Source organism: Paenibacillus sp. J31P316 (genome assembly GCF_056269105.1).
On the sequence record NZ_JBWDNI010000002.1, the window covers coordinates 173,015 to 230,685 of the forward strand.

At 53.9% G+C, this 57,671-nt stretch carries 48 protein-coding genes (1 of these 48 cut by a window edge); 5 read left to right on the top strand and 43 right to left on the bottom strand.

Annotated features, from left to right (window positions below; genetic code table 11):
- Nucleotides 1–212: 212 nt before the first annotated feature.
- The 25 genes from AC0YNU_RS06205 to AC0YNU_RS06325 form a co-directional block, all read right to left on the bottom strand.
- Complete coding sequence (locus tag AC0YNU_RS06205; protein ID WP_475754326.1) at nucleotides 213–1,583, bottom strand: neutral/alkaline non-lysosomal ceramidase N-terminal domain-containing protein; 1,371 nt, start codon at nucleotides 1,581–1,583, stop codon at nucleotides 213–215.
- Nucleotides 1,584–1,915: 332 nt separating this feature from the next.
- A complete protein-coding gene (locus tag AC0YNU_RS06210; RefSeq protein ID WP_475754328.1) occupies nucleotides 1,916–4,264 on the bottom strand; it encodes a helix-turn-helix domain-containing protein in 2,349 nt (782 codons plus the stop codon).
- Between the two features lie 3 nt (nucleotides 4,265–4,267).
- The gene (locus AC0YNU_RS06215) at nucleotides 4,268–5,017 is read right to left on the bottom strand and encodes a sugar phosphate isomerase/epimerase family protein (RefSeq protein ID WP_475754330.1); all 750 of its coding nucleotides are present in this window, start codon (nucleotides 5,015–5,017) and stop codon (nucleotides 4,268–4,270) included.
- Between the two features lie 141 nt (nucleotides 5,018–5,158).
- Complete coding sequence (locus AC0YNU_RS06220; RefSeq protein ID WP_475754332.1) at nucleotides 5,159–6,493, bottom strand: DegT/DnrJ/EryC1/StrS family aminotransferase; 1,335 nt, start codon at nucleotides 6,491–6,493, stop codon at nucleotides 5,159–5,161.
- A 548-nt stretch (nucleotides 6,494–7,041) separates the two neighbouring features.
- A complete protein-coding gene (locus tag AC0YNU_RS06225) occupies nucleotides 7,042–10,935 on the bottom strand; it encodes an OmpL47-type beta-barrel domain-containing protein (protein WP_475754334.1) in 3,894 nt (1,297 codons plus the stop codon).
- A 138-nt stretch (nucleotides 10,936–11,073) separates the two neighbouring features.
- Nucleotides 11,074–13,440, bottom strand: a complete 2,367-nt coding sequence (locus tag AC0YNU_RS06230) for a helix-turn-helix domain-containing protein (RefSeq protein WP_475754336.1) — start codon at nucleotides 13,438–13,440, stop codon at nucleotides 11,074–11,076.
- Between the two features lie 345 nt (nucleotides 13,441–13,785).
- Nucleotides 13,786–15,381, bottom strand: a complete 1,596-nt coding sequence (locus tag AC0YNU_RS06235) for an ABC transporter substrate-binding protein (RefSeq protein WP_475754338.1) — start codon at nucleotides 15,379–15,381, stop codon at nucleotides 13,786–13,788.
- A 114-nt stretch (nucleotides 15,382–15,495) separates the two neighbouring features.
- Nucleotides 15,496–16,389 carry a carbohydrate ABC transporter permease gene (locus tag AC0YNU_RS06240; RefSeq protein ID WP_475754340.1) on the bottom strand — a complete coding sequence of 298 codons (894 nt, stop codon included), beginning with the start codon at nucleotides 16,387–16,389 and terminating at the stop codon, nucleotides 15,496–15,498.
- A 15-nt stretch (nucleotides 16,390–16,404) separates the two neighbouring features.
- A complete protein-coding gene (locus AC0YNU_RS06245; RefSeq protein ID WP_475754342.1) occupies nucleotides 16,405–17,322 on the bottom strand; it encodes an ABC transporter permease in 918 nt (305 codons plus the stop codon).
- Between the two features lie 242 nt (nucleotides 17,323–17,564).
- Entirely contained in the window at nucleotides 17,565–19,055 is a 1,491-nt protein-coding gene (locus AC0YNU_RS06250) for an ABC transporter substrate-binding protein (RefSeq protein WP_475754344.1), read from the bottom strand.
- A 100-nt stretch (nucleotides 19,056–19,155) separates the two neighbouring features.
- Nucleotides 19,156–21,849, bottom strand: a complete 2,694-nt coding sequence (locus AC0YNU_RS06255) for a DUF4962 domain-containing protein (protein ID WP_475754346.1) — start codon at nucleotides 21,847–21,849, stop codon at nucleotides 19,156–19,158.
- Nucleotides 21,850–22,104: 255 nt separating this feature from the next.
- On the bottom strand, nucleotides 22,105–23,061 hold the full coding sequence (locus tag AC0YNU_RS06260) for a PLP-dependent cysteine synthase family protein (protein ID WP_475754348.1): 957 nt from the start codon (nucleotides 23,059–23,061) through the stop codon (nucleotides 22,105–22,107).
- Between the two features lie 78 nt (nucleotides 23,062–23,139).
- Nucleotides 23,140–24,138 carry a hydroxyacid dehydrogenase gene (locus tag AC0YNU_RS06265; protein WP_475754350.1) on the bottom strand — a complete coding sequence of 333 codons (999 nt, stop codon included), beginning with the start codon at nucleotides 24,136–24,138 and terminating at the stop codon, nucleotides 23,140–23,142.
- Nucleotides 24,135–25,175, bottom strand: a complete 1,041-nt coding sequence (locus AC0YNU_RS06270; RefSeq protein WP_475754352.1) for an alpha/beta hydrolase family protein — start codon at nucleotides 25,173–25,175, stop codon at nucleotides 24,135–24,137. The genes AC0YNU_RS06265 and AC0YNU_RS06270 overlap by 4 nt, the downstream gene beginning before the upstream one ends.
- A 3-nt stretch (nucleotides 25,176–25,178) precedes the next feature.
- Nucleotides 25,179–26,075 carry an L-serine ammonia-lyase, iron-sulfur-dependent, subunit alpha gene (gene sdaAA, locus AC0YNU_RS06275; protein WP_475754354.1) on the bottom strand — a complete coding sequence of 299 codons (897 nt, stop codon included), beginning with the start codon at nucleotides 26,073–26,075 and terminating at the stop codon, nucleotides 25,179–25,181.
- Nucleotides 26,072–26,752, bottom strand: a complete 681-nt coding sequence (gene sdaAB / locus AC0YNU_RS06280) for an L-serine ammonia-lyase, iron-sulfur-dependent subunit beta (protein ID WP_475754356.1) — start codon at nucleotides 26,750–26,752, stop codon at nucleotides 26,072–26,074. The genes sdaAA and sdaAB overlap by 4 nt, the downstream gene beginning before the upstream one ends.
- A gap of 11 nt (nucleotides 26,753–26,763) precedes the next feature.
- Complete coding sequence (locus AC0YNU_RS06285; protein WP_475754358.1) at nucleotides 26,764–27,831, bottom strand: dihydrodipicolinate synthase family protein; 1,068 nt, start codon at nucleotides 27,829–27,831, stop codon at nucleotides 26,764–26,766.
- 2 nt (nucleotides 27,832–27,833) lie between these two features.
- The gene (locus tag AC0YNU_RS06290; protein ID WP_475754360.1) at nucleotides 27,834–28,850 is read right to left on the bottom strand and encodes an NAD-dependent epimerase/dehydratase family protein; all 1,017 of its coding nucleotides are present in this window, start codon (nucleotides 28,848–28,850) and stop codon (nucleotides 27,834–27,836) included.
- A gap of 127 nt (nucleotides 28,851–28,977) precedes the next feature.
- On the bottom strand, nucleotides 28,978–30,348 hold the full coding sequence (locus tag AC0YNU_RS06295; RefSeq protein WP_475754362.1) for a hypothetical protein: 1,371 nt from the start codon (nucleotides 30,346–30,348) through the stop codon (nucleotides 28,978–28,980).
- A 15-nt stretch (nucleotides 30,349–30,363) separates the two neighbouring features.
- Nucleotides 30,364–31,284, bottom strand: a complete 921-nt coding sequence (locus AC0YNU_RS06300) for a Gfo/Idh/MocA family oxidoreductase (protein ID WP_475754364.1) — start codon at nucleotides 31,282–31,284, stop codon at nucleotides 30,364–30,366.
- 145 nt (nucleotides 31,285–31,429) lie between these two features.
- On the bottom strand, nucleotides 31,430–31,684 hold the full coding sequence (locus AC0YNU_RS06305) for a tautomerase family protein (protein ID WP_475754366.1): 255 nt from the start codon (nucleotides 31,682–31,684) through the stop codon (nucleotides 31,430–31,432).
- A 59-nt stretch (nucleotides 31,685–31,743) separates the two neighbouring features.
- The gene (locus AC0YNU_RS06310; RefSeq protein ID WP_475754368.1) at nucleotides 31,744–32,376 is read right to left on the bottom strand and encodes a DsbA family oxidoreductase; all 633 of its coding nucleotides are present in this window, start codon (nucleotides 32,374–32,376) and stop codon (nucleotides 31,744–31,746) included.
- Complete coding sequence (locus tag AC0YNU_RS06315) at nucleotides 32,373–32,915, bottom strand: NAD(P)H-dependent oxidoreductase (protein ID WP_475754370.1); 543 nt, start codon at nucleotides 32,913–32,915, stop codon at nucleotides 32,373–32,375. Before AC0YNU_RS06315 ends, AC0YNU_RS06310 begins: the two co-directional genes overlap by 4 nt.
- Nucleotides 32,916–32,942: 27 nt before the next feature.
- Complete coding sequence (locus AC0YNU_RS06320) at nucleotides 32,943–33,266, bottom strand: NIPSNAP family protein (protein WP_475754373.1); 324 nt, start codon at nucleotides 33,264–33,266, stop codon at nucleotides 32,943–32,945.
- Between the two features lie 126 nt (nucleotides 33,267–33,392).
- Nucleotides 33,393–33,653 carry a TetR family transcriptional regulator C-terminal domain-containing protein gene (locus AC0YNU_RS06325; RefSeq protein WP_475756195.1) on the bottom strand — a complete coding sequence of 87 codons (261 nt, stop codon included), beginning with the start codon at nucleotides 33,651–33,653 and terminating at the stop codon, nucleotides 33,393–33,395.
- Nucleotides 33,654–34,282: 629 nt separating this feature from the next.
- Between AC0YNU_RS06325 and AC0YNU_RS06330 the strand changes: the two genes are divergently transcribed.
- Nucleotides 34,283–35,371, top strand: a complete 1,089-nt coding sequence (locus AC0YNU_RS06330; protein WP_475754375.1) for an AraC family transcriptional regulator — start codon at nucleotides 34,283–34,285, stop codon at nucleotides 35,369–35,371.
- Nucleotides 35,372–35,441: 70 nt separating this feature from the next.
- Here AC0YNU_RS06330 and AC0YNU_RS06335 read toward each other — a convergent pair whose 3' ends face one another.
- The 14 genes from AC0YNU_RS06335 to AC0YNU_RS06400 form a co-directional block, all read right to left on the bottom strand.
- The gene (locus AC0YNU_RS06335; protein WP_475754377.1) at nucleotides 35,442–36,110 is read right to left on the bottom strand and encodes a TetR/AcrR family transcriptional regulator; all 669 of its coding nucleotides are present in this window, start codon (nucleotides 36,108–36,110) and stop codon (nucleotides 35,442–35,444) included.
- Nucleotides 36,111–36,255: 145 nt separating this feature from the next.
- On the bottom strand, nucleotides 36,256–37,077 hold the full coding sequence (locus AC0YNU_RS06340; protein WP_475754380.1) for an oxidoreductase: 822 nt from the start codon (nucleotides 37,075–37,077) through the stop codon (nucleotides 36,256–36,258).
- Nucleotides 37,078–37,263: 186 nt separating this feature from the next.
- Entirely contained in the window at nucleotides 37,264–38,157 is an 894-nt protein-coding gene (locus AC0YNU_RS06345) for a response regulator (protein ID WP_475754382.1), read from the bottom strand.
- A 5-nt stretch (nucleotides 38,158–38,162) separates the two neighbouring features.
- On the bottom strand, nucleotides 38,163–39,422 hold the full coding sequence (locus AC0YNU_RS06350) for an ATP-binding protein (RefSeq protein ID WP_475754384.1): 1,260 nt from the start codon (nucleotides 39,420–39,422) through the stop codon (nucleotides 38,163–38,165).
- 73 nt (nucleotides 39,423–39,495) lie between these two features.
- On the bottom strand, nucleotides 39,496–40,146 hold the full coding sequence (locus AC0YNU_RS06355; RefSeq protein WP_475754386.1) for an amino acid ABC transporter permease: 651 nt from the start codon (nucleotides 40,144–40,146) through the stop codon (nucleotides 39,496–39,498).
- 84 nt (nucleotides 40,147–40,230) lie between these two features.
- Nucleotides 40,231–40,884 carry an amino acid ABC transporter permease gene (locus tag AC0YNU_RS06360; RefSeq protein WP_475754388.1) on the bottom strand — a complete coding sequence of 218 codons (654 nt, stop codon included), beginning with the start codon at nucleotides 40,882–40,884 and terminating at the stop codon, nucleotides 40,231–40,233.
- A gap of 75 nt (nucleotides 40,885–40,959) precedes the next feature.
- The gene (locus AC0YNU_RS06365) at nucleotides 40,960–41,841 is read right to left on the bottom strand and encodes a glutamate ABC transporter substrate-binding protein (protein WP_475754390.1); all 882 of its coding nucleotides are present in this window, start codon (nucleotides 41,839–41,841) and stop codon (nucleotides 40,960–40,962) included.
- 69 nt (nucleotides 41,842–41,910) lie between these two features.
- Entirely contained in the window at nucleotides 41,911–42,639 is a 729-nt protein-coding gene (locus AC0YNU_RS06370) for an amino acid ABC transporter ATP-binding protein (protein WP_475754392.1), read from the bottom strand.
- Between the two features lie 236 nt (nucleotides 42,640–42,875).
- On the bottom strand, nucleotides 42,876–43,778 hold the full coding sequence (locus AC0YNU_RS06375; protein ID WP_475754394.1) for an alpha/beta fold hydrolase: 903 nt from the start codon (nucleotides 43,776–43,778) through the stop codon (nucleotides 42,876–42,878).
- Between the two features lie 69 nt (nucleotides 43,779–43,847).
- A complete protein-coding gene (locus AC0YNU_RS06380; protein ID WP_475754396.1) occupies nucleotides 43,848–44,468 on the bottom strand; it encodes a PadR family transcriptional regulator in 621 nt (206 codons plus the stop codon).
- A 150-nt stretch (nucleotides 44,469–44,618) separates the two neighbouring features.
- Entirely contained in the window at nucleotides 44,619–45,095 is a 477-nt protein-coding gene (gene lspA / locus AC0YNU_RS06385; protein WP_475754399.1) for a signal peptidase II, read from the bottom strand.
- Between the two features lie 28 nt (nucleotides 45,096–45,123).
- Complete coding sequence (locus AC0YNU_RS06390) at nucleotides 45,124–45,312, bottom strand: hypothetical protein (protein WP_475754401.1); 189 nt, start codon at nucleotides 45,310–45,312, stop codon at nucleotides 45,124–45,126.
- Between the two features lie 59 nt (nucleotides 45,313–45,371).
- Entirely contained in the window at nucleotides 45,372–45,911 is a 540-nt protein-coding gene (locus AC0YNU_RS06395) for a GNAT family N-acetyltransferase (protein WP_475754403.1), read from the bottom strand.
- A 93-nt stretch (nucleotides 45,912–46,004) separates the two neighbouring features.
- Nucleotides 46,005–47,894 carry a PAS domain S-box protein gene (locus AC0YNU_RS06400; RefSeq protein WP_475754405.1) on the bottom strand — a complete coding sequence of 630 codons (1,890 nt, stop codon included), beginning with the start codon at nucleotides 47,892–47,894 and terminating at the stop codon, nucleotides 46,005–46,007.
- A 244-nt stretch (nucleotides 47,895–48,138) separates the two neighbouring features.
- Here AC0YNU_RS06400 and AC0YNU_RS06405 point away from each other — a divergent pair, with 244 nt between their 5' ends.
- The 3 genes from AC0YNU_RS06405 to AC0YNU_RS06415 are packed head-to-tail and all read left to right on the top strand — an operon-like array spanning nucleotide 48,139 to nucleotide 51,778.
- Nucleotides 48,139–49,563, top strand: a complete 1,425-nt coding sequence (locus tag AC0YNU_RS06405) for a spore germination protein (protein ID WP_475754407.1) — start codon at nucleotides 48,139–48,141, stop codon at nucleotides 49,561–49,563.
- A 5-nt stretch (nucleotides 49,564–49,568) separates the two neighbouring features.
- Entirely contained in the window at nucleotides 49,569–50,690 is a 1,122-nt protein-coding gene (locus AC0YNU_RS06410) for a GerAB/ArcD/ProY family transporter (RefSeq protein ID WP_475754409.1), read from the top strand.
- The gene (locus AC0YNU_RS06415) at nucleotides 50,687–51,778 is read left to right on the top strand and encodes a Ger(x)C family spore germination protein (RefSeq protein WP_475754411.1); all 1,092 of its coding nucleotides are present in this window, start codon (nucleotides 50,687–50,689) and stop codon (nucleotides 51,776–51,778) included. The genes AC0YNU_RS06410 and AC0YNU_RS06415 overlap by 4 nt, the downstream gene beginning before the upstream one ends.
- Before the next feature lie 1,033 nt (nucleotides 51,779–52,811).
- Here AC0YNU_RS06415 and AC0YNU_RS06420 read toward each other — a convergent pair.
- From AC0YNU_RS06420 to AC0YNU_RS06430, 3 genes are all read right to left on the bottom strand, one after another.
- The gene (locus AC0YNU_RS06420) at nucleotides 52,812–53,126 is read right to left on the bottom strand and encodes a spore coat protein (RefSeq protein WP_161741439.1); all 315 of its coding nucleotides are present in this window, start codon (nucleotides 53,124–53,126) and stop codon (nucleotides 52,812–52,814) included.
- 12 nt (nucleotides 53,127–53,138) lie between these two features.
- On the bottom strand, nucleotides 53,139–53,546 hold the full coding sequence (locus tag AC0YNU_RS06425; RefSeq protein ID WP_475754413.1) for a hypothetical protein: 408 nt from the start codon (nucleotides 53,544–53,546) through the stop codon (nucleotides 53,139–53,141).
- Between the two features lie 212 nt (nucleotides 53,547–53,758).
- Complete coding sequence (locus AC0YNU_RS06430; protein ID WP_475754415.1) at nucleotides 53,759–54,901, bottom strand: zinc-dependent alcohol dehydrogenase; 1,143 nt, start codon at nucleotides 54,899–54,901, stop codon at nucleotides 53,759–53,761.
- A gap of 631 nt (nucleotides 54,902–55,532) precedes the next feature.
- Between AC0YNU_RS06430 and AC0YNU_RS06435 the strand changes: the two genes are divergently transcribed.
- A complete protein-coding gene (locus AC0YNU_RS06435) occupies nucleotides 55,533–56,477 on the top strand; it encodes a ribose-phosphate diphosphokinase (RefSeq protein ID WP_475754417.1) in 945 nt (314 codons plus the stop codon).
- A gap of 254 nt (nucleotides 56,478–56,731) precedes the next feature.
- Here the strand turns inward: AC0YNU_RS06435 and AC0YNU_RS06440 are convergent, their stop codons facing one another.
- Nucleotides 56,732–57,671 carry the end of an adenosylcobalamin-dependent ribonucleoside-diphosphate reductase gene (locus AC0YNU_RS06440; protein ID WP_475754419.1) on the bottom strand. 1,649 nt of this gene lie beyond the right edge of the window, so 940 of the gene's 2,589 nt are visible here — the last part of the coding sequence; its start codon lies beyond the right edge, outside the window — the gene reads right to left on this strand; its stop codon occupies nucleotides 56,732–56,734.

A 57,671-nucleotide genomic window follows, 5' to 3' on the forward strand; every position in this document is an offset into this window, starting at 1 on the left:
AATATAGCCCATATTATAGATGCGTGATCTAAATTACGTCTTTATGTTAATTTTCTTCACACAAGATGCTTGTTACAAGTGTGGAATCCGTGGTTTATAGGCGTTTCCGACTGTCGATTCGCGTATTCGTATGTTATTTGGATAAATTTCGCTTAACTTTAATGAGATTATGTCATATTACCTAACGTAAATATATCGATACTTGAAAATCTTCATGGTTCTCGCACCGGAGCGTCTCCGCCGATCAGACGCGTAGCCGTCTCGCGCACAGCGAACTCGACCCCAGGCGCAAACGGGCTCGGCAATCCGAAGTAATAAATCGACTCCTTCGCCTCGTATCCCCCTTCGGCAAGCTGTACCTCCGTCGGGACGTAACCCACCATGCCGTTACAGTAGGCCAGCGGCAGCACGCCGGGGCTGATGCGCTTCGCATGCAGGCCGTATTCGACCACCATTTCGCCGTTCATCGTCAAAAAAGAAAGCCCTTCTGCGAGCGTAAGCAGGCTCATTCGAAGCGGCATGCTCGCGGCCGTGCGCGCCGGGCTCTCAAGCAGCAATCGGCACCAATCTCCGCTCATGCCCGGCTCCTCGCTTCCGACCAGCAGTTCCTCCTTGCTGGGCACGCGCGCGAACGGCAGCAAAGCGTAATCGCTGGCCGATACGATCGGACAGGAAGCCAACGTCTCCATCTGCCGGTCCAATGCGCCCAGCACGGCGTCGGACAACCGCTCTCCCAACCGGCATACATCGGCATCCGAGCCCCGGTAGAACTCGCCGTCCCGAATCATTGCCGGACGGATATCCCCGCAGCAGCCCTGCAGGAACGAAACGATCGCCCCGCCGCCGACCGCTTCCTCCACGCGCGCCATCGCGATGCCCGGGTACTCCGAGGAGACGAGATTGTCGTCCGTGACGGTCGGATGGCACGCATAGTGAATCATGACGCCCATCGTCCGCTTCGACTGCCTATCGCGATAACGGAGCACGATCACCTCGGGATCGAACGGCCCGTCGGGATTCGGAGCCATCGTCATCCGGTCTCCGACCCGCTTGCGGCGGTTGATGCCGATCCGGCATTCGGCCGTTCCCTTCTCGATCGAGACGGGCGACAGCGCTCGGCTCGCCTCGTCGACAGCTTCAAACAGCCGCCCCTCCATATACGCCACGTATTCGTCGTTCGCGGGATGCAGCAAATTCACCGTCCAAGGTCCGCTGTGGGTATGCGTCGCGCTAAGAATCACCGCGGAGGCAGGCATTCCGAACCGTTCTGCGAGACGGCTTTCAATGGCCTCCGCCCGCGCAGTGCTCCATGCCAAAATATCGGCCTGAACGATCAAAGCTTGCCTATCCCGTCCCGCTGCGTCGGTCTGTTTGAAGAACCAAGCCTTGACGAACAGCGGATGCGCAACCGCATCGAAATCTCCCGTACGATGGCCGAAGCCGGCCAGCGGCATCGGGGTCCGAGGCGTGATCTCCCGCCTCGCGGTTCCCAGCCACAGATCAGTCTCCGGTTTCTTTCCCGGGACGGAATCTTCCGCTTCCGATGACGCGGCTCCCTCTTCAGCCGCCGATTCCATTCCCATCTTCATCCCCAGCTCCTTCCCCGCCTGGCTGTTCTCACTATATAAAGCGCATTCACAGCTTGAAAATAGTCGGTTTTACTCCTGGATGAACCGGATTACGCATCGCTATTAAAATCCTCGATTCCATCTATAAAGCAAACCTAAAACCTCGTCAGACTGGACCGAAACCCTCGCCGGAGCAGACAAAAAAACCTCGCCGGGTCAGGCGAGGCTCCCTTGTCCTCTTAAGGAATGTCTATCGTCTGCGCTGACTGCGCGTTCCGCGGCAAGGCTGAGTGACCGTTTCTCGATTCCGGGCTTCGCGAATGCTTCCCCCCAACCCGTGTGCCCCATTATTCCGCCGTATTCGCGAGCGAATTCCCGCCGGCCATCATTTCCCGATACTTCCCGGGAGGCACGCCCTCCGCCTTCTTGAAGAAACGGACGAAGCTGACGGCATTGGCATAGCCGAGCCGCAGGGCGATGTCTCCGACGGTGACCGAAGGATCGCTCAGCAGCCGTTTGGCTTCCCGAATGCGCACGGCCGCGATATAATCGGTAATATTCTCGCCGCTGTGCTTCTTGAAGAAGGTGGAGAGGTACTGCAGGCTGATGTTGAAATGATCCGCCATTGTCGACAGGCTCAAATCGCTGTCATTGTAGTGCTCGTTGATATAGTGGCAGATTCGGGAGTGAAGCCGGTCGCCGTGCACGGTCTTGTCTTCTTTGTTGATCAGGCAAATCCGGCGGTACAATTCCTTGATCTCCTGCATCATGTCCTCCGCCGTCGCATATTCAGCGATGACCTTCGCCGGATCGATATCTCGCCAGAACGGCTTCTTGTCCGGCAGCTGCAGGCTGTTCATGACCTTCACGACCGTGCTGAGCAGATCGATCACGAGGAACTTCCCCATCTCCGGAGACAGGCCGTTGGACCGGAAGTTCGCTTCGTAGATGTGGTCCAGCAGCTTCTCCGCATTGCCGAAGTCGCCGCTCTTGGCATAGTTCATCAGCTGCACTTCCGATTCCAGCGGATAGTGATAGGATCGCTGCTCCAGATTTGCGATTTCTTCGTGGTAGATGACCGCGTTGGTCCCCTTGATCATCCGGTAATCAAGCGCCTCGAGCGCCTCCCGATAGCATTTGCCGATCTCCTCCACGCCTCTATGGAATTGACTGACGGCGATCGTCAGCTTGAGCTTCAGATGCCGGCCCGCGGCTTCCTGCAGCCGCTCGATAAAGGCCGCCCGCTCGCGGTACGTATGCTCCGCGGGCAATCCCGCGTTGTTCAGAACGGCGAGCCTATTGCGGTCCAGCTCCACGATATATCCCTGATCCTCCAGAAGTTCAACGCATAGCTCCGACAGCATCACTCGGACGCTGGCCCATTCCTTCTCCGTGTCTTCCCGGATCAGTCCTCGCCCGTCCTCGACCTCCAGCAGAATGACGCCGAAGTATTCATGGTCGAACCGTATGCCCATGAAATGAAACGAATCCTCCCCGAGCGCCGACACTTCGATCTGCCCTTTGATCAGCCGGGACAAGAAATTCGCCTGGATGACGGGCGCCTGCTGGGTGAGCGTCTGCTTCAGCTGGTTTCGCTCGCCCAAAGAATGCAGGAAGGACTGCTTGATATAATCGTATTCGTTGTCGTCCCCCCTGCGCGCCGCGTCGTTGTCCAGCATGATCGTTCGGACGACGTCGCGAATCGGACTGTAATTGCGGTAAGCCATAATATACGAAGCGATGATTCCAGCGGCCAAGCACAGCAGCAGCAGCGTGATCGCCAAGTTTTTCACGTCCAGGACCTGCGCGAGCACCGTCTGCTTCGGTACGACGGACACGTACTTCCATCCGTTCTGGCCCGTCGCGTAGCTGAGCATCATGTCTTTGCCGTCTCGCTCGAAGGACAAGTCGCTGTACCCGCTCGTATGGCCGAGCTTGGCGAGCAGCTCCGGGCCGAGCGTCGAATCCCGGTCGGTGGACAGGATGATCTGCCCGTTGTCGTCCAGGATATAGATCGAGCCGCTGTTCACTTTCTCGATCTGCGAGATCAGGCGTTCGAATTCCTCCTCCTTGATGAACACGACCAGATAGCCGTTGACGTTTTCTTTCTCGCCCAGGGGCAGCGACTGGATATAAGTAATGACATTGCTGGTCCTCTCTCCCTCCTTGATGGAGGTGACAGGCAAGTAAGTTTTGTCCCGGTTGCCGGACAGGAGGTGGCTCTTAATCCAGTCCGGGCTTTTTTCGTCGTAGACGAGCACCTTATTGAAGAAAAACGCCGAGCTCGACTTGGCGGACGTATTCAATACCGTATCCGTGTTTTTGAAATAGACGAAGAAGCTGTCAATAAAACTGCTGACCTTGTTGACATTCCGCAAATCCTTCATGATGTCGACCAGATTGAACTGGCTCTTGATGTAGTCGTTCTCGTAATTGCTGAGCGCCCATTGCAGCTTCGGATTAAAGGCGAGCTGCACGGAGAGGCTGTCGATCTCGTTAAGACGGTCCTCCGCGACCAGCCTGATCTGATCGAGCAGCCCCTGATTCGTACGGTTCGCATTGTCCGCCATGATATGCTCGACGCGGTGGTACAGATAGGTGCCGATCGCCACGGGCAGGAGAAGAATTGCGATATAGGAGACGAGGAGCGCGAGGAAAATGCTCTTTCTATGGTTTGCTTTCCGCAGCAGGTTCATCGCTTATCCCTCCCGGATCAGATGATTCAGCTCGCTTGCATCCCGGATCAATTGCTCCGTGTCGCCGTCTTTCACAAACTCCAGCAAAGCATAGCGCTGCCGCGATTCCGAGACGGGCAAGGCGTCCAGATACCGCCGCCATTCCGCCTTGCCAGCTTCCAGCGGCAGCTGCCGTCGTCCTGCGCCGTATTGAAACACATGGATATTCGATAGCCAAGGGGATAAACCGGTCAGCGCACGAAGGTTGTCGTCCGGACTCGCTTCGAGCTCAGGCTGCCAGTACATGAAAAGATTATCGAGGTTGACGGATCGCATAAGACGAATCGAGGACAGAAGCGTATCCGTCAAGGTGCCGGCATGATATTCGAAGGAAAGGGAGATTCCGCGCTGCCGCGCCAGTTCCGCCAGCTGCCGCGTCTCCTCCGTCAGCTTGCTTATCCACGCCTCGTCCGACTCCGCCGAGCCGAGATTTCCTGCCCAGACTCGGACGTTCGGAGCGCCCAAACAGGCCGCCGTATCCAGGATCAAGGGAAAATCGCGGTCGATGCCCACTTTGAAATAGGAGCCGTAGGAAGCGACGCGAAGTCCCGCCGATTCCGTCAGGTCGCGAACATGTCCGGCTCGCTCGAAGTCGCCGGGCGGCACGTGGACGTCTCCGCCCCATTCGATGGCCTGCAGGCCGGCTCTTGCCGTCAGCGATACGATTTCGGCGGCGGACAGCGAACGAAAGGTAACCGATACGATTCCGGTCAATAAGATACGATCAACCCCTTTCATCGTCGAGCAAGGAGCTTACGGACGGGCAATGGCGTTATACACGCATTTTAAAACATTCGGGACGGCTTAAAAAGGGGGAATTCCGCTGCCATGCCGCATTCGGCATACCGCCGTCACCTACTTTTTGCGAAACAGGCTCCAGCCTCCCAGCTCCGGGGGGTTGCCCGGATCGTCCTCCAACAGCTCCCGGTAATGGACGGCCGCCTTGCGATAAGCCAGCGCATACCGCTCGATAACCGACGGCCTGTAATGCTTGAACCAGGGAATGCTGAATACTTTGGCGGCGATCGACTCGCTCACCGGCAAAGTATCGTCAAGCAGCCGGACGTCCCGCGCGGCGCCGGCGATCCGCGTCGGCGTGCCATGGCCGAACACGTCGGCCGTCTGAAGCAGCGCGTGCTTGTGCAGCGGAAGATTGCAGCCCGGATGGCAGTTGTCGACGCCTTCCGCGCGGACCGCCTCGCAAAATCTTGTCACCGACAGGCCGCCGAGCTCCTCGGAATGGTAATGGCCGCGCGCCGCATACCACGCACCTGTCCGGATGCCGCTGTTCTTTGCCGGACGATGCGCGCGAATGCCCGGCACATCCTCGAGCAAATCCCAGAAATAATTCATCGCCCGGTCGATCTCCCCATGACGCTCCGGATAATGCTTCAACTGTACGCGGCCGACGGCCGAGCTGACCTGATGCATGCGGTATTTGTACCCGCCGAGCGGCAGGTCCCGATATGGCCGAAGCTCCGGGCTCTCGACCTCTTCGTTGAAACGGTCGTAATGCCCCAGCGCGATCGCCCGCTCATAGATCGTCCGGTCGCCCGTGACCAGCATGCCCCCCTCTCCAGCCGCCAGCGCTTTGCCCGCCATGAGGGACATGGCACCGACATCGCCGACCGTTCCGAGCGGGCGGCCTTTGTAGAACCCGCCGTGCGCGTGGGATACGTCCTCGATGACCTTCAGGTTATGGCGGCCGGCGATATCCATGATCGCATCCATGTCGGCGGGATGCCCGAGGTAATGCACGACCATAATGGCTTTGGTCCGTTCGCCGATGCGATGCTCGATATCGCCCGGATCGAGGCATAGCGTGACCGGATCGATATCGGCGAAGACGACCGTTGCCCCGAGAGAATAGGCCTGCAGGGCGGAGGCCCAGTATGTAATGCTGGGTCCGATGATCTCATCGCCGGCCCCCAGTCCGCATCCGTACATGGCGGCCTGCAGCGAAGCCGTGCCGTTATTGAAAGCAAGGGCGTAAGGAACATCAAGCCACCGGCGGAAATCGTCCTCGAACTGCTTCGTTATTTCTATCCCGGACATGGCCCCTCTTCTCAGCACGTCCAGCGCTGCCGCCTCGTCCTCTTCCGTTATGATCGGCCAAGCGAACATATCTCTTGGATCGGCCGTGACGGCTCTCGTCCCTCCGAACAGCGCCAGCCGCTCTGCATGGCTCATCGTGTCACCGCTCCTTCGCATCCTTCGAGCCCTGCGCCGGCACGAAATTTCAACGTTTCCCGTATCGAACGGCAGCGCAGAATCGGTTAATACCCCTACTATAGCCAAGAATTCGGCCTATTGCCTATAGTCCGATTTAAAGATTGACCGATCCGATTATGGATTTTCCGCAGCTATTCTCACATCAACCTGACAAAACAAGCGAGAGCGGCGATACGCCTTCTTAAAGTTCGCCCGGGCGCGCTGCGTGCAAGTTGCGGCCAAAGGTCATACGCCACGGACTGCGCCATTTTGAATTCCTAAGACGAATGGTGGGCCAGCCGCTGATTCCGCGTATACAAAAACCGCGGGCAGTACCCCCGCGGTTTCCTATCGTCATTGCGCGATCGCAGCCGGTCATCATTGCGCATGGCCCTTCGGCAATTAAGCACCGCTGCCGTTGCAATACGCATCGTTCAGCGCGATAAGCTCTTGCCGGCTTCACATGCCGCTCGTCGGCTTGTATCTCCCCGGCGCGAGCACGAACGAAATCGTCATGTCAGGTTCCGTCAATGTCCCGATTGGTCATGCGGGACGGCAACCGTCGCGGTGCCTGTCGTCCGGTTCCCCGCACGGTCGGCGGCCGTGTACGTGATCGTATAGATCCGGCCCTTCACGGCCTTCAGCGAGAATGAGGTCGCAGCGGTGCCGATCTGCGCGTCGATGTCTCCCGTCGCGTCAGGCACGTTGCTCACGATCGAAGTCAAGATCACGGAGACGAGCCCCGATCCTCCCGCGTCGCTCGCGTTAACGGTTACGTTCACTTTCGTCATCTTTTTGTTGGGCGGCCAAATCTCCGTCCGGTCGGGCAGAAGACTCAGCGCCGGCGCAGTCTTATCAATCGAGACCTCAAGGGATCGGACCGCCTCCTCGTTGCCCGCTTGGTCGACGGAACGATATTCCAGCAGGTTGGCGCCTTCCTGGTTGATCAGAATGGGTTCGGAATAGGCGACCCAGTTCTCACTGCCGTTAAGCCGATATTCCGTGCGCGCCACGCCGGAATCCTGGTCCTCCGCGGTCAAAGCGACTTCCGCGTCCGACGCGAGCCATCCGCCCGAAACCGGCGGCGTCATCGCGACCGTCGTGACCGGAGGCTCGGCGTCGGTCGTCTCGCCTTCGATCTGCATATCAAGGCTGGATATGACGGCCTTGACCGGGAGCTTGCCCGCGCCGGAGAACAGGCCGATGCCCGCGAGGAAGCTGCCCCCGCCGAATTCGACGGTCGTCGAGCCGATCGATATCCACTGTTCGTCCTTGTTGTAATAGCCCGTGACGGTATCGCCTTCCTTGACCAGTCTCATCCGGAACGGAGCATCGATGTTCTTGCCGGCGTAATCCAGCGCCAGTCCCGTCGCGGAACCCCAGTATTTCTGCTGGGCCGGCGGTTTCTGCGCGTCGAGGATGCTCTCCTCGTTGCGGAACACGAACCGCAGCACCTTGCCGGTGGCGTCCGTGCGGAAATGAACGTGCTTGGAATCGCCGGCGTCTTGAGCCCGGATCATGAGACCGACGGAAGCGGGATCGCCCGAGCTGAGCGAGTCGATCGTCGCGGTCAGCGTCACCTTCGCGTTCGGGTTGTTCAGGGTATGGCTTTGGCTGAGATAGACGAAGTCGTCGGACGTATTCCACACGTTGTCGCCCGTGCCGACGAGCGAGATCGTGCCGTTATCCTCGGTCGCGAAGCCTCTTCCGTTCGTACCGTACGTTCGGACGGACCATCCGTTCACGTCCTCCGGCGTCCCTTGCGGGAATACGGTCACGACCTGCGTATCCGCCTTGGTCACGCCGCCGAGCGTTGCCAGCGCGGTTATCGTTACCTGCCCCGGCGCGAGAGCCGTGAACGAGGCGGCGGAATTCGATACGCCGTCGATGCTCAGCACGCCGGCGTCGCTCGAGGTGAACGAGATGTCCGCGGCGGACAGGTCTGCCGCTTGATCGTTCTGCAAGATTCCGGATAGCGGAAGCGTGCCCGGGTCGCCGACCGTATACACCGGATTCGGCGCTTCGATCCGGACTTCCTTCAGCGAGGACAAGTCGACGCCGGGATCGAACGCCGTCGCCTCGATGACGCCGGAATCGTCCGCGTACGAGATGCCCTGGGCATTGCCGGGCTTGTAGATGCGGACGCGCGCGTCCGTATTCGTCGCGCCCGTGCGGAACGGGATCTCGATCTTGGTGTAAGCCGTGCTGTCGGTAGACAGATCGATCGCGGTGCCGCCGTAATTCAACACGCCGGCGACGATTCGTTCATTGGTCGTATTCGGGGCGTTCATGACCCATGCCACGAACTTGTAGTCCGTATTCGGCTTAAGCCCCGTCACCTTCTGCTCGACGCCTCCGCCCGGTGCCAGCATCAAGCGCTTGCTCTTGCCCCGATACTCTTGGGGAGGCGAATTGGGAACGTCGACGAAGCTGTTGGCGGAGGCGCTGGACCACAGCAGCCATCCGGTTCCGCCGTTCTCGAACCCGTTATTCTTGATCAGGTTCATATACGGCGTATTCACTTGCGTAAACAAAGGATTCGGCGGATTGTCCAAGTCCGCTCCGGCCGTCCAGTCCGTGCCTCCGAATTCGTAGGCGCCCGCGTCAGGAGCCGATCCGGCATAGACGTCGGCGATTCCCGGAATGACGGCGCCCGCGTTGATGGCGGTAGAACCGGCCGTGAGGCGGTAATTGCCTCCCGCCGCGTTCGCGAAGCCCACTCCGGAACCGGAGAGGATGTTGAATCCGCTCGATGTGTCGCTCGTGAGCGAGACGCTGCCCGTGAAGATGTTGTTGTACACCCGCGTCCCGAAGAGCTCCTGGTTGTAAGGCGCGTTGCCCCAATACCCGATGCTGGTCAGGTCGTTGTTCGCGACCGTGTTGTTGTAGATCAGCCGATAATTGCCCGGCGTGTTCAACTGAATGCCGACGTTGTTGTCGTAGATGACGTTATGATGCACCACGGCGTTATTGGAGAAATTGTCGAAGTATAACCCGACGCTCATGTCCGTGCCCCTGCTGTCGTGGATCAGATTATGGGCGATCTCGCTGTTGCCCATGTCCGTGCCCCAGCTGTAGATCAAGGCACCGTCCCGCGACAGCCACATGCCGTCGTAGATGTCGTTGTACTGGATCTTGGCGCTTCCGGTTCTCCAATAGATGTTATACCGTCCGGAATTGTAAATGTCGTTGTTGCTGATCAGGTTCTCCGAGCCGCTCGTCAGCTTGATCAGCGGATCGTAGGAAGCCATGTAGCTTCCGTCGTGGACGATGTTGTTCACGACCCGGTTATTGGATCCGTCGATATTAATCAGCGTACCCGAGGAATAGGCGATCTCGCTGTTCTTGATTTCGTTGTTGCTGCCCGAGACGTTGATTCCGTTCGTCAATTGGTGTTGAACGGAGGTGCCGTGCGACTCGGTCGAGGTATACAGATACAGCGCCTCTATCCGGTCGAGGACGTTGCTGCTGGCGCCGTTGTCGATGTGGATGCTGCCGCCGACCGTCCGGATGCCGGCAAGACGAATGTACGATAAGCCGCTCAGATCGAAGACGGTCAATCGCTTCTTCGCTTCGATGCCGGTCGGAACGCCGCCGCCCGGAGCCCAGAGATACACTTTCCCGGCAGCTCCGTCGACGTACCATTCATTCGGAGCGTCCAGCTCGCCGAGCAGCCCGCTTAAGTAGAAGGTCGTGCCCGCCTCGGGATCCATGTAATCGAAGCTGTTCTGTATGGGATTGAACGTCAGCTTATGGCTCGTCTGATCGTAGCCGGTCACCTTGGTCGATTGCGCGACGTAGGCGTCTCCTCCCCGTTCCCAGAGCGTGGCCCCCGTCCAATACCCGCTGGGCTCCGTCAAAGCGGAGCTGACGAGCGTCGTCGCCGAACCGCCGGTAGCGGTCGCAACGCCCTGCTGAAGCGCTTGCAAGTTATGGGCTCCGATATTCGGCCAGCGAGCTTCCCATAACGGCGAGAATCCGCCGCTTCCGCTCGCCAGCAGCTGATTCTGTTCCTTGAGATCCCAGCTCAGGCTAGCGACGTAGATCGAACCGGCGTACGGCGTCCAGCCGCCGATCGGTTCCATGGCGCTGACCGTGACGTCCGCGCCGGGAGCCGCCGCGAACGTAATCGGCTGTCCGGACTGGCCGCTGCGCGCCGGCTTGACCGTCTCCCGGTAGGTTCCCGACTCGATGAGACAGGTATCTCCCGGCTGCGCGACCTGCGCGCAATAGGAAATCGTTCTGAAAGGGGTGCTTGCGGATCCGTTCGCGGCGTCGCTTCCGCTCGTCGCGACATGATAGTCAGTCCCTGCCGCGTAGGCCGTCTGCGCTGCAGGCAAGGCAGCCGGGAGCAATGAAGCAGCCAATATAAGTCTCCATATCCCTCCCGACACTCTCGACGCTTTCGAATTCTTGAACAAGTTGAAACCTCCTCATAAAGGAATAGTGGGCGATGCCACGCTACTCACTCTATCAGGATGAAGCCGGACCGGAAGTGCAAAATCCATACTTTCCGGCATTCCGGCGCTCCACGATGGATACTTTCTTGCATTTTTCCATTACGATCCGACCGATTTCTTGATTCGGTAGTCCTTGGGCGTCGTGCCGAACCGTTTCTTGAACAGTTTGAAAAAATAACTTTGCGAGCTGAAGCCGACTTTCTCCGAAATCTCGTACACCTGCAGCCGGTCGTTCTCCAGCAGAACGACCGAATTCAGCATCCGCACTTCGTTGATGTAATCGGCGACGGAGATCGTCTCGTACTTTTTGAAGATCCTCCCTACGTAGACCGGCGACATCTTAAGCAAATCGGCTATCTCCTGCAGGCTCAGGTTCGGGTCCGAATAGTTGGCTTGGACGACCTCCTTGATTGTGTCCAGAATGACTTGGAATTTGTTCTCCGCGAGTTGCTTCTGATCGACGAACAGCGCGTCCAGCAGCGTCCTGTAGGCTTCGAAGATCTCGTCCAGCGTCTCGTTCTCGAAGACCAGCCGGTCGATCTGGCGCAGGTCGACCAGAAGAGGCGTCAGCTTGTTCTGGTTGATCTCGCGAATCGTCTGTTTAATGAGAATGCCCAGATGAAGCACAGCCTGGACGACCGCGTCGTAGCTCATGGCCTCGACCGATTCTCGAATGAGGTCCAGCTCCAGCAGCACTTGTTCACGCTTGTTCGAACGGACCGCGTCGACGAATCGCTTCTCCAGCGCTTGCGGAATCTGAGACTCGCCGTTCTCCAGAATCCGCTCCACCATCCGAGGGGTGATAACCGATCCGAAGCCGAAGTTCATCTTATACGGCAAGTAGTCTAGCGCGCGCTCGTAATGAAGCGTCAGATCGCCGTAATGAGAAATCCGATCGCTCAAGGAAACCGTGAACGTAATGCCGTAATATTCCTTGACGACCTTCTGAACCCGGTTCAGCAGCGACGTCAGCCGCGGATAGATGCCTTCTCCGAGCTCCCCCGTCTCTACCAGCAGGATTAGGTGCTCGCCCCGAAGATTGACGATGCCCGACCGCAGCTCTTCCGATAGAATCTCGAGCGCGATATTGGAAATCGCGAATTGCAGAAGCTGCAAATCGGACGCTCCCAGTCTCGCTTTATGCTTGTCGTACTGGTCGATCTTAAGCACGCCGACCGCGCTCTCCCGGGTCAAATCCGTTTGCACGTAAGAACGGACGACGCATTCGTGCCAGTCCTCGGACGTGAACGACGAGCTCGCGGTGATCAGCTTGCGAAGATAATAAGACTCGATGATGTTCTCGTTGTCTTCCTGCCGGGATCGATCCCGGGTCATCCGTTCGATCATTTGGCTGTAGATGCGCGAGATATAGCCAAGCTCGTCCGTCTCCTCCAGAAGCAGGTCCGCGCTCTCTCCTTCGCCAGGTAGCCGCTGCGTCTGCTTGAGCAGCACGTTAATCGGGGAATAAAGCCGTTTCGTGATGAAGAGGGAAGCGAGTGCCGCCAGGACGAAACAGATAATCGCCACCGTGAAGAAGATCGCCTTCAATTGCCCGACTGCCCTCATCACGTGCGCGTAGGGCTCGACGTCGACGATCACCCAATCGACGGAAGGATTGACCATGTAGTTGACGATTTGTTTGTTGCCCCCGTAAGCATGCGTGAACTGCGCCACCTCGCGCTGCGACGACTCCAGCTGCCGATTGACCTCGCTTCGGATCGCGGCAAACTCGCCGCTTCCCTCTCCGGACGGACTGTACATGTCCTTGTTCTGATCGAGGATGAAGATCTGGTTGGAAGAACCGTCCGTAGCCGCGCGGTCGTTCAGCAGATCCAGCTTCTCGAACAGCCACTCGGGCTGGATATTGACGATAAGCACGCTCTCCGACTTGGAATAGGCGTCCGAGGAGTCGTACAGGAACAGGGAGAACACTTCCTCCTTCCGTTCCGGATGCTTCGCGTCGGGCGTGAATTCGACGGGCATGAGCTGCATTTTGTAAAGGGGACGCTTGCCGTCCAAATAATCTTTCATGATCGGCATCAGGTTGCTGCCATCGTTCGAGATATCGGAATCGCCGCCCATAAAATAGCGGTCTCGCTTGCTGTTGTAGAAAACGATCGAATGGATATACGAATTGTAGGCGATCGTCTTGTTCAGCTTGTTGATGCGCGTCGTATCCTCGAAGCGGTCTTCTTCCCTGCTGAACAGGAGATGGGCCATATCGTTGTCGTAGAAGAGAGAGATCGCGAAGTTCTTGACCGTTTCGTTCATGTAGCCGATGTTGTAGTTGATTTGGGAGAGAACCTTCTCGTTGGCTTCCCGTTGGGAAGAGAGGCTGTTTTTCTTCGAATACCAATAAGCCGACACCAGCGAAGCCAGCATGACGGCTACGATCAATAGATTGATCCAGAGCATGATTCGGAAGAGGTATTTGCGTTCCCTGTAGTTGCGAAGGTATTTATTCATAACGCCCTCTCTTTCCGATTTCGCAGGTGGATTGGATTAAGGATGGTGTCTTGTAAGCAACCATAGCAAGATTATAAACCAAAAAAAAGTGCAAGAAATGCACTTTTCTCAATTCTGGAGATGAAGTTCGGACAGAACCGTGAATGGACAGGCAGATATAGGCATCCAAATTCCATATTGTCTTCGATATAGTCTGGGAGGAGGAACGAGAGGAACGCCTTTTCCTCCGATGCTTCCCCTGCGAAATCGCAATCCTGAAGGCGCCTTCCCTTTCACGCGCCAAAGCCGAGAACGGCCGGGCGATCCCGGTCCGTTCTCGGCCGATGCGGTTGATTCGAATTCGGCTTACTTCAATCCTTTTTCTTTGAGCCAAGCGTCCAGCTGCTTCTGCGTTTCGGCCATGACGACGTCGGCGCCGGCCTTTTTGAGCTTCTCCTCGTAGATCGGCAAGTACTTCTCGGGGTCGAGCGTTCCCGTGCCGAGCGAGGCTTGGTATTCGTCGCGAACGGCCTGCATGTTGGCGATCTCCGTCTTGACGGGCTCCGAGTCGAAGGTGAATCCGCTGATTTGCGGGACGCGCGCTTCCTCGTTGACTTTGAGCGTCTGCTCGATCTTGTCGGCAGGCGCGCCTTCCGGCAGGTATTCGTTCGTTACGTTGCCGAATATCCAGTCCGTGTTCGTGAAGTAGCCCGCGTCTTGGTTAATCTTGATGAACTTGTCGTCGATCTTCGTGTAATGTTTGCCTTCGATGCCGTAGACGAGCAGATTGTACAGCTCTTTGTCGGTATTGACGAGCTGCAGGAACATCATCGCCCGCTCGGGGTTCTTGGAGGTGCGGCTGATCGCGTTCATCGTGCTCGCGGCGCCAGTGAAGACCGATTGGACCAGCGGAACCAGCACGACGTCGTTGCCGCCGTCCGCTGCCTTGAACTCGACCTCGGAGCCCGGCTTGCCGGTCACGTCGAACCAGGCGGCCGTCGTTCCCTTCTTGTAGGCGTCCGCCGCGCTCTTCAGCGTGGCCGCGTCCTCGTTGATGTAACCTTTGGTATACCAGGAATGCGCCAGCTTGTAATAGTCCCTAAGCTCGTCGGTAATGTCCGGAAGGACGGTAAAAGCGGGGTCGTCATATTTGACCGGAACCTTCGATTCAATGCCGTAGAGCAAGCCGCTGTAGAAGCCCCGGGTCGTTCCGAACGGCGTGATGCCCGGCTCGTTCTCCTTGATCGTCTTCAGGAACGGCTCCAGATCTTCGATCTTCTTGATCGAACTGACGTCGAAGTTGTATTTGTCCACGAACCGCTTCTGAAGAACAAAGCTCGGCCGGCTTGCGGAGATCTGATAGTTCGGAACGGCGAAGATCTTGCCTTCCAGCTTGGCGTCGTTCCAGAATTTCTCCTGCATCGTCGCGTACAGGTCCTTGCCGACCGTGTTCAGGAGATCATCTAGCGGGGTAAACACGCCCTTCTTCTGGTTGGTATCGAACTTGAACAGCCAGTTCGACGTCCAGATGAGGTCGAATTTCTCTCCGGATGCGACGATCGTATTCATCTTCTGCTCGTAGTTGCCGAAGTCGATCGGCTTCAGCTTGATCGTCGCGTTGATTTTGGCTTGCGTGATTTTGTTCACTTCGTCGTTGACGAGCTTTAGGTCGGCGTTCTCGGCATTCTGCGGGTAATACCAGGTCAGCTCGACCGGAGCCAGTTCGGTCTCCGAAGGCGCGTCGGATGCCGCGGCGTTCGCATTCGAACCGGAAGACGCGTTCGCATTGTTCGATTTCGCGTTAGAATTCGCGTCCGAATTGGCGTTCGAATTGGCGTCCGAGTTGGAATTCGAGTTGGAATTCGAGTTATTGCCGCAAGCGGAAGTCAGGACAAGCGCGGAGCCCAAAGCCAACGTCATCGCAAATCGCAACCCGTTTCTCTTGTTCTGTGTGTTTTCCATGGTAAAACCCTCCTTGAATGATGGTTGGAACAGCGAACTTCATTTAGAATAAGCGCTCGGATCGTCTTCCTCGCTCACCTCCTCTCCTCGTCGCGCCAAATCTCTATCGTCGGATCAGCCCTTGATGGCCCCGACCGTCAGCCCCTTGACGAAAAACCGCTGGAAGAACGGGAACACCAGCAGCATCGGTCCCGCCGAGAGGATCGCGATCGCGAATTTGGCCGACGTATTGGGAAACTTCGACATGTCGAAGTTGACCATCGCCGCCGAGAATTCGGGCCTCGAAGTAATAAAGTCAAGCGAGTTCATGGTCCGCACCAGCAAGAGCTGCAGCGGCACGAGCTTGGGGTTGTCGATGAACAGCATGGCGTTGAACCATTCGTTCCAGAAGTTGAATAGGATGAACAGCCCGAGCGTCGCGAGCGCCGGCTTCGACAAAGGGAGAATCAGGCTGGCGTAAATCCGCCATTCCCGGGCTCCCTCCACCTTGGCCGATTCGATAATCTCGTAGGGAATCTTGGACATGAACCCCTTCATGATCAGCACGTAGAACGGACTGAGCAGGCCGGGAACGATCATCGCCCAGAACGTATCCTTCAGATGCAGCCCCTGCGTCATCAAGATGTAGAAAGGAACGAGACCGCCGCTGAACAGCATGGTGAAGAACACATAGAATGATGTCACCCTGTTCAGGCCATAGTCCCGTCTGGACAGCGTGTAGCCCATCGTGGAGGTAAGGATGAGGCTCAGAATCGTGCCGATGACGCTGACCAGGATCGTCACGCCGTAGGCGCGAAGCAGCGTGTCGGGCGTCTTGAGAAAATAGTGAAAGGCGGTGGTAGACAACTTGTCCGGGATGACGCGAAAGCCGTGCTGCACGATCGACTGTTCATCCGTCAGCGAGACGATAATGATCAGCGCCAGCGGAATCAGCATCGACAGCGTCAGGCAAGCGAAAAACAGATGGATGAACAGCGTCGACCATCGGAACCCTTTGGAGCCGGGCATGGAATCATCTCCTTTCTAGAAGAGCGAGTTCTCTTCGTTGATTTTGCGAACCGTGAAGTTGGCCAGCACGACGAGAACGAAGCCGACGAACGACTGGTACAGGCCGACGGCAGAAGCCATGCTGACGTCGCCAAGCGTGCTCAGCGCCCGGTAGATGTAGGTATCGATGATGTCGGTCGTGGAATACGTCATGCCGTTGTTGTTCGGAATGAAGTAGTGAAGCCCGAAATCGCCCCTGAACATGTTCCCTACGCTGAGGATCAGCAAGATAATGATGAGCGGCGTCAGCTGGGGAAGCGTAATCTTCCGAATCATCTGCCACCTTCGGGCTCCGTCGATCCGCGCCGCCTCGTACAGCTCGGCGTCGATTCCGAGAATGCCGGCAAAGTAGACGAGCGCCGAGAAGCCGATGCTTTTCCAGAGATGGACGATGTTCAGAATATAGGGCCAGACGTGCGCGTCGAAATACCACTGCGCTTTCTCGAAGCCGAGCGCGGTAAGCCAGCCGTTCAGGAACCCGTTCTGGTGGTCGAGGAACGCCATCGTGATGTAACTGACGACGACCCAGGACAGGAAGAAGGGCAAGATCATCGCGGTCTGGTACAGCTTCAGCCATTTCCTCGAGATCTCGTGCAGCAGGATGGCGACCAATAACGCGAAGATCGTGGTCATCAGCATGTAGCTGAGGTTGTACAGAATGGTGTTGCGCGTAATTCGGAAAGCGTTCTCGCTCTTGAACAGGAATTCGAAATTCTTGAAGCCGACCCAGTCGCTTCCGAGAATGCCCTTGTCGTACTCGTAATTCTTGAAGGCGATGACGGTGCCGAACATCGGCACGTACGCCATGACAAAAATGTAGAGGACGGCGGGAAGCGAAAAGATGAAGAGTTCGATGTTTCTGCCAATAAAGCGGGTGACATTGTTTCGCCTCACGGTGGTCTGTTCCTCCTTGCCGGTATAGTAGGTTGCGGTGCCTTGATATCCACGATAACGGCCCGAGCCGGGACGAATATAGTGCAAAAACTGTACTTTCTTCTACTCGCGCGATGTTCGATGCGCACTTTCGTGCAGAATTCGGATTCAAATCCCGAAGACGCGAAAAAGCCGGGAAGATCGGGGGGATTCCCCTCTCTTCCCGGCTTTTTGCCGACATCGCGCCAGGCTATTATCCAAGCCTATTTAAGCCCTTTGGCGGTCAGCCACGCGTTCAATTGGCGCCGCTTCTCGGCGACGATGACGTCGCTTCCTGCTTTCTTCAGCTGTTCCTCGTAAATCGGAAGGTATTTCCCCGGGTCGACGGTTCCGGTCGCGAGCGAGCCGTAATATTCCTCGTTCACCGCCCGGACGTTGGCCAGCTCCGCCTTGACGGAATCTCCGTCGAAGACGAAATCGTAGAAGTCGGACAACCGCGCTTCTTCGTTGATCCGAACGGTCTGCTCGAGCTTGTCGGCGGGCGAGCCTTCCGGCAGGTACTCGTTGCGGATGTCGCCGAACACCCAGTCCGTATTCGTGTAATAACCGGCGTCCGGGTCGATGCGGATGAAGTTGCCGGTCGTCTTGGCGTAATGCTTGCCTTCGATGCCGTACACGAGCAAATTGTAGAGCTCCTTGTCGGTATTGACGAGCTCCAGGAACGAGAGCGCCCGCTCGGGATTCTTCGACGTTCGGGAGATGGCGTTCATCGAGCTTCCGGCGCCCGTAAAATAAGGGCTTGCCAGCGGTATAAGCTCGACGTCGTTGCCGCCGTCCTGCGCTTTGAACTCCGCCTCCGAACCCGGTTTGCCCGTCGGATCGAACCACACCGCCGCATTCCCTTTGACGTAGGCGTCCGAAGCTTCGCGCAAGGTGGCGGCGTCTTCGTTGATATAGCCTTGGACGTACCAAGAGCGGACCAGTTCGAAGTAGCGCGCCATCTCCGAAGGCACGTCCGGCAGCAGCTCGCGGGAGGGATCGTCCAAGTACACCGGGACCCGCCAATCGATGCCGTTCAGCATGTTCATGTAGAACCCGCGCGTCGTGCCGAAGGGAACGATTCCGGGTTCATCGTCCTTGATTCGCTTCAGGAACGGCTCGATATCTTCGATCCTGCGAATCGAGCCGGCGTCCAGCCCGTACTTGTCGGCGAACCTCTTCTGGACGACCAGGCTCGGACGCATCGCGGCGATTTGGTAATTCGGAATGCCGTACTGGGCTCCGCTCAGCCTGCCGTCGTTCCAGAACCGTTCGGGAAGAGACGCGAGCAGCCGCGGGGCAGCTTCGGGAAGCAAGTCCTGCACGGGGCGGAAGACGCCTTTCTTGACGTTATCGGTCCACGAGAACAGCCAATTGGACGTCCAGATGATGTCGGCCGGCTCGTTCGAGGCGACCAACGTGTTCATCTTCTGCTCGTAGCTGCCGAAGTCGATCGGCATCAGCCGAACCGTCGCGTTGATCTTCGCTTTGACGATTCGATTGACTTCTTCGTTCACGAGGGCAAGATCGGCGTTGGCCCGATATTCGGGATAATACCAGATCAGCTCGACCGGCTTGTCCGTTCCCGGCACGGCCGATTCCTTCAATTCCGTACCGAACAGCACCGAGGAGCAGCCGCCGGCGATAACGGCAGCCGCCAACCCGAGAGTCCCGAGCAGCATTCGTCCCGATGCCCTGATAGGCCTTGTTGCCATATGAACCGCCCCCGTCCATGATTTGTAATCGTTGCAGCGGATACGCCAAAGACCCTCGGCTTCCAAAAGAAGCCGAGGGTCCGTTTAGCCGCGGGGCAGCTTAAGCCTGCTCTCCGCTTGGCCGATCACCGATTCGGAACGTCCGTTGGCCGCGCTCCGTGCGGAGCGTCAGCCTGCCGTCCGATTGCGTCCAGTGGACACCGCGCCGGTTCATGTTGTCCTCAGCTTCTCCGCCGGGCCGAATCGCTTTGCCGCTGTCCGCGTCGAACAGCTGGATCGGCCTCGGAGCCTCAAGAACGACGGTAGCTTCGTCCTGGGCGGATATGGATAGCATACCATCTCCCAAGGCAATCGTCGACGGTACATCGCTTCGCGCCAAGACGACTCCGTCTCTCTCCAGCAAGGTTCCGCCGACGAGCAAGAAGGCATCCCCCTTCGCCGCGGCAGCCGCGCCGGCAAACCGGAAGCCGTCCGAGCCAACCGTTGAGACGGCGCCCGCCGTCCCGCCGTCCTCCATGCGAACATACATCGTGGTTCCGTTGTCAAATGTCAGCTTGAGGACGCCCTCGAGCTCCTGCTCCGCGATCTGCGGGATACCTTCGCCTAACCGATAGGGCGTCAGCGTCGCCACCAGGAGGGCGGAATTCGTGCTCGGCGTGACGAATGCGGCATGAAGCTGCCGCTTGCCAGCAAAACCCGCGACCGGCTGCACTTCGTTGCCTTGCGGATCCCGGTAAGCCGTCTCGAGAACCGTTCGGCATCCAAGCGCCTGCTTGCCGCGGAGGCGCACCCGAAGGCCTGCCTTGCCCTTCTCGATCGACGCGCCGAGACCGTCGGAATCGAACGCGAGCTTCTCGTCGGCATGCAGGTTCCACTCGAATTCGGAGCCGCCCGGACGATTCGTCGCCAACTCGTCGATCACGACGTACGCATTCGGTCGAACATACACGATATGGCGGATTGCCCGGGTCACCCCGCCCATGTAAGAGCCTGTCGCGTCGCCGCTGACCGCGTCGAAGGCGGCGTGATGGACGAAGCCGAGCACGTTGCCTTTGGCATCGAAGTCGTCGATCGGCTGACCTTCCCTGCCGTCGTACGTGATCGCGTTGGCCGAGTAGGTCCGCTTCGTGAAGCCGCGATGATGCACGCTGTTGTAATAATCGTACACGCCGCTCTTGATGGCGAGCGACTCTCCGAACGCGTGCAGGATGAAGCCGTTCTGGTCCGCTTGGCTGTGGCTGTAGCTGCCGTACGGGCTCGACTTGAAGTAGAGGGAGATCCGCTGCGGGTCGAGAAGATCCGAATGCATCGCGACCAATCCGGTCACGGGGAACCATTTGCCCTTCGGCAGCTCCGTCGGCGGTATCGATGGCAGGTCGTCGTCCCGGTAAAAATAATCCTGCAGCGCGGTCGCCGGCATTTCTCCGATCGCTTCGGCCGCCCACTTCAGCCGGGGATCGCGGTATGCCTGCGCCATGCGGTTCAACAGGCGAACGCTGTATTCGCTCGGCGCGTAATGGGAGTCGTTGCCGAAAACGCCTGCCTTGCTTCCGTGAGGGAACATGTAGATCGGATACAAACCCTCGTGGCGCGAGAACGCCTTGTCGTACAGATTAATGCCCCCCGCGCTGAGCAGGATGTCCATCAGCTCCTTGTTGGAGCCGGAAGACCATTGCCAATAGCCAGTTCCTTGGGACCAAGAGCCGTCCTCCCCTCCCCACGGCGGCAGCAGGTTGACGAAGACGGGAACGGAACGGCGCAGCCACTGCTCCGCTTCGGGGATATCGTGCAGCAGCACGGTGCCCATGAGGCCGATATAGCCGATGATGGTCCAGCCATGGGAATCGAACGGATATTGGTAGATGGGCTGATTGACCAAGTACGTGTCTATCAAATCGGCAACGCGGGTCTTGATCATTGCTTGAACGGCTTGCCGTTCCCCGGGCGACAGCAGACCGTGCAGCCAGTCGTACGCGATCGCGGAACGGTAGGCGACGGCGCGGTGGACTTGGTCGTTGATATCGAATCGGGTCGTACCGGACGGGTCCCAGGCCGTGACGTTCATTAGATGGTCTTTGGCATGCGCGCCGATCCACTCCTCCCCGGTCACCAGATAGACGAACGCCGCATTCAACAGACGGTCGAGCGTCGTGTCGGCATACGCGCGGAGATCCTGAAGCGCCTTCACGTACTCGGGGGAACTCGACGAAATCTTGACATTCAAGTAGGGAAAAGGCGGATCGGAAGGCAGCGGCTTCCCCAGATCGGCCATAACGGATTCGTAGATCCGGTCGAATACCGCCTTGGCGCTGCCGGTCAGCCGACGGCTCCGGAAGGCAGCGAGATCGCCGGTATTCGTCCATACCCGCGGATGGCCCTTCTCCATTCGCGAGATCATCTCGTCGATTGTCGGCACGGGGAACGGAACGTTCGCCTCCGCGATCCGGAACCTGCGGACCGAGCTCCATGGCGACCATTCTCCGGACGCGAGGCGATAGCGGACTTGCCAATACCAGGTGCCAGCGTCCAGCGTGCGGTCGAAATTGCAATAATTCGTCCCCAGCCCCTCGAGCTCCACTCGCTCCCCGTCCATGGAAGCGGTTCGGGCAAGCCGCAACTGATAAGACGGCGCTTCGGGAATATAGGGCCAGCTGAAATCCGGCGGATTCTGCGTCGTCACGAGTCCGTCCATCGGACGAAAAGGCATGTTGGCTTTCCGCAATACTTCTTTCGGCCATCCGTCGTCGAACGCCGGGGCTTCCGGATAGCCGGTTTCTTTTTGATTGAAGCGCATCTCTGATCGTTTCCTCCCGATTCCGGGCACAAGTCCCGTTTGATCGTGTTGCGTGTTTCCAGCGAGCTATCGCCGGGCGCGCCGGTTCGCATGCTTGCATGATGCGATGAGGCGAGCCCTTGCTGTCTATCGTAGGCGCAGACGACGGCGTTCGTAAATTCGCCGATCTGCAGAAAACTGCACGATCTGCAGCAAAAACAGAAAAAAGCCCCTAATCCGTCGTCGGATCAGGGGCGTTCGGACGTTCGATGCACGCTACTCGAACAGATCGGTGCTCAAATACTTCAGGCCCGAATCGTTGATCGTGAGGACGATCCGCGAACCGCGTTCACGTCCTTCGAGCAGCTTCATCGCGGCCGCGACGTTCGCGCCGGACGAGAAGCCGGCGAAGATGCCCTCGCGCCTGGCCAATGCCCGAGCGGCCGCCACGGCTTCTTCGTCCGTCACGGTCAAGAACTCCGTGACGTCGCGTGCGTCTAGAAGCGGCAGGTGCATGCCGTAGCCGCCCCCTTGAAGCTTATGGCCGCCGTCCTTGACGGGACGCCCCGCGAGAAAAGGAGCGGCATCCGGCTCGACCGCGTAGCAGCGTATGGCCGGGTTGTACCTGCGAAGCGCCTTGGCGCTGCCTGCGAACGTGCCGCCGCTGCCGACGAAGTCGACGAACGCGTCGATGCCGCCCTCCGTTTGCTCCCACATCTCGACCGCGGTGTGGTACTCATGGGCATGAACGTTGCCGAGGCGCTCGAACTGGTCGGCCCGGAAGGCGCCCAGCTCCCTTGCGAGCCGTTGCGCTTCTGCCTCCACGAGAGCAAGGCTCTCCCCCGACACTTGCCCCGGCGCCGAGCCCGGGGCTTGGTCGACGAGGACGACTTCGGCTCCCAGCGCCCTCATCATGCGCGCCCGTTCGGGCGAATTGCCCTTCGACATAACCGCTACGAACTTGTATCCCCTCACCGCGCATACGATCGCGAGACCCGTTCCCGTATTGCCGCTCGTCAGCTCCACGACCGTCTGTCCCGGCGTCAGGCTTCCGTCCTTTTCCGCTTCGTCGATGATTTGCAGCGCGATGCGGTCTTTCTTGCTGAAGCCCGGATTCAAATATTCGAGTTTGGCGAAGATTTCGCCCTCCAACCCTTCGGTAAGCCGGGACAATCGAACCATCGGGGTATTGCCGATCGCCAGGTCGGCGCCGGATAACAGCTTTCCCCTCATCCTTCCACGCTCCTATTCGCCCTTTATCGATACGCAGCTATACGATTCTTCGGATTCCGTTTTCTATGCGTTTGCAGCCTACGCCATCCGATACAGCCGACTAATGTCTACCTCGCCCTGCAGCGGCTCGCCCTTCGCGAACAGCTCCAATTCGCGGGTCACATATTGGCCGAGGCGATACAGCCCGTTGTTGGTCGCGCCCGCGATATGAGGAATCAACGTGACGTTCGGCAAGGACCGGAACGGGTGGTTAAGCACCGGGGGCTCGGGATCGGTAACGTCCAGGCAAGCCCACAACCGTCCTTTCCGCAGCTCCGTTACAAGCGCCTCTTCGTCAATCAGCGATCCTCGGGCCGTATTGATCAGGATGGCATCGTCTTTCATCAGCTTCAGCGTCCGTTCGTTCATCATGCGGTCGGTTTCCGGTATCGAAGGCGCATGGATGGAGACGACATCCGATTCCCGGAGCAACCGGTCCAGTTCGACCTTTACCGCCCCCAAGCCTGCCACCTCCGATTCGGACAAGAAGGGATCATAGACGAGAACGCGGACTTCGAACGAACTCAGCAGCCGGATCAGATGTCTGCCCGATAACCCCGCGCCGATGATGCCGACGTTTACCTCGTACAGCTCGCGAACCGACTCGCGCTGCTTGTCCCACTCCCCCTCGCGGGTATTGCGGGACAGTTGCCAGATGTTCTTGAGCGATACGATCGCGAGGCCGAGCGCCGTTTCGGCGACGCCCCGGGCCAAGGCGTCGTTGGCGCTGCAGACGCGGATACCGCGTCGCTCCACCTCCGGGCTGAGGATCGGTTTGACCGTTCCCGCCGCATGGGCGATCAGCTTCAAATTCGGGCAGCGATCGAGAATCCGCGCATCCAAGGAAGGGCATCCCCAAGAAGTAACGACGATATCCGCCCCCTCGATCAGCTCGGCCGTCTCTTCGGGCGTTGGCCTTCTTGACTCCTGATTCAGACGCAAGCGTCCGATTCGATCCAATCGCTCCAAGTGTTCCGATTTGAAAATCCGATCCGTAAGCTCCCTGTCTTGGAGCATGGCAATCTGCAGGTTGTTCATTCTCCCGTCTCCTTCAGCCAGCGATCCAAGAACGAATAGGCCATCCCCCGGATGTCCTCGGGAAAATCATGTCCTCCCGCCCCGATGTAGGACCGGAAGCGGTCTTCCTTGCCAAGCCGGCGATACAGCTTCATCAGCTCATGCATGCCTTCCCCGACGGATTGCCAATGGGGGAATATCGAATCGTCCTGTCCGGCATAGTTGAAAAAGGGAACCGGCGCGCATAAGGCGGCGATTTCATGGAACTCGAAGGGAATCCGGTCATCCGCCAAATCCGCCGAGAGCTTCGGAATGTGCGTATAGGGATAAGAGCGATAACTCCAATGATCGGGATGCGGATCCCGCGTGAACGGACTGAAGCCGCAGCTCGATACGACGGCTTTGATCCGATCGTCCATGCCCGCCAGGAAATAGGAATTGTAGCCGCCGAAGGAATGCCCGATCGCTCCGATCGCGTCGGGATTCACCTCCTCCAACGAACGCAAGACGTCCACCCCCTGCATGTGATCCGATAGATTCTTGGCCACCGTCGACCAATCGGGATGCCGTTCGTAGAAGGGGCCGCTATGGAACGCGGGATAACCCGGATAGATCCGTTCGCCTGCCGTAACGGCATCCGGCGCGAGCACCACGTAACCGCGCTGCACGAGTTCCAAAGCGTACAAGCGGTTTTTCCTTCCGGAATCGGTGGCGATATCTTCTTTGCCCTGCTCGATCGTCGGATGAAGCGCGATCACCGCGGGATACCCCGAATTCCGAGGGCGGGGAAATGCCTCCTTATCCGGAACCAACAGGTAAGCCGGAATTCGATCGCCGTATGCGGCATCGTAGACGACCTGGTATCTCGTATGTCCCGGCTGCTCGCTTCGGGAAAGGATTTGCATCCGTGCCGGGGGTCTTGCCGGCAGCTCGCCGATATATTCAAGCCAGATCCGGCGAATAACGGCGAGGTGGTCTGCCCGTTGTTCCTCGCTCTCCGCGCCAGGCAGCAGCGGCGGCATTCCCGAACGGTTCAGTTGCGATAATACATATGCCATAGGTCATCTCCTCTTCAGCTTCTTGCTATCCTTAGCCAATCGTTCGATGATTTGTTTGCCCGTCGGCGTCTGGGCCAACCCGCCCATGGCCGTCTCGCGGTGAATGTCCGGCATCGCGCTTCCGACTTCCAGCATGACTTGAATGACTTCGTCCGAAGGGATCGCGCTTCTGACGCCGGCAAGCGCCATGTCGGCGGCCGCCAGCGCGTTGACCGCACCGAAACCGTTGCGGACGATACACGGAATTTCCACCAAACCGCCGACGGGATCGCAGATTAACCCGAGCGTGTTTTTCAACGCCAAGCCGACCGCATGCACGACCTGCGCCGGAGATCCTCCCTTCAGCTCGACGAGCGCGCCCGCCGCCATGCCGATCGCGGAGCCGATCTCGGCTTGGCAGCCGCCCTCCGCTCCGGAGATAAAGGCGTTGTTCGCGATCACGTATCCAAGCGCTCCGGCGCAGATCAATCCGCTAACCATATGATCGTCGTCCCAGCCGAACCGCTCCTGGCTGCTTACGAACACGCCCGGGACGACGCCGCACGATCCGGCGGTAGGGGTGGCGATGATGCGGCCCATGGAGGCGTTCACTTCCGACACCGCGAGCGCGTAGGCCATCGCGGCGCCGGCAAACGGTTCCAACGAAGCCTCCTGCCCGCGGGTATATTCATGCACCCGTTTCGCGTCTCCTCCGGTTAAGCCGCTGCGGGATAACGTCTCCGAGGCGACTCCTTTATTCACGGCTTCCTTCATGATGCCGTAATAGCTTTTCATTTTGTCCCATTCCTGCTCCTCGGTGCGTCCCGATTGCTTCGCCTGGTCTTCCAGCATGATTCGGGAGATCGGCTTTCCCTCTCTCTCGCATGTTCGCGTCAACTGTTCCAACGTACGGAATCTCAACTCGGGACACCCCCGTTCAAGTCGATGTAACGCACTCTTCCGACATGCGCGATCCTTCCGATTCGTTTCCGCAGCGCGGGCGGAACTCCGCCGTCCGTTTCGATCGCGGTCGCCGCTTCGCCGAGCCTGCCTTTGCGGTCAACGTCCATGTAACCGATGTTCATGTCGCTCTCCCCCAACAAACGCGTGATGTCGGCCAGTATGCCGGGCCTGTCGTCATGATAGATGATTAACGTCGGATAATTGCCGGTGAATTTGAGATCGAAACCGTCGACATCCGCCACTTCGATGCTGCCTCCGCCGATCGAGCAGCCCGTCATGCGAACGCTCCGGCGTCCCGAACGAAGCGAGACGGTCAACGTATTCGGATGCATCGCCGCCCCGCTGCCCGTTGCGAACGACACCTTCATTCCCGCGGCTTCGGCATGTTCCAGGGATTGCGGAATGCGCCGGTCATCCGTGTCGAACTGGAGCAGGCCGGCGATGACGGCGAGGTCGGTTCCATGCCCGTTGTACGTGGCCGCGAAAGAACCGTAGAACACGACTTCGGCCCGCTTCGGTATGCCGCCGAGCAGCTGACCGGCTACCCTGCCCAATCTTACGGCACCCGCCGTATGCGAACTCGAAGGTCCGATCATGCTCGGTCCGATAATGGAGAACAGGTCGTTGAATCGCATGGGTCCGCCGCCTACGCCAGCCATGCCGGCAAATTCTTCTTCACGAACTCGTCATCGTTCAGATGCGGGTAGTCCCGGTACACCCGATCGATCTCTTCCTTCTGCCCTTCGGACAGTTGTTCGTGCGGATTCAGACACCAGGTCCCTTGGAGCAGGCCTTGCCGCCGAAGCACTTCGTGAATGCCGGGGATGCAGCCGGCGTAGCCATGGGCGGGATCGAAAAAGGCCGCGTTCGCGTCGGTCGCTTCGACGTTGCGCGTCAGCCAATCGAGCGATACGTTCTCATGCGTCCGGGCGCTTTTGATTTCTTCGAGCAGCTCCACCGCTTTTCGCGTCCATACCGCCCAGTGACCGAGAAGGCCGCCCACGATTCTTTTTTCGATGATCCGCTCCCCCACCCGGAATCGGTAAACCGTCAGCAAATCGTTGACGATATTATCGTCGTTGCCCGTATACAAGGCAATCTCGTCGCGGCGATCGGAGCAACAGACGGCGCGCACGACATCGATCGTCTGGTAACGGTTGAACGGCGCCATCTTGATCGCGACGACGCCCGGAATATCGGCGAACGCCCGCCAGAAGTCGAAGCTGAACGCTTTGCCCCCTACGGAAGGCTGCAAATAGAAACCGATGACGGGCATGACCTCGGCCACTTTTTCCGTTCGCTTCACGACGTCGGATTCCGTCAAGCCCTGCAGCCCGCCCATGCTCAGCAGCCCGGCATCGTATCCGAGTCCGCCGGCGATTTCCGCTTCGCGAACCGCTTGATCCACGGGACCGCACAGGCCCGCAACCCGAATGAACGGGCGCTGCAGATTCGCCCTGTTTACTTCTTCGGCGGCTAATCCGAGTACCTTCTCGTATAACCCAAACTTCGGATCCCGAATTTCGAACTGCGTGGAATGCACGCCTACGGCCACTCCGCCCGCTCCGGAAGCGATATAATAGCGGGTCAATGCCCGCTGATGCGTCTCGTCCAGCCGGCGGCTCTCGTCAAGCGCGAGCGGATGGGCGGGAATGACCAGCCCCTCGTGAAGCGCGCGGGTTTGAGCGGGGGATAATCGTTTGTCGTTGCTCACGGTTAGAATTTCCCCTTCCTCTCTTGAAAATGGGTCGGCTTATTCAGCGTCGCTCCGCCTTCTTCCACCCATTCGGACACCCAATCGATCATTTGCAAGAGCGATACCCGCGGATAACCGAATCGCTGCTGGCATTTGGCGGCATTGTTCAGCAAGGCGTTGTCCGCCTCGGCCCCTTCGAATACGGGGTCGATTCCGATTCGCTTGCCGAATTCCTCGGCCGCCCATCGAATGGACATCGTCTCCGGGCCGGTGACGTTCAGGAAGCGAACGGGCGTCTCGCAAGCGAGCAACGAGCGAATCGCGATTTCATTGGCATCCCCTTGCCAAATGACGTTGGCGTATCCCATCGTGAGGTTGATCGGTTTGCCGGCTTTGACGCTCTTCGCGATTTCGAGCAGCACCCCGTAACGCAAATCGATCGCGTAATTAAGCCGGTAAATGACCATTGGGATGCCATGGGTCTTGGAGAAGTGCTCAAACACGCGTTCCCGGCCCAAACAAGATTGTCCGTACTCGCCGATCGGCGACGGGGACGTCTCCTCGCCGGCGCCGCCGTACCCAACCGGAGTAAAAGGATAGACGTTCCCCGAAGAGAAGGCGACGATGCGCGAATGCCGGAATTTCTCGGCTACTCTGCCGGGCAAGTAAGCGTTCATCGCCCAGGTAAACGATTCGTTGCCCGTCGTGCCGAATTTGTTGCCCGCCATATAGATCACGTTCTTGACGTCCGGCAAGCTTTGCAGCTTCTCGTCGTCCAGCAGATCGCAGCGAATCGTCTCCACGCCGTCCGCCTCGAGCCGATCCTGGAGCCCTTGCTCCGAGAACCGGGATACCCCGATGACTTTCTTGCTTACTCCCGCTCGTTTGATCGCGTTCATCAATAATCTCGCAAGACTCGGACCCATCTTGCCGCCGACGCCGAGCAGCATGATATCTCCTTCGATCTCCTTGACGTCCTGAATCAACGATTCCGACGGCTCGGCAAGCTTCGCTTCCAATTGTTCGATCGTTCTCATCCCGATTTCAGTCTCCCTTTTGTAGATGGCTTTATTTTCATACTAGTCGGTCGATTATTAAAAGACAAATCTTTAATTCGTCTTTTAATAGCCGATTCGAAGCCCTTCTTCGGCTTCGTTCCGACGATCAGCCGCCTACTTTGTCTTCCAGGAAGGTGAAACGATACACTTGGATCGGCCGGCCCTTGGGAACCTTCTCCATGCCCGTTATCCGAACGAGATCATGATCCATCCACTGCAAAAGCAGCCGGTGGGCGCTTCTGACGGTAATGTCCATGATGGCGGCCAGCTCGTGCGCTCGATAGTCCGTCATGCCGGTCCTGGCCACTTGCGCCATCAGCTTGCTTAAGTACGCGGAGGTCATTCCGGCGTTCTCCGCTCGCTTGATCAACTCCGCGTCCATCAAGGACAGCGAGTACGCAAGCGGGTCCGTCATCGCAAGCGGTCCGATCAACGTGCGGTCTTCCCCGACGATAAAGCAAGTATCTCCTCCCGCTTCTTTCGATTTGCGAAGCGCGATTCTGGCATGCGTCCCCGCCTCGTTGGCGGAACGTCCGAAGCCCATGCCGATGCTGAGTGAAAGACCGAATTTTTGATAAACGCTTCTTCCCAGAGGGATCGACTTGTATCCGCCGGTGACCCGTTCGAAGATGCCGCGCGTCGTAAAAAACAAATATTCGTCTCCGCCCAAATGTGACAAATAACCGTCCAACGACTCCACGTAATCGAGCAGCAGCCGGTGGATGTCCAGCTTGAACTTCTGAACCTCGTGCTCCGAGGAGTGGGTATGGATCCGCTGTTCGAAACGATCGAAGTTCAACACCCCGACCACGATTTGAGCTTCCCTGCTTTGGCGGGTTTCCGTCGATAACAAGGCCCTTTCCAGCGCGACCGTAATATTCTGATCCGTCGGGATGATCCATTCGTTCGGAATGCCCAGATCCGACAAGGATTGCGCGACCGTCCCGTCGGCCGTCATGACGGCATCGCTGGAACCCGACTCGAATAAACGCCTATGGTAGTCGATCAACTCTTCGCGTGACGAATAATACGGTCCGTCATAGTGAACCGCCTCGATCCTGGTTTCGTTGATCTCGAGCAGCGACTTGTTTACCGTCTGTTTGCCGAGCGTATCCATGGAGAGCCGCAGCTTTTTTTCCGAGCCCAGCGCATTCTTCAACCGCGACAGCGCGCGATAGAAATCGGTATCCGTCAGGGGCACGTGATGCAGCGCTACTTTCAGGTTCGTTTCTTCCCGGATTTTGCCGTACGGGATCGGCCCCGACACGAGAATCACTTCGACTTCGTCCGCGACCTGTTCCGCCATGCGGGGAGCCTCGTCATCGTTGCCGTATCCCATCGGAATCGGCCTGAACGACGGGAACGATTTGAGGACGTTCAAGATCCGCTTGACCAATTCGTCCGGACCGATAATGCCGATCGATATCCCTCTCTTCGAGGAGGTATCCGCCGTTAAGCCGGCTGTTGATTCGGACATGCTCTTTTGCATCCGTTAGCCTCCGATTCGTTGCATTCTGTATTCGCTTGCGAATTTCGTGCCGTCATAGCCGACTGCGTCAGCGGGTATATCTGTCAGATACACGGGTCGGCCGCCGTTTTCCCGCGATCGTTTAGCCGCTATGGCCGCCATTTCAACCTCCGCTAACGAGGCGAAGGATAAGGGAGAAGGCGTCTCCCCGGCAAAGTAAGGCAGGGCAACCTCAAGCATCGATCGGTACAGCCGGGCAGCATCGACTTTAAAATGAGTCACGTCATGCTGCGTGATAATGGTCGCGTACATGGGCAGATACCCTTTTGTCCCGCCTACGATGACTTGACCGCTGTTGCCATTATGCCAGACGATTTCGATATGATGCTGAACATGCTCGGCGAGATAACGCACATACGCTATCCCTTCGCCCATAATCCCGTGAAGCATGGAATACGCATGGATTCCGTAGTTGAACTCGTCCACGGAGCAGCCGGCAATGGCATGGATCGTCTCCTTGCGATCATGCGTGGATAACCAATCTTGAATTTCCGCGCACCAGCGCAATGACGATCCGCCGAAGACTCTTATTCCGCGTTTCTCCCATTCAAGCATGATGTTAATATCCTTCATGTTGCCTGCCATCGGCTTATCCAGAAACACGCTTGTGCCTTCCTTGATAAATGCTTCGGCCCGCTCGATATGGACATCCCAGTTGCAGCTGTGAATGATGGCTAGATCGACAGCTTCGGCCATGTCCTTCAACGAAGCGAAAACTCGGCTGATGCCATGCTTAACGGCAAATTCCTCGGCATATCCGGCCGGATATACATGCCCCCCGTCAAAAACGCCGACGACGTCATGCCCTAGTTCCCGGATGATCGGGATCCAACTTGCCGGATGCGATGTATCCAGGTCGACCATGCCGATCTTTAATGATCCCATGCGGGTTATCCCCTTTACTCATGCTTTGTGCTTCATTCGTAGCTTCATCATACAAATGATTGCTCGCAAGCACAATCAAGAATGGCGCGCAAAAAAAGCCGCGATTTACGCGGCTTCTGATGAAATCCTATTCTACGATCGGCCTTCAGCGACTGCCTTCGGCGGCTGCCTTCTGCGCAGCCAATTTCCGGCGGTACTCCAGTGCCGGAAGTCCGCCCCAGCCCCAGTTGTCCGTATCGACTTCTTCGATCACGACGAACGTCGATTCCAGCGGCTTATTCAGCACGTTAAGCAGCAGTTCGCTTACGCCCTTGATGAGTGCCGCTTTCTCTTCGGCGGTCACCGAATCATGGTCAGGCGTCGTGCCCTCTCGCGTGACTTGAATGTTTACGATTGGCATGAATACTCTCCTCCGTTCGTTTCGATCGGGTTCTATTTCGACTTCTTTCCCTCGGCGGCTTAGTCCTGCTTGAAGGCGTTGACCCAATCCGCTGGCGACTGCAGGCCGGACAAGGCATGCTTATCGTTGATGACGTAAAAAGGAACGCCCCGGATGCCGAGCTTCTGAGCATCGCGCTGTCCTGCATCTACTTTCTCGAGCCCTTCGCCTTGGAGCAATCGCGCCTTGAGTGCCGCGGGATCGTTCGTGACTCCGTTTGCTTGCGCGATTTCCACTAGCTTGTCCACATCGCCAAGATTAACGCCCTGTTCGAAATAAGCCGTGAATAGCGCCTCGATCAATTGCGATTGCAGCTGCTCCGGTGTAATCGCGATCAGTTGATGCGACAATACCGTATTCGGCGTATATTTTACCAGCTCCATGTTGTAATTCAGGCCGAACTGAGCGCCGGTTTGATTGTATTGCTTCATTCTGGCTTCGAATTGCGCTTCTCCGCCCAAACGGCCGATCATGACTTTCCGGTAGTCCTCGCCTTCCTTGCGGATGCCTGGATTCAGTTGGTACGCATGATAGCGAATCGTAGCTTCCATGCCTTCGGGGAGCTCCTTCAAAGCGCTTCTTAGGCTAGCATCCCCCATTCGGCACCATGGACATACCGTGTCCAAATAAACGTCGATCTTCACGTTGCTCATAGCGCCTCCGCTACCGGCTTAACCGTCTTAATATGCTCGACGTAGGCTTTGCTGGTTTGCGCCAAACGCTCAGGCGTCACGTCGGACGTATCGTTAACCGTGAAGTGCGGCAGGTATACGGCGCTGATAAAACGCGCGCTTGCTTGAATCGGCGCCAAGATTTGTTCCAGCGTTAATCGGTTGGATCCCGTAGGCTGGTAAGATTCCGTCGTGCCGTAAGTCGAGATGGCTACGCCGATTTCTTTGCCGGTTGTCGCGGTCGCTTCAGGACCGTAAGCCCAGTTGTACAGCAGCACGTCATCGAACCATTGTTTGAGCAGCGGCGGCATGTTGTACCAGTAAAGCGGATATTGGAAGATGATACGGTCATGCGTTTCGACGAGCTGCTGTTCGCGTTGAACGTCGATGTTCGCGCTTGGATATTCCTTGTACAGCTCGTGAATCGTGATATCGCCGTTCTTCTTAAGTTCTTCGACCCATGCTTTGTTCCAGTTGGATGATTCCAGGTTCGGGTGCGCTACGATGACGAGTGTTTTCATATGATTCGCTCCATTTCGTTTGTTAGTCTAGTTGTTTTTGAAAAAGGCTGCGTTCTGCATGAAGATGCTTTCCTGTTTCTGCGTCAGAGGGCCATTCAGCTCCGATATCCGCTTTACTTCCATCCATTCGGGATCGGCGCGGAAACGTTCATAATTCGTATTGCGGGCTTCCATATCGGCATGCTCGACAACATAATATAGGCGGTTGTTCGCGTCTTCTGCATCCACCCAAAAATGCTTGATCGGCATCCCGTGCTTCGCGAATAAGGCAACGACATGCTTATCGAAGCGCTCCATGATCGCCTCCATCTTGCCCGGGCTGACATCGTAAACCCTCAATTCGTATAACATCTGTTCACCTCCAATTCGGATTCAACCTTGCAATAAAGCTGTTTGTTTCATGTATGCGGTCAAAAACGTCACCACAGTCTACCTACTAAAAGGTAGACTATGAAGAAAAACATCCGCCACCTCCGGTTACGTTATCACCGATATAACGCCTTCGGCGATCAAGTTGAACCGATTTACATCCCGGAAGGTTCTTGCCAGCAACTGCACCCCCTGAAGAGAGGTCAAGATGCTGTGTGCCTGCGCAGTCGCCGTTGCGGTGAATCGAAGCTGTCCTTCGCTGCGTCCTTGCTCGAGCACCCGCTCTACCCACGCCAGGTTGGCGTTGAAGAACTCGGCCAGCTTCTCGCGGACCTTTTCCGTTAGGGTGCCCAGATCCGAAGAAAGCATCACGCTCAGGCAAGTGCAGTACGTATCGACAGGAATGAGCCGTTAAAGCCGACCCCTTGCACTAGCCCTTGGGCAGTATCGAGTATCAACGCTGCCGTGTTTTTGTTGTTGGCCATGTACGAATTCTACCTTTTAGTAGGTAGGATGTCAAGACGCTTTTGCAGTTAAAAATTTAAAATCGGATTATTGGGCTCCTGCCGGCCAGTTCGTTATAACAAGTCTAGTTGCCGACATAGTTCATTATAATCATCCAAACAATCATAGAAGCTGAAATTGCTTGCGGGACTATTGATCGGCGAATACTCAAAGAGTAAAATTTGACCGTTATTCAGCTGCCACGACGTATGAATCCGGACCGACTTCTTACCTTCTACAAGCACTTCTTCTATTATGCTTCTGATTGCTTGGTTGGAACGCAACAGCTTATTTTCATTATCGTCGAGTTTCAAGAATTAGCTCCTCCTTCGTTCGAAATCATCGTGATATTAAATAATCGATTGCTTGATGTGCAGAGACAATATAAAACCAACCTTTTCTGATATGGTAACGTATGAAACCTCTATATCCAATATCTTAAGACGCCGATCCGACTAACCAAATCTGATATAATAGCGATGGGAGGCGGTTTCATGAATTATGAAGAACTGGACCGGATGTTATTTGAATGGACGGATTTGGAAAAGAAATTAAAAGATAACGATCTTTCGGATGAAATCATTAAAAGTCGGATTCTAGCTAATGCCGTCTCAGAGGAAAGGCGAGCCGCTCCTAAGAATTCGAACGGCGCACCTATACCGTCCATGGCAATGACCCACCCGCCTATTTACCACTACACGTTGGAGGGGGACATGCTTCGATTGAACGTCACGGGAGAAGTCTTCGCCATCTCCAGACATACGAGGTTTGTCAAAATGATCACGCACACCCACAATTTATTCGAGATGAATTACGTCTACAGCGGTACTTTTTATCAAGAAATTCAGGACGAACGTTTCGAGTTAAAAGAAGGAGACTTGATTATTCTCAATAAGAATGTCGAGCATTCCATTGAAAAATGCGGCGAAAAGGATATCCTTATCAACTTCTTGGCGAAGAACGAGTTTTTTGACAATGCCTTCATTTACAACATTTTCGGGGATACGATACTCGGCAAGACAATGGCTTCGATCATCGCGGATGCTTCGAGAGAAAAAAATTTTCTATTATTCCATACGTCGAACAATTGGCAAATCAAACAAACGATCCAGAATATATTATGCGAATCGTTCGGCAGCAAAAATACGAATCGGGAGATTATTAAGTCTTACCTGACCATCCTTTTCAGTCGATTATTAGAGAGCGATAGCTACGAAATGTTTTTGAACAAAGAAGCCAGACAATCCACGATCTCCGTCATAGAAATCATCGCCTATATCGACAAACACTACTTAAACACGACGTTAGAGCAAACGGCCAAGCACTTTCGGTACTCGGCCGAGCATTTAGGCAGGATCATCAAAAACGTAACCGGCAAAAACTTCTCCGCTATAGTACTGGAGCAAAAATTCATGCATGCCGCGCTGCAGCTGAAACTAACCAATCATACCATTGAAGAGATTGCCAAGAAGGTCGGCTATAACAATATTTCGTTCTTCTATAAGAAATTTCATTCGTTCTATGGCATGACGCCAAAGGAATACCGCAGGTTGGCTTTGAATGGTGAAGATAATTCCATATGACAAAAGTAAAATCGCCGAAAAAAAAGCGGCAACCATTCGCTGGCTGCCGCTGCGTCCTATATACTACTAGCTAATCCGTTATCTTCCATTTTTCCTTAAAACCAACCAAGTAATATTCCATGGCGGTCAATGTATTCTTCTTGAAATCCAGCTTGAACCCTTCCAGTTCGTTCTCGTCGATCGATTGAAGCAGCACATCAGGCATACTCGCCATATTCATATACCCTACGATCAATGCATTTTGCGCCAACAGTAATTCATAGAAGGCCTCCGCTTTCAATTCCACTACTCGTTCAGTCAATAAACGTACGATGTTTTCCAGTATCGCGTACAATCCCGTGCTATCCTTAACGGCCGTTTCCAGGTCGATGTTCTTTTCCAGAATCGTATTCTTGATGGCGCTTAACCGAATAAGGAAGGAGTTCCGGTCCAGGATACTTTCCATTTCGGTTAGAAAGAAGGTTTTGAATTCGCTATAGGTCATCGTTTCATGGGCAAGAAGGAGTTCCGCGAAGTTTTGAAACCGCTTCACGTATTCTTGAAATAACATCTCCATAAACAAGATTTCCTTCGTTTTATAATAATAAAATAACGTCCCGTTCGAAACGTTCGCCGCTTTGGCGATATCGGTCATTTTGATTTCGTCAAAATTCCGATTCCGGTACAGTCCGCGTGCGGTATCTAAAATCAGCATCGCTTTCTCCGCTTTCGCGCTGTCGGTCATAGCCCTCTTATTCATGAAACACACCCCCGTCGATGAACCCGATACTGACTTGCAGTCCATCGTAAGGAATACCATGAAAATTGTCAAGCGGACTGGCAATAGCAGTGTGCGAGCATGGCCCGATTCAAGCATAATCAAGATTACGGTAAGCCTGGTCGGTTTATTTCATCTGACTCATAATGAGTTTGTCGAAGCTCTTGTCGCTTATCCATTTTCTCAATAAAATCAATGGTTTTGCCATTTTACCGACGGCATATCTTGTTTTGGGATGGTTGGATTCGATTGACTTCGCAACAATACTTGCCACTATGCCAGCGGATGATCCGTTTCCGGCTTGGTATGACTTTCGTGTCATATTCGCGATCTGAGCTGCCATTTCCTTATAGGGACCGTTTCCTGAGTGTCTAAGCATCGGCGCGCTCAAGACATCGCCAAAGGAGGTCTCGATAATTCCAGGCTCGATGATAATGACAGCTATCCCGAACGGCCGCAGTTCAAGCCTCAAGCAATCAGACCATCCTTCCAGCGCATGCTTGGTCGCGTGGTACCATGCGCCAAGCGGCGTATAAATCTTCCCTCCCACGGAGGATGTATTGATGATCTTTCCTTTTCGCCGTTCCCTCATATGCGGCACGACAAGCTGGGTTAATCTTGCAAGACCGAAGAGATTCACTTCGAATTGGTATTTCGCGTCTTCAAGGCTAATTTCCTCAACGCTTCCGTAAAGTCCGAATCCGGCATTATTGAATAGTACGTCTATCCTTCCCTGCTCCCTAACGATTTTGTCCACGCAAGCTTGGATCTCTTCCTCCATCGAAATATCCACCTGCACGATAACCGCTCCTAATTCCCGCAAGTCCCCCATTTGCTCGAGCCTTCTCGCTGCAGCATATACAATATGACCCTGGGACAGCAGTTTCTTGGCGGTTTCTTTGCCGATACCCGATGAAGCTCCCGTAATTAATATCACTTTCTTGCTCATTATTCTTCCTCCATTCAGGAAATTAAGTTAAACTTGTTAATTGACTATGAGTCAATGACTTTAAGTCGATTATAATTGACTCTTAATCAATTGTAAAATGAAGAATTTCCCTCCTAATTCGGAAAGCATGACCGCAGCAAAAAAAAGAGCGCCTTCATGGCGCTCAGAGATCCGACGATTCCAACCCTATTGGTGTTTCATTTTATCCAGCGCCTCCAGGTACAGCACTTGAAGGAATTTCTTGATATTGACTTTGCGCTTCTCCTGCGGGCATTTCTCGTCGATCTCCCGCATCTTGAGACGCACGTCCTCGAAGTCGAAATAAAGCGGCGCGTAATGCTCGAACTTCGGATGGCCGTAATCCGTCAGCCCGATGCTCGCCAAATTGGATAACGCGGCGATGACGGTCCGCCGAACGCGCTGCTCGACCGCCTTCCCTTCCTTCTCGATATCGCCGCCTTCCGGCTTGCTCGCCCGGGCGCCAACTTCGTACAATGCTTTCAGCGGAGGGAAGCCCCCTCCGCGCTGCCGATCAATCAGCTGATCGATCATCTCGATGATATCTTGGCTTCCGCTCTCCCCGATGATGCCCATGTCCATCAAGATCATCCGCATGATTTCTTTCGCATTCTTTCGCGTGCCCGCGGGCTCCGAATTCAGGTCATCCAGCTTCGCGATGGATTGTTTAATCTCCTTCAGATAACGGGCCATTCGCCATTGCTCGCTTACTTTGCCAAGCACGGCTTTGACTTCCACCCGGTTAATCGGCTTCCGAATATAAAATTCAATGCCCGCTTGATAGGCTTTGCTGATCATTTCTTTGTTCTCGATCTGCGAGATCATGACGTACTTGCCTTCGTACCCTTCTTGTTGGAGCCGCACGATCGTTTCGATTCCGTCCTGGTCCGGCATCAACAGGTCGATGAGCACGACATCGGGGTTCTCGTCCAGTACGAGCCGTTTCCCTTCCACGCCGCCAGCCGCCATTCCGACAACCTCGCCGACGCCGTCTTTCTCGATAATCGTTTGCAGCATCCGCCTGCTTACCGCGTCGTCATCGACAATACAGAACGATAGCATTGCGCCTACACTCCCTTCTTCAGCTTAACGGTCGGAAAGGCCGCGGCGAACGTGGTTTCGGCGTCCCGACCCGGTTCCGTCAGGAGAAGCCTGCCGGTGAACGAACCGACGATATCGCGAACATGCGAGAGGCCGATGCCGGTCGCCGCGACGCCTTCCTGATTGAATTTGGTCGTAAAGCCGGGCTCGAACACCATATCCTTATCCTGTTCGGCAATCCCCGTCCCCGTATCGCTGACGATGAATAAGGTTTCTCCTCGGCGTTCCCGCACGCGGATCCGGATCGTTCCCTGCCGCTCGATCGCTTCGACCGAGTTGGCTGCCAGATTGTTAAGCACGGTGATAAGCGGGATGTAGTGAGCGGTCAAATAGTCGATGCCGACATCCTTCTCGATCCGAACGTCTTTCTTCAGCATCCGGCTGTACTCGCCGTTGGACTTCCGCACAAGCTCGACGATCTCCGCCAAGGTCATTTCAGGGGCGCTCTCCAGGTCGACCAGCTTCATCAGCCCCGCCAGGATGCGCTGCGAATCCTTCTTCACCTCGTGAATCTGCTGCGTGATTCCGAGAACGGACCGGCCGTAGTCGATCAGCCCCTCCTCGTTCAGCCGACCGTACAGGTCGTGGCTCTTCGCCGTTATCTGTTCGATCACGTCCATCGACTTGCGCAAATAAAACACTTCGCCGTAGAGCCCGCTGCCGACGTTGATCATTTGTTCGATCCGTTTCTGCTGCTCGGCGTGAACGCTGCGCATTTGGTGCACCGCGATGCTGCTGTAGATGCCCGTCGTAAAATAGCTGCGCACCACGGCGATGACCGTGATCAGCATCCACTGATGGCTTTGAAAATACGGCAGTCCGAACGCGGCGCTGCGCATCAGCAGCTCCGCTTCATTGGAGACGACGTCGATGAGCGACACGCACGCGCCGAGAATAAGCGGATTCAATTGATGCAGCCTGCGTTGAACGAGGTGCATGCCGGCCCCGAAGACGACGTAGTAGAGCATGGCGGAGAAGTGCGTCTTCACGCTGTCGAACAGATAGAACGCGTCGGCCGAGGCGGCTCCGTCGAACGATACCCGAAACAGCAGCACCGTCGCGCCTGCGGCGATTCCCGTCCGCCAATAAGGCAGATGGCTCATGAGCAGTAGCAGGAACAGAAAGGCGCTGCTGCCAAGACCGATGCGAAAGACCTCCCCGATGAACGGGTTAATCTTGAATTCCCCGGCAACCGCTACGACGATGGCGACGACGGAAATTTGCATGCTTTCGGATTTGGACCAATTAGGTATGGCTATAGGAATGACTCCCACCCGGGCTTCTGAAGTCCGCCGATATTCAGACCCATTTATTTTCCAGGCGCTTGGCCGCAAGCGACAGCGCGTAATTGACCGCGAAATACATGACGGCCACAAGCGCGAGAATCGGAAGGGTATAATCGAAATTTTGCGCGATGACGATCTTCGAATTGTGCATCAGTTCAGGAAGAGAGATGACGATGGCGAGCGACGTGTCCTTGAGCAGGGAGATGAACTGGCTCACGATCGGCGGTACCATGCGCCTGAGTCCCTGCGGGAGCACGATATGCCATACCGTCTGCGTATACGTGAGACCCGAAGAACGGGCGGCTTCGATCTGGCCTTTCGGGATCGAGCTTAGACCGCTGCGCACGATCTCGGAGATCATGGCGGCCTCGAATACCGCCAGACCGACGATGGCCGAGCTCATGACGCCCAGCTTGAGGCCGACGTCCGGCATCGCGAAATAGGTGAAAAACAAGATCAACAGCAGCGGCAAATTGCGGATAAGCTCGACGAGCACCCCGAGGATTCGGGAGACGAGCGGAATTCTCATATAACGCAGCGTTCCGGTGATGCTGCCCAGCACGAAGCTCAGCACGATCGCGACGAAAGCAACCCATAGCGTGATGCCGAAGCCTTTCATGACGAAGATGAGATTATGGTAAGAGAAAGCGCCAACGATGTCCATCCGCCGATCCTCCTAAAAGTTTTTCGCGAATCTTGCGTGTCGTGGCATTCCTGCCTGCTTATCGCGGCTCGGCAACACGCATTCCTATCCGTTCTTGGCAAGTTTCCGTTCCAACTGCAGCGCCGCGAAGCTCAAAGGAAGGGTCAGAACGAGATACAGCGCCGCGACGAAGATATAGGTGTCGAAGGTCGCGTACGTCTTGCTCGCCACCTGATCGCCGTAATACATGAGATCGAAGCCGGCGAAGACGCCGAGAATCGATGAATTTTTGACGAGGTTGATGAATTGGTTGCTGAGCGGCGGAATGACGATCTTGATCGCCTGCGGAAGCACGACATGCCACATCGTCTGCATGTACGTCAGTCCCGACGCTCTGGCCGCCTCCGTCTGGCCGGGCGGAACGCTCATGATGCCCGCCCGGATTGCTTCGGCGACGAATGAAGCGGTATATACCATGAGTCCGACCGTGCCGCAGACGAATCCGCTTAACGTCACGCCAAGAGAAGGCAAGCCCAAATAAAACACGAATACGACCAGCAGCAGCGGTATGTTCCGAATGAACTCGACGTATGCCGTCCCGATCCACTGCAGCGGCCGGACGGACGAAATGCGGAATACCGCGATGATCGTGCCAAGCGCGAAGCTGCCGAGCAATGCAATAACGCTCGCCCAGACCGTGTTGCCGAACCCTTTCATATAGATTCCGAAATGGTCCGTAAATATCGATAAGTCCGGCATGTTATCCCCTCCAGCTATTCCCGATATGCAGAAGATGGGTGGCGCTGGGCCACCCATCCTGTCGTTCAACGATCTCTATTCCCCTGGGGCTTTGCCGATCCATTTCTCGTACGTCTTGTCGTATTCGCCGCTGTCGTGCAGCTTCTTCAATGCTTCGTTGACGCTGTTCAGAAGATCGGTCGCGCCCTTCTTGATCGCGATGCCGTACGGCTCGTCGGTGAACGGCTCCCCGACCACCTCGTAGTTCGAATCCTGAACGGCCATGCCGTACAAGATCGCGTTATCGGTCGTCAGCGTCTCGCCTTGACCGGCTTTGAGCGCGTTTAACGCGTCCTGATAGTTGTCAAATTCCAGCACGGTCGCGTCCGGTGCCTTTTCTTTGATGTTATCGACCGAGGTCGAGCCCTTCACGGCCAATACCTTCGTACCTTTCCGGATGTCATCGATGCTCTTGATCGGGCTTCCTTTCTTCACCAAAAGGGACTGGCCCGCCTTGAAGTACACGTCGGAGAAGTCGACTTCCTTCCTGCGCTCTTCCGTAATCGTCATCGTGGCGACGATCATATCGATATCGTTGTTGTTCAGCATCGGAATGCGCGTTTTGGACGTGACTTCCTTGAATTCGATCTTGGTCTCGTCGCCGAGCATCTCCTTGGCAAGCGCTTTGGCGATGTCGACGTCGAAGCCTTCGACGTTGCCGCTTGCCGGATCCTTCAGGCCGAACAGCTTCGTATCGTATTTGACGCCGACGACGAGTTTTCCCCGGCTCTTGATGTCACCCAGCGCCGACGCCGCTTCGGACGGCGGTTCCCCGTTCGCACCGCCGTTCGCGCCGCCGCTCGTACCTCCGTTCGCGCCGTTGCCGTTTCCTTCTTCTTTGCTGCCGCAGCCGGCCAGCATAGCCGTGGCAAGAAATGCAAGTATGATGCCAAGCGTCATCCAATTTCTCTTCTTCATGGCTTAATACCCCTCTCCGTAATGGAATTGCGGCGGTCTCACAGCATGTTATCGAACATGCGCAAACCGTTAATGGCGCAGTACGCGCTTGAGAAACAAACGCGCCCTCTCTTCTCTGGGCTGCTCGAAGAATTCCTTCGGCGGAGCGATTTCGACGATTTGCCCTTTGTCCATAAACACGATGCGGTCCGCCACTTCCCGCGCGAAGCCCATCTCGTGCGTGACGACGACCATCGTCATCCCTTCGTTCGCCAATGCCTTCATGACGTCCAGCACTTCGCCGACCATCTCAGGGTCGAGCGCGGAAGTCGGCTCGTCGAAGAGCATGATCTTCGGCTTCATGGCCAGCGCCCTGGCGATGGCCACGCGCTGCTGTTGCCCGCCCGACAGCTGCGAAGGATAAGCGTCTGCCTTGTCCGCGATGCCGACTTTCTCCAGATACGCCTTTGCCGTCTCCGCCGCTTGCGGCCCCGGGACGCCGAGCGCCTTCATCGGAGCGAGCGTAATGTTGTCGATCACTTTCTTATGCGGATAGAGATTGAAGTGCTGGAACACCATGCCGATTTCCCGCCGCAGCTTGTTGATGTCCGTTTTCTTGTCGGTGACGTCGACTTCGCTAACGGTCAGGCCGCCGCTCGTGATCGTCTCCAGCCGGTTGATGCAGCGGAGGAGAGTGCTCTTCCCCGAGCCGGAAGGGCCGACCACGACGACGACTTCGCCCTGCGCGATTCGGAGATCGATGCCTTTAAGCACATGAAAATCGCCATAATGCTTCTCCACTTGCTGAAATACAATCACCGCAATCCCCCTTCCCGTAACTTTGCACTTCTTTGATGGACAAGTTATGTTAGGCTATGTTACACGATGTGTATACAACTATAACGAAAACCTACGCAATCCTAACGAATCCGACATCGAACTCCTGATTTTTTTACAAACGAGTACCATTCTTCCATCTCTATAACGTCAAATAAGCCCCCATCGCTGGGGGCTTCTTGAGCGGCTGCAGGCGGTCGAAATTGAAACCTTGTGCTTTAGGCAAAGAATTGCCGCAGCTCCTGCGCCACCAGTTCCGGCTTGCCGCCTCTATTGGCATTGCTGACATCGCAGGCTCCGCCATGATCAAGTCCGGGCAATTCGACTCGTTTGGAATTCGCTAGCCCTTCCTCCAATGCAACGAGCACAGGCTTCAAGTACGATAAGCCTCTGTTGCCGCCAAGTAACAGCGACTCGGTGCTCAACGACCTAAAGCGATCCAGCTTCCCCGTCATCTCGACGAGCAATCGCCCATCATAATGAAGCGTCGGTGCCAGCATTCTCATCGTGACGTCGCCCTTCTTCGCCTTCTTGTCCTCGCTATCCATCATCTTGTTCGTCATGGACTCGAGCAGCCGGCGAGGGATCGCATTCAGCACCATCCCGCCAAGCTGCAGCCCCTTCAAGCAAGTGACGAGAGCGGCGGCCGTCTTGCCTTGGGCGATCTCTTGGTCATAACGAGCTAACCATGCCGTCCGCGCAGCATTCATCATCAGCGCTGGTTCGTAGAGGGCGACCTTGCGAATCGCGGGCAAAGCGAGTGCTGCTTCCAGCGCGATAAGCCCTCCCGAGCTGATTCCGAATACATAGCGGGCGCCTGTTCGGGCAAGGAGCGCCTCCAAATCCTCGACTTCCTTCCGGATGCCGTATTCTTCGCCGAAAGGTCCGCTTAGACCGCGACCTCGGCGGTCGGGAACGTAGACCGTGAACGCATCGGCTAACCGCTCCGCGAGCTGCGTGAAGTTGTGCGAAGATAAATTGGCGCCATGTACGACCACTAGGCCGGGTCCTCGACCGAATTGACGATAACCGATCGCGGTGCCGTCTCTGGAAATTACGGAGCCGACTTCGTAGATAGGATCCATCGTCGCCGCATTGGATTGAATTGGGGATGCATGCACGATTAATACCGCCTCCTTAGTTGGTACCTTCTAATCGAAACGCAAATTCGTATGCTTATCCCTGTGCTGCTAATCTTGACTGGACATCCGCTCCGCTATTTCTCGTATCCATTCCTCGCTCCAGTAGAGTTCGCCCCTGCGAAAATCATCGATGACGGCGCTCAACCATCCAAGCTCAGCCTCCAACACGGCTCGGCTAAGCTCAACTTCCAGCATGAACAAACGCGGAACGTTCTCTTGGTACGTGCGGAGCTGCTCATCCAGGCGTTGGATGGCTTCCCGAAGACCGGTCTCCCTCTTCTCGAATTGACGCTGGACGTCTTCCGGCGTCAGAAGGGTAAGAAAAGAGATGGCTGCGGGAAAATCCGGATATTCCGCGGATCGGACCGAAAGCATCTCCCGAAGCCACTCTTGCGCGACTTCCCTTCCTTGCTCGGTCAATTCGTAAACGGTTCGATCGGGACGTCCTCCTTCGCTTAACGTGCCTCGAACCGAAATAAGTCCATCCCTCAGCAGGCGCTCAATGGTCTGATAAATACTCGTGCGCTGACGGACGTTGACGACATCGTTCTTTCCTCTTTCTTTAATCAGCTGCTGCATTCTGTAAGGGTGCATCGGTTCCTCGGCCAAATGGGCAAGGACGGCTAGCGCAAGCGGAGACCGTTGGGATGTTTTGGTTTTGTTCTTCATAGTTATAATATTACTATTACGTTTATAACTATGTCAATGGCTGCTTGCCTAATCGGTCTCCATCCTTAAATTTCACCGATGTATGTTACAACCATTGGCGTCGCTTTATCTGCGTGTGTGAGATTTTCAATGAAACGAAAAAAACCCTCTTTAGTAGGAGGGTTTCTCTTTCGTTCGTTTCGTTCGTTTTGATTCTACGATTAGCTGGACGACGACCACGAGCACGCCAACGTTAATAGACAAATCCGCGATGTTCATAATCCCTTGTCCGGATCCGAATTGCAAAAAGTCCGTTACTTTGCCGAACAATAACCGTTCCACGCCATTACCGGCCGCTCCCGCCACGAGGAAGGCTAATCCGACATCCATCCAACGGCGATTCGCAGCTTGTTTATTTCGATAGTAGACCACGAATACGATGAAAGCCACGGCGATCACGCCAAGCGCTCTTCCGTAGCCTTGCAGCGTACTGTGGGCTGCACCGGAATTCTGATAATAAGTAAACTGCAGAATGCCTTGTCGAACCGGATGCGTATCTCCGACCTGCATGTTCAAACGCACGATCAGTTTCGTGATTTGATCCACGACCGTCATTAGCAGCGCTAGCCAATAAAAGATTGCAATCACCCGCTTCCCGTTTCCGTTGCTCCTTTCATCATACAAAATTATCGCTCGCATGCACAACCAAGTACACCAATATGATGCCGGACTCCCGCCACCGCCTCTGATTAAGTAGCCTTTTCGTGCCCTCCACCAGTACTTGCTCCGCATTCGACGTGTCGTTGCTGGCGTCGACGACGACATCGCATCCAACCAACGCGGTAGCCAGTCCTTCGTTCGTCATGGAGCAGCTGCCACCGGCAAACTGCCCCACTTTACGTTTAACTATCGTTCCGCGTTAGATCAATAAAGATAGCCTAAAAAATCTAGATCCCCCTCGCTCCAAGCGATTCTTCCTACTTCCTTAATCATCAATTCATCAATTGCCTCAAACCCTATGCCATTTGTAATCAGAGTTTCATGATCGATTTTCAACCATTTACATCGGTTCTTTACTAATTTATAACCATTTTTCAAATACAAGGTCATGTTATCTGCAAATAAAAGTACAAAGTCAATATTTCGTCGCACAGAAAACTTATCGATTTCTCCAAGCAGCGTTGAAGCCACTCCCTGGGAGCGAGTGTTTCGTGAAACACATAAATCAATTACACCCAGTATTCTCACGGGTTTTCCATTTAGATTCATCACCCTATAATCTAATCCAACGTGCCCTATAAGTTGATTTTCTTGGTTAAAAGCTAGAAATCTAAAATGCGGTAGTTGCTTAAAATATATTCTGTTTTTAGGATAAACATCTGGAAAACTGGCGTTTAATAATTCTTGTATAGTTGCCGATAATTCATTACTTAAATCAAATTCAAATACTAGATCTATCTTCAAATTACCTCTCCAATACGAAATGGTTTGTTTTATGCCTTTTCTACGTATCGATCATTGGCAGCCTAATTGCTCGCATCAGAAATGCTCTGGGTTCTAAATTAGATCGGGGTTAACCAAAAGCTTCTCAATGGCTTCTCGATTTATAGGCTTACTTATGTAAGCGTCCATTCCTACCGCCAAGCAATTTTCACGATCGCCTTTAATCGCATTTGCAGTCACCGCTACAATACGTGGACACTTCTCTGGAGCTAGCTTTTCTTTGATAGCTCGAGTTGCATCCAACCCATTGATGATCGGCATATGGATATCCATAAAAATCCAATCATAGGTATCTTTAAGCGCTGCTTCAATCGCTTCTTTTCCGTTGAGGGCCACTGTAACCCTGTGTCCCATTTTCTCCAACATTTTCTGAAGTACAAACGTGTTGATTGCATTATCCTCTGCAATTAAAATATTCGCTTGGCTCATAATGTGTTGATTTAATAATTGGGGGGATTTGAATTCGCATGTCATACTTTCTTTCAGCTGAATGGTGAAATGAAAGGATGATCCGTTTATGCCGTCGCTTTCGGCATAGATTTCACCTCCCATCAATTCCACGATTCTTCTGCTTATGGAAAGACCCAAACCTGTCCCTTCGTGTTCGCTAGAATTGGAGCGGTCGATCTGAGTGAAGGGCTCGAAGATTTCTTCAAGCCGCGATGGCGGAATCCCAATACCCGTATCCTTAATCGTAAATCCAATAAGCGGTTGCGGCCCCGCTACTTTCTTAACGATAACCGATACCTTGCCTCTCGGCGTAAATTTAACCGCATTGCTAATCAAATTCAGTAATACTTGTTTCAGGCGATCGGCGTCACCGAATATGTAATCGGGCACATCGTGATGGATCGAATAGGTCAGTTCCAGCCCCTTTTTCTCTGCCCTCGAAGAAACAACTGAAAAACTATCTTTTATGCTGATTCGCAGATCAAAAGTATCTTCTTGGAGATCCGTTTTTCCCGCCTCGATTTTCGAAAGGTCAAGAATGTCATTAATAATGGCTAAAAGCGTTTGACCGCTTTTGTGAATGATCTTCACATACTCTTTATGTTCATCGTTAAGATCCGCATCAAGCAAGAGATCAGTCATGCCGATTACGCCGTTCATCGGCGTTCGGATTTCATGGCTCATCATAGCCAGGAATTCACTTTTGGCTTTGTTGGTGGCTTCTGCCGACTCCTTGGCAAGCACCAGTTGTTTCTGTTCGGAAATATCCTTGCAGATGAGGTAGAAGCCAATGTTCTGCCCGCTTACAAAGATCGGTGCAATGCTCGTGAGCACTTCAACGGCACCGCCGTTCTTGTTGATCATTTTATCTATGCCTTGTTCCACCGTATTGTCATGAAGCGCGTCCGTCAAAATATGATCCACGTGGGTTTGTCCAATGAGATTAGAAAGCTCCATGCCGATTAGTTCTCTCTCGACGCTGTAGCCCGTCAGTTTCTCGGCTACAGCGTTTGCATTGATCACTCTCCCTTGTAAATCGAATGAAATAACGGCGTCATGGTTGTATTTCTTCAACGATGTATACCGTTCTACTGTTTCTTGAAGACGCTGTTCGGATTCTTTCTGATTGGTAATATCTATGATCTGTACAATGTAATAAAGAGGTTGCCCCTCTTCATCACGAAATAACTGAATCGACAGAAGCCCCCAGATTACCACACCGTCTTTTCTAATATAGCGCTTTTCCAAGTGAGCCTCCGTTTCAACGCCCATCAGATTTTTTAGGTCATCTATGTTCTGGACAGTATCATCAGGAAGCGAAAAACATCCGAATCGCTTGCCATCGAGCTCTTCTTTTGTATATCCAATTATCCGCTCAAATGCAGGATTACCGGTTAGAATTAAGCCATCAGGAGCCAACAGTGCGATTCCAAAGGAAGCGTACTTGAACACCTGTTCATTAAAAGAATGTTGATCAAGGTTGACACGATGCATATGTAACCTCCATTGGTAATTAAGATGCATAGATGAATTGTTGACTAGCCAATGTGTATAGGCACAGCTCAACTTATATTACACTCGTTATTTTGCTCTGAAACCTATCTTGAATACAGGATTATTCTGTCATTACTCAGAGTTATAAACTAACTTCTTACCTCCATCGTTAGTTTAAATCGATATACAGAAAGGCATAATAAAGGAGATCTCAGCGCGCGCTGATTCAGGGGGTGAACGAACGATGACAGCCATTTCTTTAGAAGCTTTAAAGCAGCGCCTCACCCTAATGGAGGACGCGGAGATAATTGATCGAGAGACTACCGATGGACTTCGTTTGACATTTATTTATCTTGGAACCTTAATCGATCAGGAGCGTCTTAACGAATCAATTCTTGTGCCTCTCGTTCGATCATTCGAAAGTGCGGCGGAAAAGAGCTTGAGCGCTGCAAGAATTACACGTTTATCCAATTTGGAGCAAGCCTTCCAGTATCTCATGAAGGGTTCAGTGCTGATTCACGACTCATCCAGCGGGCGATGGCAAGCGATTATGCTTCCCAATTCGCTCAGCCGGTCCATCGAAACTTCAGAGACGGAAACAATCATGTTCGGCCCGAAAGACAGTTTCAGCGAACAGCTGGAGCAGAACATCTTGCTGATTAGAAGGAGGCTGCCTTTAACAGCGCTTAAAACAGAGAGGTACTCCGTCGGCTCCTTAACCCAAACAACCGTAGTCCTTATGTACATAGACGGACTAATCAATCCGGAATTTGTAGAGGTCGCGAAAAGAAAACTTTCCAGCATCGACTTCGATATGTTTTTGGACTCTTCACATGTTGCAGCCTTTATGGAAGACCATTATCACAGCATCTTTCCTCAATATCTCCAGACCGATCGACCGGATTCCTGCGCGTATTCACTAGGCATCGGAAAATTGGTCATTCTCGTCGATAACACACCTTTCGCCTTAGTCGCTCCGATAACGCTGTTTCACTTGTTTCAGTCGCCGGAGGATTATATTAACCGCTGGTTGGTAGCTAGCTTCTTGAGGCCGTTACGCTATCTCAGTTTCCTTCTTTCTATTACGTTAATTCCACTTTATGTGGCATTAACGACACATCATTATCAAATGCTTCCCCTGCAAATTTTATATGTAATCATCGAGTCACGTAGCAAACTGCCGCTATCTCCCTTCTGGGAAGCGTTTATTATTCTTATTACGCTAGAAATTATCAAGGAAGCCAGCCTAAGAATGCCGACCAAAACGAGCCAAAACTTGGGGGTAATTGGAGGAATCGTCATCGGACAAGCTGCGGTAGAAGCCGGATTCGCAAGCAAAGTGCTAATCGTTTTGGCAGGTATTTCGGCGATTTCCACTTTTCTCGTTCCAAACTATCTGGTCACCAAATCCAGTTTACTGCTTCAATTCATATTCTTGATTCTCGCGTCCTACTTGGGCGTTCCCGGTATCTTGCTTGGACTCGTCGGCATGCTTGCCCATCTGAACGGGCTTACGTCCTTGAATCAACCTTATTTGGCGCCGGTATCTCCGTTCTATTGGAGAGATTGGGTCGATCTCTTCGTCCGAGGGCCGTTACACGCTATGCGCATTCGTCCTGAAGCATTGCGTCCTTTGAACAAATATCGTAATAGCCGAAGGAGTAAATGAACCCCATGCAAACCATATCGCTGTTTCGAAAAACCTCACATCAAGAAAGCGGTTTTTACGCGCTCTTCCTCACCAATAGGATTCAAATGCTGTATTACATGATTGTCATGCCCTCAGCCCTCGTTCAACCGTATATGTTGTTGGCGATTGTAGCAATGGGCATAGCCTCGCAATTTTGCCTATATTTGCTGTCCAAGTGGTTCGCAACTCCCTACTCTGCCCAAGGTTACCAGGGTTTTGAAAGATTATTCGGAAAAACGGGCATCAAAGTATTAGCGTTGGCAAGCTTGCCCCTCCTTTTGCTCAAAATTTCTTTCATTTCAGTCAGTTATGCCGATATCATGCACCAATTTGTTTTTCCTTCTATGGACCGAGAATGGCATATTGTGTTTCCTTTTATCCTTAGCTGCTATTTGGCATTGTTTGGAATGGAAAACATGGTAAGGTTCGTAACGGTCGTGTTCATTGGAACGATTTGGATCTTCTTGTTGTATATTCCGTATTTTTTGGTGCAATCAAATTCGATTCACGATCTATACCCTCTCATTCCGATTGGACCAGAGCCGTTTGCTTGGAAATCCCTGCTGCTCGTTTTTTCGTCGTTCTCCGGACCTGAATTTTTAATCGCTATTTCATGCTGGCTGAATCCGCAACGGAAAATGCTAAAATATTTGACGATCGCTAACGCCATCTCGGTTGGCGAGTATCTCTTTATTTCCATCGCGTCCTTGCTCTTCTACGGATCCAAATACTTGCCAACCATCAAATACCCGAACGTGGAGATGGGGCGCTATCTGCAATCTCCTGTATTCGAAAGGATCGATATCATCCTGATCTCGGCCTATATGTTCAGCTTCCTTTACTCAATCGCCTTGTTCGTGCTAATGATATATGGCGCATCTCGTTTTCTAGTCAAGACGAAGACAAGCACTACGCGTATTGGCCTGATCATTAGCGGCTGTGCGGCGATGGCCGTCACTCTTCCGATCAGTAAATGGTTTTGGGAGCCCGGGCTCGAGCAAGCATTTTGGCTCGACCTGCAGATGTGGGCAGGATCCGCCTCTTACTTGTTAGTGCCCCTTGTCGTCTGGATCGCGATCAAGCGCAAAGCCAGGCCAACGTCATGAAACGCTTCGTACGAGCAACGCTTGTGCTGCTATCGTTTTCATTGATGACATTCGCATGCGGTTGCGACCTCGTACCTGAAAACAACATGATCGAAGAAATCACGCCGATCATTTTCTGGTCCGTGCAGAGTGGAGGAGAAGAAGACGGAAAGATAACAATCAGCACGCTCGTCCCTCCTCTTATCAAGGAGAAGAAGCGAGTCCTTACCCTTAAGGTCTCTCTATTGAATGAAGGCACTAAGGGGTTTAATTTGACCTATTATAACGAACTGAAAGCCGGTCAAATCCGCTTGCTGTTCGTGGACGAAGCTTATGCGAAACGGGGATTGACCCGTCTTATCAATACCGTCCTGACCGATCCGAACATCTCGCAACGGCTGTATTTAGTCATCACGAAAGGCAACTTTAATGAGTTCCTCGCCAGGCACTTGGGTGAAACAGACAATATCGATTATTACCTTTATCGCATGTTCAAACATTACGAGAAGAAAAAACAAGGCGAAATCACTGTCGTCAATTTGCACCAGTTTATGAAAATGCTGTACTCTCAGGTTTCCGATCCCCAGCTACCCGTATTTCGAGCGGAAGGCGAACAGTTCCTGTACGAAGGCACAGCATTTTTCGACCGGGACAGTATGGTTGCGGAGATACGCAGAAAGGACGATCAAATCAATCAATTGTTGTATAGGGACAGATTCGTACGATATTTAGTTCTCCCTGAGCTGTCGGTTACGCTAGGGAATATTCGCGCGCATACCCGCAAGAAACTAACCCCGGATTTATCATCCCTGTCCGTCGAAATCGACGTGAAGGGAAGAATTGATGAATTGGATTCGCTTGCAAGAATCGAGGATAACTTCCAATATGCCGCTCTCACACAAAAAATCGAACGGTACTTGGAGGAGAGTGTCATCCGCTTGGTATCCCAAATGCAAAAATTGCAAATTGACCCCCTTCAAATCGGGGGGTTGGCTGCTAAACCGTTCTCCAAACCAATAACCAGAGATACATGGGATCGGCATTGGTCTACTATGAAGATCAATGTTAAAGTGCGCCTACATCTTGAGCCTCTGACGAAGGTGAAATAGTAAGTTGGGATCTTGTTCAAAGAGCTCGACCTGTCACGGAATCTGGGTCTTCAATGCCCCCTGTGATTCAACCTAATTAATATCCCTATGAGAAAAAGCACCCCGATGGAGGGGTGCTTTCAGATTAAGGAAGGCCAGCCGTCCGGTTGGTAGGCCTTATCCGCAGGCAATGCTATTGAACCCAGGAGGTGGATGCAACAGGGTTAAAATGTGGTGTTCAGGTTTAGAAAAAACATCCCCGTGAAATGATTACCAACAGAATGAACAGTACGAGAATACCCCCGCTGAATCCGCCGACTAATCCGCCGCCACAACCTACTCCACCAACGCCACCAACGTTACCATATCCCAATGCAGTCAGCTCCTTAAATTTAGGTACAACGCAGTATATGTCGGATAGGGTATACCGCATGGGCTGTTATCGGAAAGGGGCTGCTGACCATAAGCACATTGGCGCTTACGTGCCATAGCGGAACCTAGAACGACTTGATTCATTTTCACCGACTGCTCAAGAAGGCCGGCATCCGTTCCGATTTGGATAAGGGGATCCCCTACCAGCCCCAATCGAAATCGTTGTCCTCGGCAGATTTGTAACTCAGCTTTGGTTCTCCCTCTAAGGAATGTTAATATACGTTCCGCATGTCCGTTATCTTCTTTTAAACATAAAAGGCAGAAAGACGAAAGGGACAAAGAGGAGAAAAGGAAAACCAAATATATTGCCAATCAAATAAAACAAACCGCTGACTAGGATGGTAATAACCAAACTATATAAACAACCTTTGCCGGACATATTACTAAAGAAGAACACCCGTTCCCTCTCCTTAAACGCGCATATGTCAACGCATGATGATTCCCTCTGCCCTCTTCTCTGTGCTTATCGCAATAAGAATAAAAAACGACCAGCTACAACGGATTTTGTAGACGGTCGTTAAAAAACTATTCTTGCTGCAACTCTTATTTCACCGAATTCATTCGTGGATTCCATGCACCCTCACCTTGCTTTGTATTGCATCATGCAAAGGACAACTGGGCGTCATTGAAATTGAACAGTGCTTTGTTGAGCAAATTGCACTGTTTTTTGCTGCGTTTGCTTATATTGCACGACTTGCTTGTCTATTTCTTGCTGCAGGACAGGCGATGAGGCATTATACAAGTTGGCCTGTTTCAAAGTCGTATACAGATCCCCTTGCATCGTAAGGGTTTCGTTCAACAGGTCCGTAAACATTTGCCGGATTTGAGGACATACAGATTCGGTAGCGGCAGTCGCATATTCCCTTGTAACCCTCTTTAAATCCGCCAAAATTGTATTTGCGATGTCTTCTTCAGGTAAGCTTAACGGACTATTCATGATATCCTCCTCTTATTGTTGAGGTTGCGTCGGAGCCATTTGCCTGTGCTGTTCCATCATCGTTAACAACGTCTGATAATGCTGGGTATGTTTGTTCATCAACTGATTTACGGTTTGTTTTATTTGCGGGTTTTGAACGGTAGCCGCAGCGACCACGCATTGTTTAAGCAATAAATCTTCGTTGGACATGGAGTCGGCAATATACTCCAACTCCTTTGCCGTCATTGCATCTGCTGATTGGTTCATAGATGTGCTCCCTTCTTTTTCCTTTGAAATCCGTTCATAAGTTTCCTCAACGCATTGATTTTTATTCACAGTCTTCATAGCATAAATATTCCGTTCAAACGGCGATAGCAAAGGATAACTAGGGGTTATTTGAATGCTTACCTCTTGCGCTTGATTATAGAGCAGATGTAGCATTTATGATTCATCCCTTTTATTTGTTGGATGTTTTCACAGTAAACGCATTTCATGGTAAATCACCCCCATGGGTATTATACCCGACGGGCGAAAGTGCATATTCAATTTCATAGAAAGAAAAATCCGCGCAAAAGGCGGATTTCAATTGATCTATAATCTTGTCTCATACACGATCAATTTCTTGACCTTAACAAATAATTACCCGGAACAACTTACGGCTTCAAAATAATCTTCATCGCGTTGTCCTCTTTATTGTTGAAGATCTTATACCCGTGCTCTGCCTCGCTTAGGCCGATCCGGTGGCTGATAATATCCGTCGGATCAAACACGCCTTCTTTTATTTGGCGATACAGTTCCGGCATATAATGGATGACCGGCGCTTGTCCCATTTTCAAAGTAATGTTTCGCGCGAATAGATCGCCGAACGGAAAGGCGTTGTAATTCATGCCATACACGCCGGTCACTTGGATCGTGCCGCCCTTGCGGACTAACTTAGCCGCCATCCGAAACGCGCCGAGTCCGCCTCCTTGAAGCTTGAGCAGGGTTTCCACTTTTTCGATAATCGTCTTCTCGGCATCCAATCCTACTGCGTCGATCACGACGTCAGCTCCGCCTCCCGTGATTTCCTGCAAGTGGCCGAGCAGATTATCCGTTGCCTTGAAGTCGAACGTTTCCACGTTATTGGTCTTCCGTGCATGTTCTAACCGATAATCCACATGATCGACGGCAATCACCCTTTTTGCGCCTTTAAGCCATGCGAATTTTTGGGCCAGCAGACCGACCGGCCCGCAGCCGAGGATAATGACCGTGTCGCCTTGTTTTACTCCTGCGTTATCCACGCTCCAGTATGCGGTCGGAACAATATCGGACAGAAATAAAATCTTCTCGTCTTCCATCTCCGCATCCTCGGGAACCTTGAACGGCAGGAAGTTTCCATAAGGCACCCGCAATAGCTCCGCTTGTCCGCCTGCATAACCGCCATATGTTTCGGAATAACCGAAATAACCTCCCGTGTCGCCGTGAAGGAACTCGTTTGCATTATCGCATTGGCTTTCGAGCTGATGATTGCAATACCAGCATTGTCCGCAGGCGACATTGAAAGGGATGATGACACGGTCGCCCTTCTTTACGCGGGTTACCTCTTTCCCTACCTCTTCCACTATGCCCATGGGTTCGTGACCGACAATGAAATCGTCCGGCATATTGGGAATTTCTCCATTATAAATATGCAGGTCCGACCCGCAGATGGCCGTAGTCGTTATGCGTACAAGCACATCGTCCGCTTTCCTGAGTTTGGCATCCTCCACTTCTTTAACCTTTACTTTTTTCATTCCTTGATAGGTCAAAGCTTTCACAGGAACACCCCTTCCGTTAATAATAACGTCAAAAGCATTCCCATAATTCGCTTTAGGCAATCACTCTTTCCCACACCCGCGGATGGCATCGACGATCGGTTAACACAGAGACCGCTATTGACGCTGAATTTCAAATTTTTCCAATCACCGCCTTAGTATCCTTTAGGTGGCGAAGAAGTTTCTATGTAGCAGGCAATCTTTCGCCAATATATGCTTAATTTTCTGTTCGCTCAATTCACTTCTGTTCTTAGCCGGGTCGAATATAACGCGCTGCTGGCTGTTGGCAGTAAAGTCTACACGGACTTTTCAAGACCGTTCTTTTTATACGGGTACGGGTAATTTTGAATTTACAAAGGGAAAGGATATAATGGCATTAACTGTATGCTGCAAGAGGATAAAAGACTAGGCTTACGATGAAAAACTGCATAACAAATCTTGCAGGCTGTCGAAAAACCCCCTGTATTGTATGGGCTTAAAACACCCTGAGTTTCTCGTCAGGATGCAGCTCCCGGTTCGTTTTCATTCGATTTTCTTCGATAAGAACCCGAAATAAAATTGCTGAGACGTCCGTAGAATTTTCTCGAAACTCTGCAAGAATTGCACAGCAATTTTTTTAGGAGGAGTCAAGCATATGAAAAACGTAAAAATTTTTTCTGGTTCATCGAACCGCCCACTCGCGGAAGAGCTATGCCGACAGCTCGATGTTCCGCTTGGAGACATTGAGATTTCCAGGCTGCAAAGCGGAGAAATCAGCTTGCGTTATACCGAATCGATTCGCTCTTCTCATGTCTATATCGTTCAATCCTTGTCTCATCCCGTAAATGAGCACTTGGTTGAACTCATGATTATGATTGATGCCGCTAAACGGGCTTCAGCCAAAACGATTAATATCGTTATGCCATATTACGGCTATGCTCGTCAGGAACGGAAAGCCGCCCCGCGCGAACCAATTTCTGCGAAACTCGTAGCCGATGTGCTGACAACTGTAGGCGCTGACCGCATTATTACGGTAGATCTTCATGCCGATGCGATTCAAGGCTTTTTCGATATCCCTGTCGATCATATTACCGCTTTGGATCTCATCACGGATTATTTGAAGTCAAAGCATATTAAGAATCCGGTAGTTGTCTCACCCGACGCTGGTCGGGCAACAACCGCCGAGAAGCTCGCCAACTACATGGACTGTCCGTTTGCCATTATGATTAAGAACCGCCCTGCTCACAATAAAACGAAAATTACTCATATTATCGGGGAAGTCGAAGGCATGACTCCGATTATCATTGAGGATTTAATCGATACAGGCGGTACGATTGTGAATGTTGTCGAAGCGCTGCATAAAAGAGGCGCGAATGACGCCTATATATGTGCAACACATGGGTTGTTCTCGGATAACGCGCTCGAGAAGCTGTCTCATCCCTACATTAAAAAGGTCGTTATTACGGATACCATCGCAATTGACCCGAACCATTCGGATAAGTTCGTTATTCTTCCAATGGCGGAGCTTCTCGCAACTGCACTCAAAATTATTAATAATGGCGGATCAATAAATACGCTGTTTAAGACAAAACAAATGTAAGGAATCGTGAAAGTGACGGACAAGAAAAAAGCAAGCGGCAACTAAATGCCGCTTGCTTTTTTTGATCGTCATCTCTCTTCCCGTATGCGACAAGTGAGAATTCGCATATCGCGGCCGTCTCGTTTAAGCTCGTCGCATCCTCTTTGCGTGAAAAAAGAAAACCGAGATAAGACACCTCTCGAAGCGACATCAAAGATGCTTTCATTATCGCCGACATATGTCTTATTGGCATGACCGCGCTGAGTCACAAAGCCTTAGTTACACTTGCTATACCCGCAATTGCTGCATTGTTTGCATCCTTCAACGTTAAGAAGCGAGGCGGATCCGCAGGACGGGCAGAGGTCACGCGAGGTGACCTCGCCGTGCTTATGCGAATCCTCCGCGACCGGTGCCGCAGCCATAATTGCCGGAGCCGCCGTCGCCGTCTCATAGGCCGCCGCCGGCTCGTTGGTGCTTTCGATATGAATCTCAAGCGCTTTCGCTACCGCATCGGCGATCGATTCCACGCGGTTCGAGCCGAAGCCGATGGCGCCTGATCCGCCAATGCCTTTCAGATGCTTGATCAGGAGCTTCACCTTGTTGCCATGGTCGCCATAACGGAGGAACAAGGAGCATACGCGACCCAGCGCTTCCGCCATCGCGAAGACGTCGGAGCCCGCTTTGCCTACGTTCAAGAAAATTTCTCCCGGCGTGCCGTTCAGATCATTGATGGTAATATAGGCCATGCCGAATGGCGTATTCACCTTGTACGTTGCTCCGCGGAGAATTTGAGGACGGCGTTTGTACTGCTTGTCTAAGGTCTGCTCCGCCTGCGACGTCACTGGAGCATTCGGTGCAGCGTTAAGCGTCTCAAGCTTCTCTTCTTTTACCGATTCCGCCGCCACAGCTGCTTCCCCCGCAGCCGAATCCGACTTGTCTTCCTTCTTCGTCGACAATACCTGTACGTCCCGGCTGCCGTCGCGATAGATCGTCACGCCTTTGCAGCCCAGATCGAATGCAAGCTCATACAGCTCTTTTGTATCTTCGACCGTAAAATCGCTCGGACAGTTCGCCGTCTTCGAGATCGAGCTGTCTACCCAGCGCTGAATCGCCGCTTGCGCTCGGATATGATCCTTTGCCGACAATTCCATGGCCGTTACGAAGTAATTCGGTAGCTCTTCGCCCGGATGCGCATCCTTCCAAGCTTGAGCGATC

Coding starts and splice junctions, on each gene's coding strand:
- AC0YNU_RS06330 (WP_475754375.1), top strand. CDS start 34,283: ATGAATTATGAAGAACTGGACCGGATGTTATTTGAATGGACGGATTTG.
- AC0YNU_RS06420 (WP_161741439.1), bottom strand. CDS start 53,126: ATGAATAGTCCGTTAAGCTTACCTGAAGAAGACATCGCAAATACAATT.
- AC0YNU_RS06205 (WP_475754326.1), bottom strand. CDS start 1,583: ATGGGAATGGAATCGGCGGCTGAAGAGGGAGCCGCGTCATCGGAAGCG.
- AC0YNU_RS06240 (WP_475754340.1), bottom strand. CDS start 16,389: ATGCCCGGCTCCAAAGGGTTCCGATGGTCGACGCTGTTCATCCATCTG.
- AC0YNU_RS06255 (WP_475754346.1), bottom strand. CDS start 21,849: ATGCGCTTCAATCAAAAAGAAACCGGCTATCCGGAAGCCCCGGCGTTC.
- AC0YNU_RS06290 (WP_475754360.1), bottom strand. CDS start 28,850: ATGAGAACGATCGAACAATTGGAAGCGAAGCTTGCCGAGCCGTCGGAA.
- sdaAB (WP_475754356.1), bottom strand. CDS start 26,752: ATGCGATTCAACGACCTGTTCTCCATTATCGGACCGAGCATGATCGGA.
- AC0YNU_RS06345 (WP_475754382.1), bottom strand. CDS start 38,157: ATGCTATCGTTCTGTATTGTCGATGACGACGCGGTAAGCAGGCGGATG.
- AC0YNU_RS06235 (WP_475754338.1), bottom strand. CDS start 15,381: ATGGAAAACACACAGAACAAGAGAAACGGGTTGCGATTTGCGATGACG.
- AC0YNU_RS06295 (WP_475754362.1), bottom strand. CDS start 30,348: ATGTCCGAATCAACAGCCGGCTTAACGGCGGATACCTCCTCGAAGAGA.
- AC0YNU_RS06320 (WP_475754373.1), bottom strand. CDS start 33,266: ATGTTATACGAATTGAGGGTTTACGATGTCAGCCCGGGCAAGATGGAG.
- AC0YNU_RS06250 (WP_475754344.1), bottom strand. CDS start 19,055: ATGGCAACAAGGCCTATCAGGGCATCGGGACGAATGCTGCTCGGGACT.
- AC0YNU_RS06415 (WP_475754411.1), top strand. CDS start 50,687: ATGAAACGCTTCGTACGAGCAACGCTTGTGCTGCTATCGTTTTCATTG.
- AC0YNU_RS06230 (WP_475754336.1), bottom strand. CDS start 13,440: ATGAATAAATACCTTCGCAACTACAGGGAACGCAAATACCTCTTCCGA.
- AC0YNU_RS06300 (WP_475754364.1), bottom strand. CDS start 31,284: ATGGGATCATTAAAGATCGGCATGGTCGACCTGGATACATCGCATCCG.
- AC0YNU_RS06340 (WP_475754380.1), bottom strand. CDS start 37,077: ATGAGCAAGAAAGTGATATTAATTACGGGAGCTTCATCGGGTATCGGC.
- AC0YNU_RS06435 (WP_475754417.1), top strand. CDS start 55,533: ATGAAAAACGTAAAAATTTTTTCTGGTTCATCGAACCGCCCACTCGCG.
- AC0YNU_RS06310 (WP_475754368.1), bottom strand. CDS start 32,376: ATGAGCAACGTGAAGATCGACGTTTATTTGGACACGGTATGTCCATGG.
- AC0YNU_RS06315 (WP_475754370.1), bottom strand. CDS start 32,915: ATGAAAACACTCGTCATCGTAGCGCACCCGAACCTGGAATCATCCAAC.
- AC0YNU_RS06405 (WP_475754407.1), top strand. CDS start 48,139: ATGACAGCCATTTCTTTAGAAGCTTTAAAGCAGCGCCTCACCCTAATG.
- AC0YNU_RS06270 (WP_475754352.1), bottom strand. CDS start 25,175: ATGGCATATGTATTATCGCAACTGAACCGTTCGGGAATGCCGCCGCTG.
- AC0YNU_RS06305 (WP_475754366.1), bottom strand. CDS start 31,684: ATGCCAATCGTAAACATTCAAGTCACGCGAGAGGGCACGACGCCTGAC.
- AC0YNU_RS06400 (WP_475754405.1), bottom strand. CDS start 47,894: ATGCATCGTGTCAACCTTGATCAACATTCTTTTAATGAACAGGTGTTC.
- AC0YNU_RS06210 (WP_475754328.1), bottom strand. CDS start 4,264: ATGAACCTGCTGCGGAAAGCAAACCATAGAAAGAGCATTTTCCTCGCG.
- AC0YNU_RS06380 (WP_475754396.1), bottom strand. CDS start 44,468: ATGAAGAACAAAACCAAAACATCCCAACGGTCTCCGCTTGCGCTAGCC.
- AC0YNU_RS06360 (WP_475754388.1), bottom strand. CDS start 40,884: ATGCCGGACTTATCGATATTTACGGACCATTTCGGAATCTATATGAAA.
- AC0YNU_RS06220 (WP_475754332.1), bottom strand. CDS start 6,493: ATGAGCCATGCAGAGCGGCTGGCGCTGTTCGGAGGGACGAGAGCCGTC.
- AC0YNU_RS06265 (WP_475754350.1), bottom strand. CDS start 24,138: ATGAACAACCTGCAGATTGCCATGCTCCAAGACAGGGAGCTTACGGAT.
- AC0YNU_RS06410 (WP_475754409.1), top strand. CDS start 49,569: ATGCAAACCATATCGCTGTTTCGAAAAACCTCACATCAAGAAAGCGGT.
- AC0YNU_RS06425 (WP_475754413.1), bottom strand. CDS start 53,546: ATGCTACATCTGCTCTATAATCAAGCGCAAGAGGTAAGCATTCAAATA.
- AC0YNU_RS06365 (WP_475754390.1), bottom strand. CDS start 41,841: ATGAAGAAGAGAAATTGGATGACGCTTGGCATCATACTTGCATTTCTT.
- AC0YNU_RS06260 (WP_475754348.1), bottom strand. CDS start 23,061: ATGAGGGGAAAGCTGTTATCCGGCGCCGACCTGGCGATCGGCAATACC.
- AC0YNU_RS06355 (WP_475754386.1), bottom strand. CDS start 40,146: ATGGACATCGTTGGCGCTTTCTCTTACCATAATCTCATCTTCGTCATG.
- AC0YNU_RS06390 (WP_475754401.1), bottom strand. CDS start 45,312: ATGACGAACGAAGGACTGGCTACCGCGTTGGTTGGATGCGATGTCGTC.
- AC0YNU_RS06350 (WP_475754384.1), bottom strand. CDS start 39,422: ATGCAAATTTCCGTCGTCGCCATCGTCGTAGCGGTTGCCGGGGAATTC.
- AC0YNU_RS06325 (WP_475756195.1), bottom strand. CDS start 33,653: ATGCTTTCTTCGGATCTGGGCACCCTAACGGAAAAGGTCCGCGAGAAG.
- AC0YNU_RS06335 (WP_475754377.1), bottom strand. CDS start 36,110: ATGAATAAGAGGGCTATGACCGACAGCGCGAAAGCGGAGAAAGCGATG.